Genomic DNA, 57,671 nt, shown 5'->3' with positions numbered 1-57,671 from the left:
AGAGCTTGTGAACTTTTTCCTTATATATCAACAATACACGCCCTTGTAGGGGAAGACAATGATGGTATCTAGTCTATCAAAAAGCAGTGAGACGTTATAACGATACAAAAAAAACGATGCAACCTATGCTAAGATTGCACCGTTATTTTCTTTCAAGTCTTTGTAAAAGTTAGCCATAGTTAATTTGTAGTATGGGTAAATCCAGATGAAACCAACGCCTAATGTTAAGAAACCAAGTAGCCACCAACCGATAAAACTAAGTTGAAGGACGAAATAACGCCATTTATTGCCGACCATCAATTGGCGACTCTTTGTGATATAGTCAGTCAATTTATAATTATTAGCAAGACCACGGTCGTTTAGATCTTTATAGATGAAGTAAGTTTGTGAATAGGCCATGTACTTAATAATTCCAGGAATGACTAAAAGAATAGTCCAAAGTGTCAAGAAGATGTAGGAAATGATGTAAATTAGCATTAGTTTCCACCAATCAGGACTTCTGAAATAAGTAAAGTTACTTTTGATTGGAGCAAAGTCTAGCTCTGGATCTTCTAACCAATCCAGTCCCCTAAAAGTAGCGGATAAAGTAATTACTAGAAAAATCAAACTAACTATTAAACTGATAATTCCAGAATTGGCAGTCATTCTAACCAGTTGGTCAAAATTCACCGTTGCAGTATCGTAATTAATTTTGATTTTTTCATTGAAATTGCTGTACTCATTAGTAAACCAAAAGACTAGGGATGGAATCAAAAATAGTAAAACTCCCTTAGACCAGTTTCCTTTGAGTAGTGATTTGACTTCAGATTTTAACTGAAATCTTGTTCGATATGTCTTCATAAAGAACCCCCCTCTATTTGAAGATACTTGAATTACTCTTTATTATAAATAAAGACCGTAATTACGTCTATTTTGCTGTAAGATATAATGAATAAAAGAAGTTCTTTATAAAGGAGTCGATCGCATGATTGGATTTATTGGTGCTGGAAGTATTGGTGGAGCCGTTATAACGGGCTTGATCAAAAATGGTTTTGATGAAGATAAGATTGTCGTAAAGGGTGGACGTTCTAATCGAACGAAACTTTTGTGCGACCAACTTGGTTTCCAAATGGTTAAGAAGGTAAAACAATTAGCTGACGCCGATGTGATTTTCATTGCCGTTGGTGCAACTGCTTTGGATAATGTTTTGAGTGAATTGAAAGAAATCGTTGCTGGCAAATTAGTCGTTGCTTTTACTGGTAGTGCTTCAGTGACTCATTTAAAGCAAGTTTTAGGTAGTGATGCCAAAGTTGCCCATGCCATTCCTAACACACCAGTTAAAGTTGGTGCTGGTTTTACAGGAATTACTTATTCGAGTGATTTTACCGATGACGATAAGAAAAAAGTTGCTTCAATTATGGGTTACACGGGACAACTTGTCGAAGTACCCGAAGATCAATTAGGAATTCTAGGAACAGTGGCCGGTTGCTCACCAGCTTTCTTGGATGTCTTTATTGAAGCTTTAAGCGATGCAGGTGTAAAACATGGTTTGAATCGTCAACTTTCTTATGAAGCTGCTATCGGTATGGCTATCGGAGCTGCCAAGTTAGCCAAGCAATCAGAATTGAACGTTTCTGCTTTGAAAGACGAAGTAACTTCTCCAGGTGGTTCAACTATTCGCGGAGTGGCTGCCTTAGAAGAGTATGGCTTTAGAAATGCCGTTATCAAGGCTGTTGACGCTGCTGAAAATGAATAAATTTTAGGAATAAAATCGGACTTTGTGTTTGGTTTTATTTTTTTTGTTCTTTCCTCAATAATCGAGTAAAATTAAGAAAAATATACTTATTTGGGGGAGAGTATTTTGCAAAGAAGAAAGGCTTATAAGACGGCAATTTTGGGCATATTGATTGCTATCATCTTAGTTCAGTCGATGGTTCCGATGTTGGGCTATATTCCAACCGGTTTCGTCAATATTACGATTATTCATATCACTGTTATCGTAGCAGCGATTGTGTTAGGACCAAAGGATGGCGCAATTGTCGGTTTAGTGTGGGGCATTGGAACGATAATTCGAGCATTCACTAGTCCAACGTCAATCATTGATACAACGGTGTTTACTAATCCAGTCGTAGCGGTTCTACCTAGAATCGCCGTGGGGTTGTTAGCTGGATGGATTTATTTATGGTTCAGAAACCATACTCAGAAAAAAGTTTTGGGGATGGCAATAGCTTCGGCAGTTGGATCATTAACTAACACAGTATTAGTATTGGGACTAATGCGTGTTATGTATGCCAGTACTATGGCACAAGCTTATGCGACACAAACTGATTTGTTGAATAAAATGCTGTTAGTTATCGTGGGAACAAATGGGGTTCCAGAGATGATCGTGGCGATTATTTTAGCACCAGCTATTTCGACAGCAATTTTGAAGACGAACAAGTTCTTAGACAATTAAGTTAATTTGTTGTAAAAAGTTAAAAATGCCAGCATGTTTTCTGAAAATTAGGTATGCTAGTAGCAGGAGTGTGAATTATGCAAAAAACATTAATCATTAATGCCGGTAGTTCATCATTAAAGTGGAAGTTATTTGAAATGCCATCCGAAGTGATATTAGCTAGTGGCTTAGTAGAACGAATTAGTATGCCAGGTTCAATTTTTACAATTAAATACGGTGACCATCAGAAGTTTGAAAAGACGGTCGATAATTTGAGTCAAGAAGCAGCTGCTAAGATGGTTTTTGACGAAATGCAAAATTTGAAAATTATTGCTGATCTTTCAGAAATTACAGCGGTAGCTCATCGTGTTGTAGCAGGCGGACAAGTCTTCAAGTCTGCTGTAAAAGTGACGCCTGAAGTATTGAAGAAGATTAAAGAACTCAGTAATTTCGCACCATTGCACAATCCTATGGAAGCTAAGGGAATTGAAACAATGGCTAAGACTTTGCCGGATGTTGTGCAATATGCAGTTTTTGATAGTAAATTCTTCACTGATTTGCCAGAAAAGAATGCTATCTACAGCTTGCCATATGAATTGACACAAAAATACCAAATCCGTCGTTATGGCGAACATGGTATTTCACATACGTATTTAACTAAACGTGCAGCTGAATTGCTGAACAAACCTAAGAATGAGCTTGATTTAGTAACCATGCATCTAGGTAGTGGAGCATCACTTGCTGCTGTTAAAAATGGAAAAGCTTTCGATACATCAATGGGCTTCACGCCACTAACAGGCGTTACAATGGGAACTCGTGCCGGAGACTTGGATCCAGCTTTAGTACCTTATTTGATGCAAGAATTAAAAATTGATGATCCAAACAAAATTATGATGATGTTGAATCAAGAATCTGGTTTATTGGGAATTTCTGGAATCTCACCAGATATGCGTGAAATCAGAGCTAAACAACAAACTGATCCACGAGCTAAATTAGCTGTAGATATTTTCGTTAATCGCATCGTTAAATATGCTGGAAGCTTCTTAACTGAATTAAATGGAGCTGATGCTTTAGTCTTTGCTGGTGGAATTGGTGAACATAACGATGAATTACGCCAAGAAATCATTGATGAATTGGCTATTTTCAATGTGAAATTGGATCAAGATTTGAATAAAGCTGGTCACGAAGGTTTGATCAGTAGTCCTGATTCAGCGATTAAAGTTTTATTGATTCCAACTGATGAAGAGTTAGAAATGGTTCGTCAAGTCGCAGAATTGTAATAAAAAAACACAACTCATCGTTGTGTTTTTTTTATTTGCTAGTTTCAGCTAAACGTTTCTTGTGGGCTGCAATAATCTTGTCAGCAATCGCACGGGCAACGTTCTCGTTCTTCAAAATAGGACCATGAGAATAGCTGCCTATAACGCTCTTGTAACGCATACCTTCTTGTTTGTCGTCAGGATTATTGCCATAGCCTTCAACCATTTGACCGAAAGGCTTTAACTTGCTCTTATCGTCAAAATAAGTTCGACCGCTATGGTTCTCGAAAGCTCTAACAGTACCCCATTCAGTCTTATATTCAGTATCGCCGATCATACGACTATCAGCTTTAAAGACAGTGTGGAAAGGTAGAATATCAAGGCAAGGGATAGTTTCGCCGCTGCTAGTTTCGTAATATTTACCTAGGAATTGATAGCCACCACAGATGCAAAGCATGGGATTGTCGTCATCAATGTATTCTTTGATAGTTTCGCGATGTCTCTTTAGGTCAGTTGAAACGACGGATTGTTCAAAATCTTGGCCACCACCGAAGAAAAGAAAATCGTAGTCAAAGGCATTAAATTTCATACCGAGGCTGATATTATCAACTTGAGTGTCGTAGCCTTTTTCTTTAAGAAGAAAGCTGAGAATCTTAACGTCACCGCTGTCTCCATAGGTGTTCATTAAATCTTCGTATAAATAAGCAATTTTAATAGGTTCAGACATAATTTATCTCCAAATAGTATGAATATTGTAATATTAATAAATGAGGTGATTGAATTGACAAAAGAAATCAATAAAAAGATTTTAGCAGATTTTACTGAGAACTTAAATCAAGATGCAACTAATAATGTGCTTAAAAACGCTGTAGCGCAAGTAGGGATTTATCAAGCTAGTGAAAATCCTAATGCTAAGACGTTATTAAATCCATCTTTTAACGTTACGGTTGATACAGGCAAGGTATCTAATCAAAAGCATTCTGGACGTTGTTGGCTATTCGCAGCTTTGAATACTTTACGAACAGAATTTGCTCAAAAGAATAATCTGAAAGATTTTGAATTATCACAAAACTATCTTTCATTTTATGATCGTCTAGAAAAGGCTAACTATTTCTATCAAAATATTTTGGAAACGGCTGATTTGCCTGTTGATGATCGAAAAGTTAACACGTTATTCAGTTCTCCTAGTGGCGATGGTGGTTACTGGGTTTATGCTGCTAATTTGATTCAAAAATACGGAGTGGTTCCTAATTATGTAATGCCAGAAACTCAAGCTTCCGACAATACAACTGAATTTAATGCCGTTTTGAATAAGATGTTGCGTAAGAATGGTATCGAATTGCGTCAAATGGTTCAGGATAAGACAGACCAAAGTAAAATTGATCAACGTGTTGAAGAAATGCTTTCTGAAGTTTATAAAGTCTGCGTTTACTCATTTGGGATGCCACCAAAGGAATTTGAATTGTCGCTTCATACCGATAATGATAAATTGATTGAAGAAACAAGCATCACACCAAAAGATTTCCTAAAACGTTACTTTACGATGAATCTAGATGACTATGTTATCGTTGAAAACTCACCACAAAAGAGTAAGAAATATCATCAAACTTATACGATTGCTGAATCTGGCAACGTTGTGGGGGGTCGAATCGATAAATTTTTGAATTTGCCAATTGAACGCCTAGAAGAGTTAACGGTTGAACAATTAAAAGGCAATGATCCAGTTTGGTTTGGAAATGATGTTTTGGAAGAATCTGATCGTAAAAAAGGTTACTTATTAGGTAATTTGTATCAATACGATAAATTGTTCAATATTGACTCTGAGATTGAAAAGGGACTTCGTTTAGATTATAAGCAAGCTCAAGTCTCACATGCGATGACTATTACTGGGGTCAACTTAGTTAATGGACAAGCTAATCGCTACAAAGTCGAAAATTCTTGGGGCAGCGACAACGGTGAAAATGGCTACTACATGATGGACAAGAAGTGGTTTGAAGATTACGTCTACGAAGTAATTATCAATAAAAAATATTTAACTGCTGCTGAATTATCTGAATACAATCAAGATCCTATTGAATTGCCAGCTTGGGATTCTTTAGCCTAAAATAAAAGACCGATTAACTTTTTATAAGCTAATTGGTCTTTTTTTAAGGCATTGAAGGTTTGCCATAAAGGTAACCTTGTTGAATATTGATGCCGTATTTTTGAGCGAGAATTTGGTCTTTGGAGTCTTCTACGCCTTCTAGTACCATATCTAAACAGTACTTTTTAGCTTGATGAACCCAAAAGGATAGGTATTCAGGAATTTTGTCAGCATTACCACTCATGCGAAGATTTTGCATCGCAAACTTGATTCGATCCACGTATGGCAATGAATGTTTGATATTATCAAAAGTATTAGAACCTGTCCCGACGTCGTCAATCACTAGGGCAATGTCGTATTGATGCAATATCAAGCTGTATTCTTTTACTTTGGCTAATGGCATAGCATCAGTAAATTCAATCGTTAAAGAGACTGGGTCAATTCGCTTCTTTAAAGCAATAATGGCTCCCAGTGTAAGTGGATCGTTGGCTTGTTCCTTGTTCAAATTAAATGATAAGGATCTGTGCTTATTTTTTTGCTTGGCTAATATATGAGCCGTTTCTTCAACTAAACCTACTTGCTTTTCAATTGAAAGTTCTGTGAAATCTTCTGGTAAATGCCAATTGCCGTTATCTTCTTTACGTAAAAGGACTTCATATCCAAAAAGAGTATCTGTGCTCTTGTTGACTTGTGGTTGAACAAAAAAACTATACTTCGTAGGCATTTTCCCTCCTATCCTAAAATTCTCTTGTACTCGAGTATTTTATTCCATTTTTAAATTTATATCAATTAAACAGGCTATTAATCAAAGAATAATAAATATTCCTATTGGAATATCATGGCGATATTCCGATAATTATTTCTTTGTGGAAATCCTTAGTGAAAACAAACTATAAAAAGCTATTAGTATTGTTATATAATGTTCTCATTAAGAGAGGACGTTTTTGATGGATACGGTTACAAAAAAAGAACGGAAGAAAGTTGAAATTTCTTCAGCCGAATGGCAAATCATGCGCATCGTCTGGACTTTGAAACATGTGACTAGTTCAGAAATCATTAATTTGATGCAAAAGAAACAAACTTGGTCTGACTCTACGATCAAGACTTTAATTACGCGTTTAACTAAAAAAGAATTTCTTAGTCGTAAAAAAGAACAAGGTCGTTATATTTATTCCTCAACTGTAGCTGAACAAGATACGATGAACGAATATGCTAACAGTTTATTCAATGATTTCTGTGCTCATAAAGCAGGTTCGGTTTTGAATGAATTGATTGATTCCTTAGAAATCAGTCGAGCTGATATCGCTAAATTAGAAAAGACTTTACAAGAAAAAGAAAAGACTGCTCCAGAACACGTGCATTGCGATTGTTTGCCAGACGGTTGCGACGATATGTGCTAAAATTAAGTTCCTTGGCAGGGGCGTAGGCTGAACTCAGAAATTGAGTTTGGCCTATTTTTCTTGCTTTTTGTTAAATGATTAACAGTGATAATTTATCAAATGAATATGTATGTAAAATATAAAAAATGTAAATCTTTGGTAAATGTTTTTCTAAAATTTAAGCAGCATGTCCAAGTGAGGGATGTTGTCTTCTAAATACACGTCAGAAATTGCTTTGAATCCGAATTGCTCATAGAATTTTTGTAAATAAGCTTGAGCTTGGATTTGAATTGGTTGTTGGGGAAATCTTTGTTTGATCTCATCGATTGTTGCAGCAACAATTTTTTCTCCCAAGCCATTCTTACGAAACTCTTTGACGACGAGAACGCGTCCAAAAGTAATGTGGTCACCTTTATCGATGATTCTGGTATAGGCTTCTAATCGACCGTTTTCAGTCAAACAAACGTGTAAATCATCGTAATCATCATCGTCGACTTCTTGATAAGGACAATTTTGTTCGACTACGAAAACTTTGACACGTTCTTTTAAAATATCGATCAGTTCTTTAGATGTTAATTCATTAGTATGTTTAACAGTAATCATACGAATTCCTCCATGGTTTTTACCAATAACAATACAATTATATTGTTGTAACTGCTACAAAATCTAGAAAAAACTCTTTTTTCTAACATTGAATTAAAGGCCACAATAATATAGGATAAAAGGGTGTGAAACATGTGTTTCACGAGTGGAGGTATGTCAATGAAACCGGAAGAATTTTTTGAATCCTTGGCAAAACAAGGGATTGAGTTAAGTGAAACTCAAAAAGATCAATTTGCGACTTACTTTAAGGAATTGGTTGAAACTAATAAAGTTATGAACTTAACTTCAATTACTGATGAAGATCAAGTTTATTTAAAACATTTTTACGATTCGATTGAATTAGGATTCGTCGATAAAAAAATCTTAAGTGACGAATTAACATTGTGTGATGTTGGGTCAGGTGCAGGTTTTCCATCTTTGCCTTTGAAAATCGTTAATCCTAAACTTAAAATTACTATCGTCGACTCATTGAACAAGCGAATCAAGTTTTTGGATAGTTTGGTCAATAAGTTAGGTTTAGAAGATGTCAATTTGGTTCATGGTCGTGCTGAAGAAGTTGGTAAGAATGCTCAGTTTAGAGAACAATTTGACGTTGTAACGGCTCGTGCAGTCGCTGCTATGAATGTTTTGACAGAATTTTGTTTGCCACTAGTTAAGGTTGGTGGACAATTTGTCGCTATGAAATCTGAAAAAGCTCCGGAAGAGGTCAAAGCAGCAGAGTTTGCGATTGAGACTTTGGGTGGAGAAATCAAACAACAAACATCAGTTGAGTTACCAAATGATGCAGGAATCCGTAATTTTATCTTTGTAGGTAAAGTTAACAAAACTCCGAAGAAATACCCAAGAAAACCAGGGACACCTGCTAAAAAACCACTTGTGAAATAATTAGACAGTGTAAATGAATACTGTAAAAATGATAAGATTATATAGATATGGCAAAAGTGAACCATAAGTAAATATTTTGGGAGACCGTTATAACGGCTCCAAAGATAGGGGAATAAAATGGCACGAAAAATATCTGTTGCAAATCAAAAAGGTGGTGTTGGAAAAACTACTACCACCATTAATTTGGGAGCATGCTTAACTGATTTGGGTCAAAGAGTATTGATTGTTGATACTGATCCTCAAGGTAATGCTACTAGCGGTTTAGGTATTAAAAAAGCTAACGTTGAAAAAGATGTCTATGATGTTTTGGTAAACGAATATCCATTGAAAAAGACGATTATTCATACTAAGCATCCAAAATTGGATATCGTTCCAGCAACAATTCAACTAGCCGGTGCAGAGATGGAATTGACGACGATGATGGCTCGTGAAACACGCTTACGTGCAGGAATCGAAGAAGTCGACAGTGATTACGATATTATCTTGATCGATTGTCCACCTTCGTTAGGCCAACTATCAACTAATGCCTTTACAGCCAGTGATTCAATCATTATTCCAGTTCAAAGTGAGTACTACGCTTTGGAAGGATTGAGTCAGTTATTAAATACTATTCGTTTGGTCCAAAAACATTTCAATACTAACTTAGCCATTGAAGGCGTCTTGATCACAATGTTGGATGCCAGAACTAATTTGGGCGCCCAAGTAGTTGATGAAGTGAAATCGTATTTTGGAGATTCAGTTTACAAATCAATCGTTCCTAGAAACACACGTCTAGCGGAAGCACCTAGTTACGGTTTACCAATCGTCGACTTTGACGACAAGTCAAGAGGTGCTAAAGCTTATCGTGAACTTGCCGAGGAGGTGTTAAAGCGTAATGGCATCAAGCAAAAATAAAAAAGGCTTAGGAAGAGGAATTGACGCTATCTTTTCTGAATTCGAAGCTATTGATGAAAATAGTGAAACCGTCGTTGACCTTTCTATTGATGATATTCGTCCTAATCCATATCAGCCTAGAAAAACCTTCGACCAAAATGCTTTAAACGAGTTAGCACACTCAATTGAACAAAACGGTGTCTTTCAACCAATTATCGTTCGTGAAAGTGTTAATGGCTTTGAAATCATTGCTGGGGAAAGACGTTTTCGTGCAAGTAAAATTGCTAAAAAGACTACTATTCCAGCCATCGTTCGTCCATTAAGCGAATCAGGGATGATGGAAATTGCCGTTTTGGAAAACCTTCAACGTGAAGATTTAACGCCACTTGAAGAAGCAGACGCTTACCAAACTTTGATTACGAAATTGAATTTGACTCAGGAACAAGTTTCCCAAAGATTAGGCAAGTCTCGTCCTTACATTGCCAACTACTTGCGGCTATTGAATTTGCCGGAAGCTACTAAGAAATTAGTTCAAAGTGGCAAATTATCAATGGGTCAAGCGAGAACTCTGTTGAGTTTAAAAGACCAAGACCAAATCGATCGTCTAGCAAAACGTGCTGTTGAAGAAGATTTGACTGTTCGTCAACTTGAACAACTAGCCACTGAATCCAAGCACAACAGCAAGAAGAAAAAGAAGGCTGTTCAAAAATCGCCTTTTATTAGAGCAACTGAAGAAAAATTAGTTGAAAGATTTGATACGCCGGTTGCTGTTAAAGAAACTAGAAGCGGCCACGGAAAATTAGAAATTGATTTCTCGAATACGGATGATTTAAATCGTATTTTAGACATATTAGGAATCCATTTAGATTAGAGGAATTGTATGTTTAAACTTGGAGATATTATCACAATGAAAAAACCTCACGCTTGTGGGGAAAATCGCTGGGAAGTTATCCGTTTAGGTGCGGATATTAAAGTTAAATGCTTAGGCTGTGGACATATCGTGATGATTCCACGGGCTGAATTCAAGAAGAAATTCAAGAAAGTTTTAACACAAGCTGACCAAGTGAAAACAGAAAACGAAGAACATTATTTGAAAAAATCTCAATTAATGCCACCAAACTTTATTAAAAGAAATGAGGAATAAATAATGGCTCTAACTGCCGGAATTGTCGGACTACCAAACGTTGGTAAGTCAACTTTATTTAATGCTATTACAAAAGCTGGTGCGGAGATGGCTAACTATCCTTTCGCCACAATCGACCCTAACGTGGGAATGGTTGAAGTACCAGATAGTCGTCTATCAAGAATCGATTCATTGATTCCTGCCAAGAAATTGATCCATACTACTTTTGAATTTACTGATATCGCTGGTATCGTTAAGGGTGCTAGTAAAGGTGAAGGACTTGGTAATAAGTTCTTGGAAAACATCAGACAAGTTGATGCTATTGTTCACGTTGTTCGTGCGTTCGATGATGACGATATCACAAGTGTTACTGGTAAAGTTGACCCACTAGATGATATTGAAACTATTAATTTGGAATTGAGTATTGCCGATCTTGACAGTATTAACAAGCGTTACACACGTGTTGAAAAAGCTGCTAAGAGTGCTAAAGATAAAGAAGCTCAAGCCGAATTATCAGTCCTTGAAAAGATCAAGCCAGTACTTGAAGAAGGTGGCGCTGTTAGATCAATCGACTTTGACGAAGATGAACAAAAAATCGTTAAGGGATTATTCCTACTAACTTCAAAACCTGTCTTGTACGTAGCTAATATCGCTGAAGAAGATATGGCTGATCCAGAAAGTTCTAAGTATTACAAAGTCGTTGAAGATTATGCTAAGAAAGAAAATGCTCAAGTAATCGGAGTTTCAGCTAGAACTGAAGAAGAAATTGCTGAATTAGATGACGATGAAAGAAAAGAATTCCTTGAAGCTGAAGGTGTTACAGAATCAGGTCTTGATAAGCTTATCAAAGCTAGTTACAAATTATTAGGACTTAGAACTTTCTTCACTGCTGGTGGTAAAGAAACTCGTGCTTGGACTTTCCACGAAGGAATGAAAGCACCACAAGTTGCCGGAATTATTCACTCTGATTTTGAACGTGGATTTATCCGTGCTGAAGTTATGTCATTTAGTGATTTAGATGAATTAGGTAGTGAAAAAGCCGTCAAAGAAGCCGGTAAATTACGTGTTGAAGGTAAGGATTACGAAGTTCAAGATGGAGACATCATCGAATTCCGCTTTAACGTCTAACCAGGGGGACAAAAATGTCAGAGGATTTAAGAGAGAAGAATAAGCAAGCTGCTGAAAAACAAAAAGTTGCTTCAGCTAAGAACGAAAGAAAAGAAGAAATCAAAACGGAAATCTACAATGCTAATGCAGACGATTTGCGTAAAAAATTGAGTAATAAAAATGCCGAATATATTTTTAAACTCAATAAATATTTGATGGAAGATGGTTTCAAAGAAGACGAAGCTAAAGAAGCTATCGATAAATTACTTCCAGAAATTGTTGATAATCAAATTAAGGGGATTCCAGCTAATCAACTTTATGGTCCAGTAACTCAAAGAGCTAAAGATATCGTTCATCCAACTAAGAAGCCTAAAGTAACACCATTCTGGGCATCATGGATCGACACATCATTACTATTCTTTGCTTTGTTTGGCGTTTTGTATGGAATTGTTGCTCTAACTTCCAAGAAACAAGATCCTAATAATCAAACTGGTATCATTACTTTGATAGTCTTGTCCGCTATGTGGGGTGCACTATTGACATGGTTCAACAACCAAATGAAACGTCCTAAGTCACAACGTCCCGGTTGGGGAATTACCATTGGATATTTGGTCGTTGGCTTAGCCTTCATGTTCGTCTTCTTGGCAGCCATGACAGCTGTACCTACATCAATCAATCCAGCTCTTAACGCAATTGGATACTTCATCGCTGCAGTTGTAGCTTACGGAGTTCGTTTCGTCTTCCGTCGTACAATGGGTATTCATGACCGTTCATTTATGTAAAAATTACTTCAAAAGCTTCAGCGCTTGCTGAAGCTTTTTTTATGCAATTGATTGACAAAAATAAAATTTTGATTAGAATTAAAGCATTCAATCAATTAGTTAAATAGCATGCTTGAAAGGTGGTATTTTATGAATCAAGCAGCAGATGAATACAAAAACAGCCTTTATTCTGAATTGAGCAAAATAGGTAAAGGCTTGTCGAGTGATAAGCGATTAGAAATTTTGGATTTATTGTCACAGGGCCCCAAAACTGTAGAATCACTAGCTAGACAGTCAGGTATGAGTATCGCTAATACATCTAGGCATTTGAAAACTTTGCGTGATGCTAATTTAGTTATCAATATTAAAAAGGGTAACTATGTGGTTTACCAACTAGCTTCCCCACAAGTAGAACAGCTATTTTATTTGTTACGGGATGTTGGTGAAAGTCAGTTACTAGCCATGAAGCAGATTCAGCAAAACTTCGACATTACAGAGCAAGTTAAGACTTTAGACTTATCAACGGCTATCAAGTTGTTGAGTCGAGATGATGTGCAATTGTTGGATGTTAGACCAGAAGATGAGTTTCAAGCTGGACATATTAAGGGAGCTATCAACATTCCGATGGACCAATTGTCAGAACAAGTTGAAAAAATAGATCCGAAAAAAGACGTGATTGTTTACTGTCGGGGTCACTTGTGCGCTTTAACGAATCAAGCTACTAGATTATTAAATGAGCAAGGTCGTCACGCTTATAGTTTGAATGAAAGTTACTACGATTGGCGTGAGTTTGTCGCTCAACAATAAAACATCACTTATCGAAGTGGTGTTTTTTTATGCTTTTGAATTGACAAATGGAAAAGCCATGTTAATATTTAACTATTCAATTAATCAGTTGAATAGATTTGGGCAGGAGGGAAGAAAATGTCTCAAAATTATGATGTCATTGTAATCGGCGCTGGTCCCGGTGGAATGACCGCTGCTTTATATGCTTCAAGAGCCAATTTAAATGTGGCAATGCTTGATCGGGGGATTTATGGTGGTCAGATGAACAATACGGCCGAGATTGAAAACTATCCTGGCTTTGAAAATGTCTTAGGACCGGATTTATCAGAGAAAATGTATAAGAGTTCACAACAATTTGGAGTTGAATTTTTGTACGGAGATGTAGAAAAGCTAGAAGTTGACAGTGATGGTCTTAAACACCTTTATACGGACAATGGTGAATTAACAGCGATGGCAGTTATTATTGCGACTGGTTCACAACCTAGAAAACTAGGTATTACTGGTGAAGAAGAATTTAGTGGTCGAGGCGTTTCCTACTGTGCAGTCTGTGATGGAGCTTTTTACAAGAATAAAAATGTAACAGTTGTCGGTGGTGGAAATTCTGCCATTGAGGAAGGTTTGTATTTAGCTAATGTAACCGATGATGTTAATGTGATTCATCGTCGTGATCAATTACGAGCAGAGAAATTATTGCAAAGTAGAGCTTTTAAAAATGACAAGATGAATTTTACTTGGAACAGTCAAGTTACCGAAATTGTTGGTGATGATAGAAAAGTTACCGGAGTGAGAGTTCATGATAAAGAAACTAATGAAGACAGAGTTGTTTCAACTGAGGGAGTATTCATTTATGTCGGAACAGAGCCAATGACGAAGGCCTTTAGAAATTTAGGAATCACTGATGAAAAAGGCTGGATCAAAACTGACGAGGATATGAAGACTAATATCGCTGGAGTTTACGCTGTTGGTGATGTTAGACAAAAACATTTGCGTCAAATTACTACTGCTGTAGGTGACGGTGGAATTGCAGCTCAAGAAGCATTCAATTATTTGGAAAGTTTAAAAGACGTAGCTACGGATTAAGAGGAGATATAAATTATGGAAATTAAATACTGGTCAGATATCGCGTGCCCATTTTGTTACATCGGTTCAACGAGAATGAAACGAGCTTTAAAAGAAATGAATATTTATGATGAAACACCTTTGGAATTCAAATCATTTCAACTAGATCCAACTCTACCTAAGACCACTAAGGAAAGTATGCTTGATCATTTTTCTAAAGGCCATGGGATGACAAAACAACAAGCTAAGGCACAGATTGAACAAATTTCGCAAATGGGTGCAAGTGATGGCTTGAAGGTTGATTTGCTGAATGCTATTCCCACTAACACTGAAGATGCTCATCGATTGATCAAATTAGCTGATTCTAAAAACGATGATGCACTAACAGAAAGAGTAATCGATGCTTTTTACCAAGTTTACTTTAGTAATGGTGAATCTATCGCCGACCACGACGTGTTAACTAAAGCAGCCACTGAAGCTGGATTGGACACAGAAGAAGTTAGTTCAGTTTTAAGTGATGATAAGTATCTAAAAGAAGTTCGAGCGGATGAAATGGAAGCTCAACAATTAGGCATTCACGCGGCACCATTCTTTGTTATTAACAACAAGTATGGCATCTCTGGAGCACAACCTTACGAAGTTATGCTTGATGCTTTAAAGAAAATTGAAACAGGAGCAGTGAAATAATGGATAAAGACGAGAAGAAAACTCCAGTATTTGAAACTTTTGGTAGCGATGAAAGCGCAGTCTGTGGACCAGAAGGCTGCAATATTCAAGCACATCGAGATAAAGAGAAAAATCAGGATAAAAAAACGAAGTAATAAAAATGACCTTGCTGGAAAAATCCCAACAAGGCCATTTTGTTATTTAACTCTAAAAAATTGCACTAAACCATACAAACCATATCCCCCAGCAGCGGCTTGCAAGATAGTCATGATAAAACCAACTTTTTTCAGATTAATGTTTTGATCGAAGTGGATTTCGTATTGGACAAAAGCGATAATTGCAATCGAAAAAATTATGATCAATAAGAACTTCATTCTCTTTTTTAAATATTCCATGAAAGCTCACTTTCTTAGTGTGATTAGTAATCTAGTTACATCTTATTGTATAATACTAACTAGTTGTAGACTTGTAAATATATGTACGCTTGAGAGGTTTAAGAAATGAAAATCTTAGTGGTTGATGATGATAAAGAAATTGTAGAGCTACTCAGCATTTATATTAAAAATGAAGGTTATGAACCTATTGCAGCTAATTCTGGACAAGAAGCTTTGGACCAATTGGCAGCACACAGTGACATTGCCTTGATGGTATTGGACATTATGATGCCTGGTATCGACGGAATCGAAGTTGTTAAGCGTGTTCGTAAGGATTCGCAAATTCCAATTATTATTGTTTCAGCAAAGACGACCGATATGGATAAGATACAAGGTCTTATTACTGGTGCTGACGATTATGTCACGAAACCATTCAATCCTTTGGAAATTATGGCTAGAATTCGTTCATTGTTGCGTCGTAGCAATCAACAAGCAACCAAAAATGTGCCTGATAAACTAGAAGTTGGACCAATTACTATTTATAAAGATTCGCATGAAGTCGTCACTGATTCTGGACAAAAAGTACAGTTAACAGCTTTGGAATTCGGGGTACTATACTTATTGGCAAGTCACCCTAATCGAGTCTTTTCAGCTGATGAAATTTTTGAACGAGTTTGGAAACAAGAGAGTGTCGTTTCCGCTAAAACAGTTATGGTTCACGTCAGTCACTTGCGGGACAAACTAGAAGAAGCTACAAACGGCGAAAAAGTTATCGAAACCGTTTGGGGCGTCGGCTATAAAGTGGAGGTTTGATTTTGAATAAACGAATCAAACTGAATGCAAAAGAAAAAGGTGTCCTCCTTTTTGAAGGAATAGGCACCTTTCTTTTATTTCAGGTAATAAATGCAATTATAATCGGTAGCCTGGGCAAAAATAATTTCATGGGAAATTTACAAAATAATTGGTCATTGTTGACGAATAAAATTTGGGCCGTTATTGTAGTTTTAATCATGGAAGTAGCTTTAACTGGCATTATCGTCTTGAGTACTTTTCATAAGATGGAATTGGAACAAATCAAACAGATTTTGCATAAAGCGGCAATCGATGACCAAACTAAGCAAGTTCAGACGAAGGTCAATCCTAGTTTACAAGGCATTATCGAGATTTTTAATTTATTGATTTTGAATATGGATCAACACGCTCAAGAACAGCGCCAATCAGAAAAAAGCAAAGATGAATTGATCAGTAACGTCAGCCACGACATTAGAACGCCTTTGACTTCAGTGATCGGTTATTTGGGTTTGATTGAAGGGAAAAACTTCAATGACCTGAATCAAATTCTCAAATATACGCATATTGCTTACAAGAAGTCATTAGAGATGCAAAACTTAGTCAATTCTCTGTTTGAATTTGCGAATGTTCAGCATGCGACAAGTCGTTTGAAGATGACAAAATTCGACATGGCTCAAATGCTAGATCAGTTGTCAGCTGACTTTGAATTAGAGGCTAACAAACGAGGAATGGAAATCATCGTCAATTCCACGCCGGACAAGATCATGATGCAAGGCGATACTGAGAAATTAGGACGAGTCTTTAATAACTTGATCATGAACGCTTTGAAGTACGGTAAAGGTGCGACCCATATTTGGCTAAACGCTGAACAAAAAGATCAAGAGGTGGTTGTGACGGTTGCCAATAACGGTCAGCCAATCCCAAAAGATTCTTTGAAGCACGTCTTTGACCGTTTTTATCGAGTGGAAGATTCTCGTTCCAAGAAAACTGGTGGAACAGGACTTGGTCTAGCGATTGCTCAAAGTATGGTTCAACTACACGGTGGTACGATTGCTGTTACTTCCGATAAAGAAAAGACATCATTTATTAGTCATTTTCCAATTTCGAAATCGAAAGATTGATTTGAGAGGTTTATTTATGAAAGGTTTCGCAAAGAAATTCATGTTGGTAATGTCAGTTTTCATTTTGACGTTGCCAATTTTTACATCAGAGGTTGCTGCTGCAACATTTACTCAGCCAGAGCTTGAATTGAATGCTAGTGCAGGGATGATTTTTGATGAGAACAGTGGACAAATCGTCTATTCCAAAAATCCAGATGAGAAATTGGCTATAGGTTCAATTACTAAAATTGTTACGTTGTATTTAGTAACCAAAGCTATCAAGGACGGCAAGATCTCTGAATCGGACTTGGTAACACCAACACAGGAACAAGCTGATATGACGCAGGACAACGAATTAACTAACGTTCGTTTGGATGCCGATAAATCTTATTCGGTCAAAGATCTCTACAATGCTGCTTGGATCGTATCTTCCAATTCGGCTGCGATGATGTTGGCTGGAAAAGTGGCCGGAACACAAGCTAAGTTTGTCAAAATGATGCGCAAAACAGTCAAAGATTGGGGTATCAAGGATGCTGAATTATACAACGCTTCTGGTTTGAATAATTCTGACTTGAAAACCGATATGTACATTGGACCAACTGATGGTGAAAACAAGCTTTCAGCCAATGATATCGGCGTTATTGTCAAGCACGTTTTAGATCAATATCCAGAAATACTTCAGACAACTTCACAAACGAAATTGTCATTCCCAATCGATAATGAGATCAAGACTTATGACACTTTGAATTTCTTATTGAAAGGCCAACGCGACTATCAGGAAGGCTATGAATTCGACGGTCTAAAGACTGGTACGACTGAACAAGCCGGGGAATCCTTTGTCGGAACTTTACCATTGGATAATACTAGATTGGTGACAATCGTCTTGAATGCTCAAGGTGAGGAAAATGATAATGATAAACGTTTCCGCTCAACACAAAAATTAGTCCACTATTTAAGAGATAACTTTGATCGTAAAGAAGTCATTCAAAAAGATAAAAGTATAAAAATTAATAACAAAAAATATAAAACTTATGAACCTGTTTATGTTTGGTTGCCTAAAAATTCTAATATCGAAGATTTACGTTATACTGTAAGTAGTGACGACTTAGGTTTTACTGCAATCCACAATAAACAAACTGTAAAATTGATTGCCACGAACACTAACAGTGGTTATCTTCCGTTTAAAAAGGCAGATGTTAGAAAAAAGATACATAAGGAGACAAACCAGAAATCTTGGTGGGATCAAATCGTAGAATTTTTTAACCATTTATTTTAGGAGTGTGAAAAAATGAGTTTGAAAATAAGTAAAGCTATAGAGATTTTGAAGAAACATGATTTACTGGTTTCTAGTTCAGTTAGTGACGATAACCTTGAGGTAACTAATATTAGTTACAATTCTAAAGAAGACCAAACTAATGGGATCTTCTTCTGCAAGGGAAATAATTTCAAGGCTGAATACTTAGATCAAGCCATTAAAAATGGTGCCAAAATTTATGTTTCAGAAAAAGAGTACAGCAAGGATATTGATCGTCTAATCGTAAAGAGTGCTTCAAAGGCTTTGGCTCTTTTGAGTTCAGAGTACTTTGGCAATCCTCAAAATGATCTCTTTATCGTTGCCTTCACAGGAACTAAAGGTAAGACAACAACATCATACTTTACATATGATATTTTGAAGAATGCTTATCCTAAGCAAGTTGGTCTATTCTCAACCGTTGACCGTATCGTGGGACCAGATCCAAAAGATGAATTCAAGTCAGATTTAACGACACCAGAATCATTGGATCTTTTCCATGACATGAGAACTTGTGTTGACAACGGTATTAAATACCTGGTTATGGAAGTATCGTCTCAAGCATATAAGAAGAATCGAGTTTATGGATTGAAATTCGATATCGGTGGATTTTTGAATATCACTCCCGACCATATCGGACCTAATGAACATCCAACTTACGCTGATTATTTGAATTGCAAGAAGCAATTGATGATCAACTCCAAGGTAAATATTATTAATCGTCAAACAAACGACTACGATACAGTTTATGCGGCTGCTAAACAAACTAGTGACGACAAAGATATTTATCGCTTTGCTAAAAATGAAGTTGGCGACACTGACTTCAGTATTCGCAACAAAGAGTCCAATTTGAATGATTCAGTTTTCACTTATACTGCCGAAAGCGACAAAGCTGAAGACTTGCAAGAACATGGTGAATATACTTATCAACTAGGACTTGTTGGTGATTTCAACGAATTGAATGCAGGAGCTGCTATTACGGCTGCAAAAATTATTGGCGTTGACAATGAGGTGATCGCCGATAGTCTAAAAAAAGCATTCGTCCCGGGGAGAATGGAGCACATTAATACCAAGTCTCACGGGACCATCTTTGTAGATTATGCACACAACTACGCTAGTATGAATGCTCTGTTGAGCTTCTTAAAACGTGAGTATCCTGGTTCAGCAATTAAAGTCGTTGTTGGAAGCCCTGGTGATAAAGGAGTTTCTAGAAGAGCTGGCTTTGCACAAGTTTTAACTGAATCAGCTGATGAAGCAATTTTAACGACAGATGACCCTGGATTTGAGGATCCAGCCGCCATTTGTAAAGAAATCGATGAAAAAATCGACCATACTAAGGTCAAAGTTAAGACAATCTTGGATCGTCCTAGCGCTATTAAAGATATGATCGAACATAGTTCTGGCGATGATATTGTTGTTTTGGCTGCTAAGGGAAACGATGCTTATCAAAAGACAAAAGGTGTCGATGTACCTTATCCAAGCGATCCAGTAGTCGCTAAGAAAATTTTGAAGGACATTGAGGGTTAAGAGACATGAAAAAATTCTTTACAGTAATCGGTGGTATGGGTAGTTTAGCCACTGAAAGTTATGTGCACTTGTTGAATGAAAAAACGCCGACTAAAAAAGATCAAGATTACTTAGATTATATTTTAGTCAACCATTCAACCGTTCCTGATCGAACAGCACATATCCTTGATCACAGTAAACCTAGCTTTTTGCCCCCACTAGCTGAAGACATTAAGCAACAAAGTTTGTTAAAGCCTGAATTCATGGTAATTATTTGTAATACTGCTCATTATTACTATAAAGAATTGCAAGCCGTCACTGATATTCCGATTATTCATATGCCACATATGGCTATCAGCGTAATGAAGAAAAAGTATCCTCAAGCTAAGCGAATCGGTTTGATTGCTACTAAAGGTACGATTGCCGATCACGTTTACGAAAATGAGATCAAAGATGCTGGCTTTGAATACAGTTTGGGAGACCAAGCCGTTCAAGACGAAGTTGAAAGTCTGATTTACGATGATATTAAGGTCAAAGGTGAAGTCGATGCGCCTAAATTCCATAAGATTTTAAAAACAATGCACGATAAATTCAATTGTGACGTTATAGTTTTGGGCTGTACTGAATTGTCATTAGCTCAAGAAAAAGCTCCAGATCATCCTTATAAAGTCATAGATGGTCAAGAAGTAATCGTCGATAAATCAATTGAATTCGGTGAAAAAATCCGTCGTGGTGAAAAAATCGATTTTGATAAGATTTATTAATGTTTCACGAGAAACATTGCGTACCTCTTTATACATTCGCTATAATGGCAAATGTATAAGGAGGTATTTTTTATGTTTAAGAGATTATCTATCGTAACGTTGAGCTTATCCGGACTCTTATTAGCAGGTTGTGCCAATCAACAATCAGCTGATTTGAAGACATCTAGCGATAAGACTGAACAGACAACAAGCAATACTCCCAAAAAATCGACTAAATCAAATCAAACTACGAAATCAACTAAATCAACTGACGAGACAGCTTCATCAGAAAAAGAAGATCCTAGTAAGGAATCTGATTCAGATCAAACGCAACAAGATCAGACAACTAGTCAAACAACGACTGATCAAACCCAAGATCAATCTGACAATCAACAAGACCAAACTCAACAATCAGTTAATTTAACAACTTCTCAAGAAGCAGTTGAATTTTTGGCTGACAAGTTAAGTACAACTTATGACAAGTCGACAACTCAATACGTTGCTAATGGCAAAGTCACTTGGAATGATGTGAATGGTTATCAAATCAATATTTATAGCAAGAATTCCGATTCACCAGTAGGTAGCTATTTAGTTCCGGCTAATGGCCAATACTTCCAAATCTGGTAGTCGCACTAACTTGCCTTTAATATAATAATTAGTTATATTCTTAAGAGGTCGGTTCAAAACTTATGTTTTGTTCGGACCTCTATTTTAGTGGGATAATTGTTGAATAGAGGGGTTCCTGTAGTATTCCGTCCTCCATAGCAAAGAAAATTTGGTTAATGTAAAATGCCGTCTTCCACACAAGTCCTGTGATTGGCTGGAACGCTGCCGGCACTATTTTGAGCTTTTGCATGGCCCCAAAGACGCAAAATCTCAAAACTAGGCCTTTTTGTAAGTGCTAAAGCACTAACAAAAATTTGGCGGCTGAGCCATCACAGAACTTGTGCTCCAGACTGGATCCTAGTTTTATTATTTATCTCGTTTAATTCAAAAAAATGAAATCATATATAGTGAATATAGAACTCTTCTGCATTTTTAAATAACCAAACTATGACAAGAGCCGATAAATCGCTAAGTGAAATTTCAGTACTGAGCATCCATAAAGCTGTCACTACCGACTAGATAACGTCTTTTATTTGTTACTTCTGTGATAAAAAAATAGAACCACTATCTAGTCCGGAATAGCAAAGAAAATTGGCTCAGTAGTGAATTTATTCTTAGCAACTTGTTGCTTAGAATAAGGTCGAGTTTTGAGATTTTGCGCACTTGGTTTATGCAAAAGCTCAAAATCGTGCCCACTACGTTCTGCTATACTCCCTTTGTGGTTGACATATGAAATGGAATAATTTCAGATGAAAATCAGAAGGGATTTTTTTATGAAGAAGTACGAATCAGAGTTCAAGATAAAAATAATTAAAGACTATTTGAAAGTAAAGTCAGAAATAATATTTATAGAATATTGCAGATCAATCGGAGTTAATCCTATTACTGCTAGAGGTTGGCTTACCTTATTTCAAGCATACGGTGAAAAGGGATTAATCCCTCAAGTTCCCAAGAAATATAGTTATGAGACTAAGATTCAAGCTGTCAGTGCTTATCTTAATGGCGAAGGGACTCTTAAAGAAGTATCTATAAAGTTTAAACTACGTTCTTCTAAACAATTGAGATATTGGATAATACAGTATAATAATGACAAGAATCTAATCAAGGCTACGCCTGTTAGAAAGAAGGTCGTTACAATGTCGAAGAAAACCACTCTTGAAGAAAGAATTGAAGTAGTTGAATACGTAACTCTTCAAAAACATTCATACTCTGAAGCTTCGGAACATTTTCAAGTTTCCTATCAACAAGTACGCAATTGGGTATTAATCGTGAAGAAACAAGGATACTCTGCCCTCGCTGATAAGCGAGGACGCAGAGGTTACGTCAAAGAAAAGAGTTTAACAGAAGTTGATAAATTAAAACTAGAAAATAGACAATTAAAGGCTGAATTAAATAAACGTAACGCTATAGAGGCTTTTGAAAAAAAATTCGAAGAAATCCAGCGTGGGGAGTGAACAAACAGCATAGGCATGCTTACCAAGCGATAAAGGAAGTATGTCAAAGCCATCATGGATGGGAAACTATCCTATTAGAGTACATAGGTGTCAGTCGACAAGCCTATCACAAAAGCATTAATCGTAAAGAAACTGTCTGGGAAAAACAAGACAGAACTCTAAAAAAACATGTTAAGAGAATATATGAAGAACACAATGGAAGTGTTGGAGCAGGTAAAATACTTACTCATCTTATACACGAAAATAAACTAGGATTTAAATTATCATTAAAACGAGTAAGAAGAGTAATGAATGAATTGAATCTTGTTTGTAAAGTACGGAAGAAAAAGATAAATAGAAAAGAAAAAGAAGAAAAATATATTCAAGATAATATCTTAGATCAAAATTTTAAAGTTACTAAGCCAAATGAAGTTTGGCTAACAGATTCAACACAAATAGAATATGGACCAAATAAAAGATACAAAGTACGACTAAGTGGAATATTGGATCTTTATGGACGTTTTCTATTGGGATACATAATAACACCCACTGAGACGGCAGAAGCTGAAATGACCATGTTTGAAGAAGTATTTAAAAATGAAGGAGACGTGCACCCTATGGTCCATACGGACCGAGGGTCAGCTTATGTAGCTAACAGTTTTAATAAATTACTAGCACAACATAAAGTTTCTAGAAGTATGTCCAGACCAGGGACTCCTTATGATAATTCACCAATGGAACGCTGGTGGAACGATTTTAAATTACGTTGGATGGATCTTCATCCTACACCAGCTACGCTGGAAGAGTTGAAGAATCTAGTTAAAGAAGGAATAGATTACTTTAACAATCAAGATAGATCAGACAAAATAAATGGCTTTACTCCAGCGGAATACCGGAATAAAGCCATTTAAATATGTTTTATAATTTTAACTCTATTGAAATGTCAACTTGACAAGGCAGAGTGCATTCCAGCCAAATTTTCTTTGCTATGGAGGACGGAATCTTAATGGTAATTCGACTTAAAAAAGAATTATAGGGGAAAATGAATGCGAAAAAGAAATGTACTATTATTAGTTTTGTTTTCGCTACTAATATTTGTAGGTGGATGTGGTCATAAAACTGCATCGGATAAAAAAATTATTACGACGACTGTTAATACATATACAGAACCATTGAAGAGTGTTGTCGGGGATAAATATCATGTGGAATCGATTATTAAGTCGGTCAACGTTGATCCACATAGTTTTTCGCCATCTAGCAATGACGCTAAGCAAGTCGCTGATTCACGGTTAATCGTTGCCAGTGGATTAGGCTATGATGATTGGGTTGAAAAAATCGTTACGGCTAATAGTCAGGATAAAAACCTGATTGATTTCTCTCGAGATGTTTTGCATAAGCAAAATGGTGACAATGAACACGTCTGGTTCGGAGTTAAGAATGTGCAGAAACTTAGTCAGGCAGTGGCTCAACATATGAGTCAGGTCGACCCTAAGAATAAAGCCTACTATCAAGCTAACTTTAAGAAATATAAATTAAAATTAAATGGCTTAGTCGAAAGAGAAGCAAAACTAAAACAACAGACTGCTGGTAAAAAAGCCTATGTGACAGAACCATTGCCATATTACTTGTTGAAGGATTTGGGAGTAAGTATCGCCAATCCTCATTTTGCTAAAGCAATCGAAGAAGATACTGATCCATCGATTGAGGATATCAAGAAAATGGAAGATGGCCTGAGACACCATAAAGTGAGTTTTTTAGTTGTAAATAAACAAGTCACTAGTGGTATTATCACTAAAATGACTAATTTGGCTAAAAAAAATAAAGTTCCGATTATTTATTTCACCGAAACTTTACCAAGTGATTTAGGATATTATGAGTGGATGAATGGCAATCTGTCTCAAATCGAAAGGATAGTGAAGAGATAACTGTGATTGAAGCAAAGAATTTAACCAAGCGTTTTGGTAAGCAACTAGTTTTTAAGGACGTCAATTTTACGATTAATGATGGCGACTTTATTAGTTTGATTGGTCCTAATGGTTCGGGTAAGACGACTCTAGTTAGAATCATGATGGGACTTGAGAAGAAGACTAGTGGCGAGTTGAAAATGAATCACAAAAGAATCGGTTATGTGCCTCAATTCAGAAATATCGATTTAGATTATCCTTTGAATATTGAACAATTTGTTCGTTTGAATTTGAAGTTCACTCTCAGCCCGAAACGTCGTAAAGCTGACAATGAACTGATTAAAACAATCTTAACGAAGACTAAGTTGACACAATTGAAAGATCGTCCTTTAGGATTGGCTTCTGGTGGTGAAAAGCAAAAGGCCTATTTGGCACAAGCTTTGTTGAATGACCCGAAAATTCTGATTTTGGACGAATCGACAGCCAGCCTAGATGTTGAAGTGAAGATGCAACTGATGGATCTGGTCGCTGAATTGAATCAAAAGTATAACTTGACGGTTATCTTCATTACGCACGACTATGAATTAACAAAGAAATATACGACTAGGGCGTTATTCTTTGAAGATAAGACGCTTAAAGAAGTTAAAGTCAGCGATGTTTCTGAAGATATGTTCGAGATGGGGAGTTAAAATGTTTGAATATGAATTTATGCGCGAAGCCTTTATTGCTAGTACTTTTATCGCTATAACGGCTGGATTAGTCGGAGTCTTCGTCGTATCGAGAAATATGTCATTTCTGTCGCATACCTTGTCAGAAATTGGCTTTGCGGGAGCTTCATTTGGAATTCTCGTTGGTATTTCACCATTAGCGGGAATGATTTTGTTCACCTTAGTCAGTTCGATTGCTGTCGGTAGTTTGAGTAGCGAATCTTCCAGACGTGAAGCATCGATCAGTGCGATTTCGTCATTGTTTATTGGTTTAGGAATTCTGTTTTTATCGTTATCATCAGAATCAAGTAGTTACGCGACGAATATCTTGTTTGGTAGTATCGTCGGAATCAGTTCCAAAGAAGTTCAACAATTGATGATTTTGGCATTATTTGTCATTTTTGTCTTTATTATTTTCTATAAACCGCTCGCTTTTGATTCATTTGACCATATTGGGGCTCGTGCCGCTGGTTTGAAGACTAGGTTACTCTCGATAGCCTTTTTAGTAACTTTGGCTCTCAGCGTCAGTATCGGTGCTCAAATCGTTGGGTCACTGCTGGTCTTTGTTTTATTGACTTTGCCAGGAGCAACGGCCAAATATGTCGTTCATACGGTGCCTAAGTTGATCATGGTTTCAGTTGGCTTGTCATTAATAGGAGTTTGGTTAGGGTTATATCTAGCTTTCATAACCAATTGGCCAGTGACATTCTTTATTTCTGGCTTTGAAGTAATTGCTTATTTCTTAGGACTAAGTTACAAAAATTGGAAATTAAACCATTAAGGATATGTATAGATGATAAAAGAATTGTGGAGTAAATATAAAGATGCGATTCCCTATTTATTTTTCGGAGTCTTAACAACTGTAGTAAATTACGTGGCCTTTGCCTTGTTGTGGCGCGTTTTGAATATGAATTCTCAAATTGCGAACGCGATTGCGTATGTGATTTCAGTTCTATTTGCTTACGTCACGAATAAGTTGTGGGTCTTTAATTCTCATACCAAGACTTGGAAAGCTTTCTTCCAAGAAATGGGATCTTTCTTCTTATTCAGAGGTGGATCTTGGGTGTTTGACCAAGGAACGATGTTTATTGGAATGGTTTTATTGCACGGCAATGGATTTATCGTAAAAATTATCGCCAATGTCGTGGTTGTTTTACTGAACTATATTTTTAGCAAGTTTATTATTTTTAGAAAAAGAAATTAATGCAAAAAAATTCTCACTAGATTGATTTTCTAGTGAGAATTTTTTTAGTCTTGTAATTCACGAATAGCCAAGGCGAAATCACCTAGTGTAGCTGAACCGTTGTTCTTAACTACGGGCATTGTGATGTATTTGTCTAATTCTGGAACTTCAACATAGTCATTGAGTAATTCCTTAAATTGAACACGAACTTTATCTAAGAATGTTTCACTAACAACACCGCCACCGAAGACGATCTTGTCAGGACGAAGAATCAAGGTAGCTTGGATAGCAGCTTGAGCAACGTAATAGGCCATGATATCCCAAACATGGTCAGTCAATGGAACGTCCTTACCAGGTTTACCTAAACGGGCATCAAATGTAGGTCCGGCTACTAAACCTTCAAGACAATCACCGTGGAATGGGCAAATTCCTTTGAAATCTAAGTCATCAGGGTGACGTTTCAAGAAAGTGTGTCCCATTTCAGGGTGGCCAACGTTACCGATGAATTTACCATCCGCAATTGCACCAGCTCCCACACCAGTACCGATTGTGTAGTAAACCAATGAATCGATTTTTTCGTTAGCTAAAGTTGACATTACGTATTCGCCGTAAGCAGAACCGTTAACGTCAGTTGTCCAAAACATTGGTACGTTTAATTCCTTCTTCAAAGCACCAACAAAGTCAGTGTCTTTCCAACCTGGCTTAGGTGTTGAAGTGATGTAACCATATTTTGGTGAATTCTTACGTTGTTCGATTGGTCCAAATGAAGCAATACCGAGAGCTTCGATATCGAATTGTTTGAAATAATCGATTGTTTTTCTTAATGTTTCCTCGGGTGTTGTTGTTGGAAAATGGATACTATCCTTGATACGGTAGTCTTCGTCACCAACAGCACAAACAAATTTTGTTCCACCTGCTTCAATACTTCCTACTAGCAAAATAAATCTCTCCTTGGCAATTAATAGTAATCGTTTGCAATAAGTAATACGATACTATTTTTTATTTTTGACGTCAAATAAGATTGTTTATTGATAAAAAATTATTAATAACAAAAAGAATATTATTCGAACACTGCAATATTTGCCGTTGTCCAAATAATATCCTATATAGTATTTTTTCTGATTAGTAAATCTTAGTATCACGAATATCTTTTAGAATACTCAATGATCCATCTTTATAAGCTAAGAATCCGTAAACTATTATCCCAATCAGACCACAGATGATGATAACGATAACGGCACCAACTTTAGTAGCGTCAGAAATTACTTTGACGATAAAGAAGTTAGCGACGGCAACGACTACTAGCATCACAAGTCCATCGATAAAGATTCGCAATAATTTCTTACCTAAGTCTTTATTGACGATTTGGAACTGCTTGTTGATCAACCTGAAAGCAAAATATGACATCAGGATAAAGGAGATTGCAGTAGCGGTAACTGGTCCGTAAACTCCTAAACTAACTGTCAGTGGAACTTGTAAAATCATTTTGATAATGTAGGCAAATGCCAAGTAAATTAGTGATTTTCTAACGTGATGCGTAACTTGAAGAATGTTTTCCAAAATCATGAATAAACAATAGAAGAAAGCTTCAACACAAGAGACAATCAAGACTTTAGAACCGAGGATGCTTTGGTCGTAGAAGACGAAAACGGTCCATAATTGACGACTAATAGCCATCATTCCAAAAGTAGCTGGCAAAATAATGAAGAACGTGAATTGAACGATATTTTGCATTAGTTTTTGGACAGTTTTCAAGCCGCTCTTACGAGTAATCATAGCGGATAACGCTGGTATAACGGAAGCTGAAACCGAAATTGCTAAGGAAACTAAGACCATGATCAACTTGTTAGCTTGGAATCCGAACATCGCATACAAGTCATCAATCGTCTTTTGACTAGCGTGTAAGATCAATTCGTAGATCCAAGTGAAGGTCGTTTGGTCGAACAATTGCAAGACTGTCATGATCGTGTCGACTAATAAGAACGGAATAGCCGAACGTAACATTGAATTAAAGCTAATTTCAGGACCGTTGTCTTTTACGTTGTCGCTTGGTTTGATATCAGGAACAGTCACAGTCTTTCTAACTCGAATACGAATCCACAAGAGGAATACATATGCTAAAGTTGCTCCAATAAATGAAGCTAAAGTTGATTGGTTAACAGCTGCCATGTAGCTACCTTTTTGCAAGATCATAATTGTATAAGTTGCATAAAGCATGTAAGCCACACGAGCAATTTGTTCAATAACTTGTGAAAAAGCGGAGTAGGAAATGAAGGCATATCCTTGAATATAACCACGTAAGATACCTAAAGCTGGAATAATCAGCATTGCAATACTCAAGTATTTAATCGGCGTTACAACACGCATATCGCCGGCAGCTAATACAATTGCCACGTATTTAGCTCCGAAGAACATGATGAATGCCAAGACGATTCCGACCAGAGACATGTAAATCGTATATTTTTTGAAAAGCTTCTCACTTTGGTCAAAACGACCTAAAGCATTGTGAGCAGCAACTTCTTTTGAGATAGCTGAAGGAATTCCAGCTGTAGCGATGATCAAGAAAAGATTATAAATATTGTAAACCTTCCCGTACAAAGCATTAGCAGCACCAACAGCTACTGGGCCAATCCAAAGATTCCAAGGAATAATATAGACGACCGAAAGTATTCTTGAAAGAATCCCACTGATGGAAATCCAGAGAGAACTCTTAAGTAATGAATCTTTTTTCATGATTGTTTTCCATTCTTTGTCAAATTACTTGTAAAAGATAGCTACTAAAATTAGAGCTATTAAAGCTGGTAAACCTTGTAAAAATAAGATTTTTCTCGTAGCTGTAAAGGCACCGTAAATAGCGACGCCGATAATGTAGAGCAACATTAAAATAAGGATGGTTCTTAAAACCGCTCCAGTAAAGAATAAGATCATCAATAACATTAAAACGCCAAATAGGCCGTTATAAATACCTTGGTTAGCTAAAGCTACTTTGGCATGTGAGTCTTTAACGAATTCGACAGGCATATCGAAAGCATTGGCTTGAACTTCAGGTTTGGCGAACATTTCAAGTCCAGCAATCCCGATATGTTCTAGGGCTACCAATGCGACTATAAATAAAGTTAAAATTTGCATTTTTTCTTCTTCCTATTAATGGTATAGAACTATATTATACTGTTTTTTCATGTTGTACAAATTGTATTTCCACGATAAAAAAAGAAGAACCATAATTAGATTACGATTCTTCTTTGTTGTTTATCATAACAAATTTTTGTGAAAAATTACCCTTTTGATTGATTTTTGCTTGGCGTAGACTATCCATTTCTTCGTAATTAATTGAAGCATCAGTCAAAATAGCGCGAATAACTTCTTCAAGATCCCCTAATTCTTCAACAAGGTTAGCGCGCGATTGAGCATTCTGAACTTCCTTAGCTTCTTCAACGATTTTATGTCGCAAAGATAGACGGTAATCTTCGTTGGAAAGAACTTCAAATTCGGCATCATCAGCGAGGATACTCGGTATTTTATCTCTAACTAATTTCTTCATAATAAAAATCTCCCTATAACATTTGAGTTCTTTCTTAAATTAAATTGGTGTGATTCCGTCCTCCATAGCAAAGAAAATTTGGCTGGAACGATGTGGGCACGACTTGGAGCCTTTGCTAAGCCCAAGTTCGGGCAAAGTCTTCAAGCTCGGCCTTTTACGTAAGCGATAAATCGCCAAGTAAAATTTCACATCTGAGCCAATTTTCTTTGCTATTCCGGACTAGATAGTTGTTCTATTCTTTATCTTCTAATTACCTGAAATAAATAATAAAAGACGTTATCTAGTCGGTAGTGGCAGCTTTGTGGATGCTCAGTACTGAGATTTCACTTTGCGATTTATCGCTTAGTGAAAGGCCAATCTTGGAGATGATTCCCGGTTCTGGAATTAGCTTCAAGTTGTGCCCAGTACGTTCCAGCGTCCACAAAGCCGAACGGACGACGGCAAGTTATCAACCCAAGTTCAAAAGAACCATATTTGTTTGTAAAAAATCTTACCATGAAGATACGAAACAACCAAATCATAAGCCATAAGCGCTTTGATTGATAATCATATTATTGGCATGATATCATTTAATTAAATAAAAATATAAAAAGTGTTGATGATTATGAATCTTTCAAATGTAGTGGTGACAGAAATATATGGTGGGATACTATTATTTGTTATAGCGGGCATTATTATTGTTTTATTCATAAATGATTTTATTCGTAAAAGAATGGTCTTTGCTTGTGAAACGGCGTTACGTGATCGAGAGAAGATTTCACAAATTTCAGTTGATAATGAGACAGCTGATTATTTGAGACGGAATAATAATCATGAACTGCATCGCATCGATGAAATGATTTCTAAAAAGGACGATATAATTCGATATAAATTATGTCTCAAAAAAAGAAGTTTTGATTTTTATTTGAGAAAACAAAATTTATGGAATTATAAAGTTGTAGCAATAAAAATGTATTAAAAGGCTTGTCGTTATGACGATAAGTCTTTTTTTCTTTCACAAACTTTGATTGACTAACATAAAAAAATCGGCTACCATGTTTATAAATTTTATCTACTAATAGGTAAAAACAAATACTTAGGAGGAAAATCATGTCGGCATGGGATACAAAATTTGATAAAAAGGGATTCACGTTTGATGACGTCTTACTAATTCCAGCGGAGAGTCACGTTTTACCAAACGAAGTAGATTTATCAGTTCAATTAGCTAAGAATATTAAGTTAAACACTCCAATTTTGAGTGCAAGTATGGATACAGTTACCGAAGCACCAATGGCCATCGCAATGGCACGTCAAGGTGGATTAGGTGTTATTCACAAGAATATGAGTATTGAACAACAAGCTGACGAGGTTTCAAAGGTTAAGCGCTCAGAAAATGGTGTCATCATCGATCCAATTTACTTAACAGCGGATGATGAAGTTGCCCAAGCAGAAAAATTAATGAGTACTTACCGTATCAGTGGTGTGCCAATCGTTAACAACACTAATGATCTAAAATTAGTTGGTATTATTACTAACAGAGATTTGCGTTTCATTTCTGACTATTCTGTAAAAATCGGAACAGTTATGACTAGTGAAGAATTGATTACTGCACCAGTTGGTACTTCTCTAAAAGAAGCAGAACAAATTCTTCAAGAACATCGTATTGAAAAACTTCCTTTGATCGATAAAAATGGTCGTTTAGGTGGTTTAGTAACTATCAAAGATATCGAAAAAGTTAAAGAATTTCCTAACGCTGCTAAAGATAAGTATGGTCGTTTACTAGTCGCTGCGGCTGTTGGTGTAACTAGCGATACTTTTGAACGTGCCGAAGCTCTTTTAAGTGCTGGTGCCGATGCAATTATTATCGATACAGCTCACGGTCATTCAGCCGGTGTCCTTAGAAAAATCGGTGAAATCAGAGCTAAATTCCCAGAAGCTACTTTGATTGCTGGTAACGTCGCTACTGCTGAAGGTACTAGAGCCCTTTACGATGCTGGGGTTGATGTCGTTAAAGTTGGTATCGGACCTGGTTCAATTTGTACAACTAGAATCGTTGCCGGTGTCGGTGTTCCTCAATTAACTGCTGTTTATGACGCTGCTAGTGTAGCTCACGAATACGGCAAGACAATTATTGCTGATGGTGGTATCAAGTACTCCGGTGATATTGTTAAAGCTTTAGCTGGTGGTGGTAATGCCGTTATGCTTGGTTCAATGTTAGCCGGTACTGATGAAGCTCCTGGTGAATTTGAAATTTATCAAGGTCGTCGTTTCAAGACTTATCGTGGAATGGGTAGTTTGGCTGCCATGTCTCATGGTTCATCTGATCGTTACTTCCAAAGTGGCGTTAACGAAGCTAACAAGTTAGTTCCCGAAGGTATCGAAGGTCGTGTCGCTGCCAAAGGTGCTGTTGGCGATGTAATTTATCAACTACTTGGTGGATTGCGTTCAGGTATGGGTTACGTTGGTGCTCACAACTTGAAGGAATTACAAGATGCTCAATTTATTCAAATTTCTAACGCTGGATTGAGAGAATCACATCCACATGACGTTACAATTACTAAAGAAGCTCCTAATTATTCAGTTAAATAAGCAGTAAAAAAGCAGACCGTTTAAGGCCTGCTTTTTTACTAAGGATGCCGTCGTCCACAAAATCTCTGTGATTGGCTGGAACGCTGCCGACACAACTTGGAGCCTTTGCTAAGACCAAGTACGGGCAAAGTCTTCAAGATTGGTCTTATTCTAAGCAACAAGTTGCTAAGAATAATATGGCGGCTGAGCCATCACAGAGATTTTGCTCCCGACTAGATTCTGTATTTTATCTTTATATACCAATTACTTCGGAAATATAAAAAGGAGTGGGACTACTTGATTGCATATTGCATTCTTGTAGTCCCACTCCTTTTTAATTATTTTTCATTACTATGTCTAAAACTATAACCAAAGTAAATTACTAAACCAATGGCAGTCCAGATAGCGTACATTTTCCAAGTGAAACTTTGCAATTGAGTCATTAAATAGACGCAAGCGGCAAAGGAAATCAATGGGAAAACTGGATAGAAGGGTACTTTGAAAGCTGGTTTAAGACCCTTGGTGTTTTTACTGTGGCGCAAGAAGATGACACCGACTGATGTAACTGAGAAAGCTAGCAAGGTTCCAATGTTAACTAGTTCAGTGATTTTATCGATAGGAACAACGGCAGCTACGGTTGCGGCGACTAATCCGACTAGGAAAGTACTGCTGACAGGGACGCCTTGTTTGCTGAGATGGTTGAATTTCTTTGGTAATAGACCATCTCGACTTAGTGAAAAAATCAAACGTGTTCCACCGTAGATAACGACTAGCAAAACGGTTGTCATACCCATGATGGCACCTAGTGAAACGATTCCTGAGATCCAGTTGAGGTTTAACAAATTCAAGGCGTGAGAAACTGGATCAGCAACGTTTAATTGTTTGTAATTAACGGCACCGACTAAAACTAATGATACTAAGCCATATAAAACGGCAACAATCAAAAGTGAAGCGATGATCCCGATTGGCATATTACGTTTAGGATTTTTAACTTCTTCACTCGCCGAGGACACAACATCAAATCCTAAGAAAGCATAGAAGGCAACTGCGGCTCCACGACCAATTCCACCAACTCCAAAGGGAAGGAACGGATTGTAGTTTTTAGGTTTTACGTAAAAAATCGTTACAGCAACGAACAGCAAAATAACGAAGATTTTGACGTAAACCATGATGGTATTTACTTTCATCGACTCATTTAGACCTTGTAGCAATAAAACGGTCGCGATTAAAACGATGATAAAGGCAATCAAATCGAAGCGTCCACCAGTATTTCCAGCAGTTCCAGGAGCTGATTGCAAAGCTTTAGGAAGATTGATACCAAATCCTGCTAAGAGATTCCTAAAATAAGCTGACCAACTGACTGCTGTGGAAGAAGCTGCAAATAAGTACTCGGAAATCAATGACCAACCAACAATCCAGGCGACAATTTCTCCATAAACGGAATAGGAATAAGTATAAGCACTACCCGCCAAAGGAATCGTTGATGAAAATTCAGAGTAACAAAAGGCGGCACCGATACAAACTAAGGCGGCCAATAAGTAAGTCAAAATAACTCCAGGTCCAGCATAGTTAGCAGCGATGATTCCGGGTGTAATAAAGATACCGGACCCAACGATAACGCCGACCCCCATGATAATGAGATCTTTAGCACCGAGAGTTCGATTTAGAGTTTGTTCATGTAATAAATCATTGACGATATCTTTTTTCCGAAAGAGTGAAGGCATAGATTGAGACACTTCCTAAATATTTAGTAGTATCATTATGACATTTTAAAAGTTAAAATTACAGTGTTTTGTCTAATTTGATTATAAAACGTTTAATTAAAACCCGTGGTCTTTCGATATTAATCAAAGTAATGATACTATTTGGGTAATGAATAAGAAGGGGTGGAACTAATGCAATTTAATTTTGATAAGATCAATGATCGTCGCAATGCTAATTCTAGTAAGTGGCAAGTGAAGGAACATGAATTACCTATGTGGGTCGCTGACATGGATATTCAAACGGCACCGGCTATTATTGAAGCAATGCATAAAGACGTTGATCGCGGGATTTTTGGTTATCAATACGTCCCTGATGAATATTATCGAGCAATTTCTAGCTGGTACAAAAAAGAACATAATTTCGAACCAGATTTAGATTGGTTGGTCTTTAGTAACGGCGTTATGCCTAGTATCGGATCAATTTTGCGTCATTTGACTGATTTAGGTGACAACGTTTTGTTGCAAGAACCTAATTACAATTCATTTTATAATGCCATCACTAGTAACGGTCGTCACATCGTCAATAGTGAATTGGAGTATCAATATGGCAAGTACAGTATCAATTGGAAGGATTTGGAAGAAAAGCTATCCGATCCTCAAACTACAGCTATGATTGTCTGCAATCCTCACAATCCAGCCGGAATCATTTGGGACAAAGAAACCTTGACTAAGATTGGCAAATTAGCTAATAAGCACGACGTTTTGATTATCTCTGATGAAATTCATGGTGATATCACGATGCCAGGATATGATTATGTGCCATTCGCTTCTTTGGATGCTGAAGTTACTCAAAACAGTATTTCATTAGCTTCTCCAAGTAAGACCTTTAATTTGGCAATCTTGCATGCGGCAACGTTATTTATTCCTAATGCAAAATTACGTCAAAAAGTTGAACATGCAATTTCTGTCGATGGCATCAATAGTCCTGGTATTATGTCAATGGATGCCTCAATTGCTGCCTACACACAAGGTCATGAGTGGTTGACTGAACTTCGCCAATACATTCAAAAGAATCGGGAGTACGTCGAAGATTTTGCTAAGAAAAATATTCCTGATATCAAAGTTTTACCAGCTCAAGCAACTTATCTAGCTTGGATCGATTGCTCGAAGTTGACTGACAAATCAGATGAATTTAACCAATTTTTGCGTGATAAGACTGGTTTATATTTGGCTGAAGGAACGAAATATCGTGGTAATGGTAATCAATTCTTACGGATGAATTTGGCTACTCCAAAGAGTAATGTCGAAGATGCCATGCAACGTTTAGCAAAGGGAATCACTGAATACAAAGCCTAAAAAATAATCCTCGTTAGCTTGTAATTTTACAACCTAGCGAGGATTTTTTTTATTTGATGATTGTCATAATGATTGGAACAACGATCAAACTCAGTAATGTGGTCTCGGTAACCATGATAGCTGCATAATCAGAATCGGCGTGATAAAGATTTGCAACAACTGGAGCATTAGTCATTACGGGCATTGCCGCCTGAACAATGAAGACTTGTTTCATTAATGGAGTAGCTGGAATAAACAAGAATAAACCGGCCATCAATAAAGGAGCACAGAGAAATCTTCCAAAGAGAATAGCCAAGTTGTCTTTGTGGAAAGAGACATTTTTGAGTCCAGCGTTATAAATAGAAATTCCAATGAAAATCATTGATAGAGGAATTGTTAAGCCACCTAAATATTGAAAATCAGACATCAAGAATTTTGGTAATTGAATGTGGAGCATGACTAAAATCAGTCCGATGATGAATCCTAATAGTGGTGGAGAGAAAACTTTTTTCAATGTTGTCTTGAGTTTGAAATGACCTTTGACCTCACCATCCATTTGAATCAAGTAAGTTCCAAGAGTCCAAAAGAAAGTCGTGTTAGCCATGTAATAGACTAAGACGTAAGGCAAACTCTTTTCGCCAAATAATGCCATGTTGACGGGTAAACCAACGAAAACAGTGTTGGAATTAAAGAACATCGAACTAAAGAGGCCTTTGTGTTTAGGGTCGATTTTAAGTACCTTGATCAATAAAATTGAAATGAAAATTAAAATTGTCATCGAAAGTACCGGAACACCTAAGTCTGGCAACAATTTAATCAGTTTTTTGGCCGTAAAATCTTTAGTAATTGTCGAGATCATATACGCAGGCAAAGCTACTTGGGTAACAATTTTGGCAATTAAGCGAGTCGACTTGTCGTCAAACCAACCTAAGGCACTTAGACCATAGCCGACGGCAATCAAACCGATGATTATTAAGATTCCGGAGATACTAGAAAAAAAGACACCCATAGAAAAAACACCCTTCATTAAATATTAAAATCAATCTTACACTTTTTTGACGAAATATGAAAAAACTTGTTTAATTTTCATCAAATTGATAATTGGTACTAACCAAATAAAAAATTGGAAAGTTCAAATCCTTGAAATCCCTTTCATTTTGATTAAAATAATAACCATAAGAAAATTTGCCACAGGAGGAATGCATTTATGGCATATAAAACTATCAATCCATATAACAACGAATTAGTAAAAACTTATCCTGACGCAACCGCTGAAGAAATTGAGGAAGCTTTGGCAAATGGACATGCGTTATATAAGAAGTGGCGCGATGAACCAGTTACAAGTCGTGCTGCTACCTTACATAAAATCGCTGATTTATTGAGAGAACATGAAGACGAATTGGCAAAAATTGCCACGATCGACATGGGAAAGCTTTTCAATGAATCAAAAGGTGAAGTCGAGTTGTGTGCCATCATTGCCGACTACTTTGCTGACAATGGCGCTGACTTATTAAAACCTACACCTATCAACAGTCGAAACACTGGGGATGCTCAAGTTTATCATCAAGCTACTGGTGTACTGATGATGGTTGAACCTTGGAACTTCCCTTACTATCAAATCATGCGTGTATTTGCGCCTAACTTTATGGTTGGAAATCCAATGCTTCTAAAACATGCTTCAAATACTCCAGCTTCAGCTGCTGCTTTTGAAAAAATTGTCGAAGAAGCTGGTGCACCAAAGGGAACATTCAAGAATCTCTTTGCCAGTTATGACCAAGTAAGTGACATCATTGCTGATCCTCGTGTTCAAGGGGTAGCTTTGACCGGTTCAAAACGTGGGGGACAATCAGTTGCTCAAACGGCCGGTAAATACCTCAAGAAGAACTCAATGGAACTCGGTGGTTCAGATGCTTTCGTAGTTTTGTCTGACGCTGACGTTGATAAAGCTGTCGATTTGGCATGGCGAGTTAGAATCTACAATGCTGGGCAAGTATGTACTTCCGACAAGCGTTTCATCGTTGCTGACAACTTGTATGATGAATTCTTGGAAAAACTCAAGGATAACTTCTCTAAATTAGTTCCAGGCGATCCAATGGATCCTAAAACAACTTTGGCGCCAATGAATTCCAAACGTGCTAAGGAAAAGCTTCAAGGACAAATTGATAAGGCCGTCGAAAATGGTGCTACAGTTTATTACGGTAACCAACCAATCGATCTTCCTGGTCAATTCATTCAACCAACTATTTTGACTAATGTCGAAAAAGATAATCCAGAATTTTACGATGAATTCTTTGGCCCAGTTGCTCAAGTCTTCAAAGTTCACTCAGATCAAGAAGCAATCGATTTAGCTAATGATTCCGAATTGGGATTAGGTGGTATCGTCGTATCATCTGATGCTCAACACGGTAAGTCAGTTGCTGAAAAGATTGAAACAGGTATGGTCTTCGTCAACTCATTCTTAGTATCATTGCCAGAATTGCCATTCGGCGGTGTCAAAGGTTCCGGTTATGGACGTGAATTGAGTAACCTTGGTTTAAACGCCTTTACTAATGAAAAACTAATCGTTACAGCTCAAGAACCAGATTGGAATAATCCAGCAGGTGGCTTAGCTGTCTTCAAAGATTAAGACTTTGTGAACACATTTACATAAACACCTCTCAGCGGTAAAATTATCGTATAAAAAGTTGAGAGGTGTTTTTGTATGGATGAAACAAAAAATATGGTAAACAATGATTTTAATGACATTATGTTAAACCGCCACTCGTATCGTAAGTTCAAGACAGACGTTAAAATTTCTCGTAAAGAGATTAACGAAATGTTAGAAGAAACTCTTTCAGCTCCTTCAGCATGTAACTTGCAATCATGGCATTTTGTCGTTTGTGATGATGAGGAAGGTAAGAAGAAGGCTCGTTCAGTAATGATGCCTTTTAACTATCCACAAACTGATACTAGTTCAGCTTTGATTTTCGTTTTGGGAGATACACAATCACATTACAAGTATCGTGATGTTTGGAATAAGGCTTGTGAAAATGGACAAATCAGTCCCGAAGAACGTGACAAAGTATTCAAGACGTTCTTGCCATTGTACGAACACGCTGACAGAAGTTTCTTGGAAAAGGATGCTACGATCGACGGTTCAATGGCTGCCATGCAATTGATGCTAGTTGCTCGTGCTCACGGATATGAAGCTAACCCAATGTCAGGTTATTACTTCGACAAAGTTGCTCCAGCTTTAGGATTAGACGGCGACCGTTTTATTCCAATCACTTCAATTGCTATCGGTAAGCCAGATGGCGACTTTACTAAGTCAGTTCGTTATAACGTTAATGAAGTTACTGATTTTATTTAAAAAAATACCTCCTAGAAAAAATCTGGGAGGTATTTTTTAGTCTAATTCTTCATCTTCAACTTCTTCTTTAACACTGACTTTAGCAGGCTTTCTTTCTTTAACGAAGTAGATAACCGTCATAACGACTAAGAAAGCTACACCGACTAATAGAGAAACCGTAGTTTCAGGATTCAAGAACATGAAGACTAAGATAACTAATAATGAAGCAATAGCTAAATAATTACTGATTGGGTAAAGTGGCATCTTGAACGGATGTTTATCCATTTTATCCTTATTGATATGTCTAAATCTCAATTCACTGATTAAGATAACGAACCAAGGAACCATACCAGGAAGCACACTGGAACTATAAACGATAACGAAAATGTTGCTTGATGTGTGAAGTAGTGCTGGCAATGAGTAGTTCAAAATCAAACCGACTAGGATACCAATTGAGATAGCTAGAACGGGAATGTAAGGTACGTTGTGTCTTGATAGTTTAACGAATGATTTAGGTAGATGTTTTTCCAAACCTAGTGTATAAAGCATTCGACTAGAACTGAAGATACCAGAATTACATCCTGACATTGCGGCTGTCAACATAACAAAGTTGATGATTTCAGCGGCAAATGTGATACCGACTTTAGCAAATGTTTCAACGAAAGGTGAACCGATCGTACCTAATTTGTTCCAAGGATAAATTGCTACGATAACGAAAATAGCTCCAATATAGAAAATCAAAATTCTACCAACGATGGAACGGATAGCTTTGACGATATTTTCTTGAGGATTTTCAGCTTCACCGGCTGTAATACCGATAACTTCGATACCTTGATATGAAGCAACGACGATTGATAACGCAAAGATGAATCCTTTCAGACCACCTGTGAAAAATCCGCCGTGAGTCCAGAGGTTGCTAATACCAACGGGATGTCCGCCGTTACCAACACCGAAGACGATAACGAAGAAACCTAAAATAATCATCATAATAATTGTTAAAACTTTGATCAAAGCAAACCAGAATTCCAATTCACCATAAGCTTTAACAGAAGTTAAATTGGCTAAGCAAAGCGTTACGACGACTACCACTCCGGCAATCCATTTTGGCATCGTAGGGAACCAAAATTCCAAGTAAGTTCCAACAGCGATAACTTCACTGATACCAACAACTAAATATTGAAAGACATTACTCCAAGCCGTTAAGTACCCGACGACCGGATGTATGTATTCGGTAGCGTATTTGGCAAATGAACCAGTTGATGGATCAACATAAAGCATTTCACCAAGTGCCCGCATTACCATATAAAGAATCAATCCAGCTAAAGCATAAGCCAACAAGACTGAAGGTCCGGTCCATTTGATGGTGGATGCTGAACCCATGAAGAGACCAACCCCAATGGTCCCACCTAGAGCAATCATTTGCATTTGTCTTGAAGATAAACTTCGGCTTAAATTTTCTTTAGCCATAATAGTTCCCACCCTTGTGTGTTCATTAAATGTGAACAACTGTATTTGAATCATGGAATATATAATAACTCACTCTTACTGAAATGTCATATTTTTTTTCATATTTATTTGAAAAATATCTGTAAGCGATTAATAGATATTAAATAATACTATATTTATTTGTATAAAACGAACCAATATAAATACAGTTATATATGTTTACAAAGCATCCTATAAATTAGATAATTGATTGTAATAGTAGGATATTTTTTGGACGAAAAAATGCGGGATGTTAGTGTTTTGATAATGTCTCGCATCATTTATCTACCGTGCGAAAAATGAATGAGGAAATAATTATGGATATTAATATTTTTATCGAACGTAGAAAAGAATTAAAAATGTCGCAAGTTAAGCTCTGTCAAGGGATTTGTACACAATCAACGCTCAGTAAATTTGAAAATAATGGTCGCGTACCTTCCTTAGCAATTCTCAATAAGTTATGCGAACGACTTGGATTATCAGTTGACGATCTTTATAAGAATTCGAGTGCTTCCACTACTCACATGCGGACGGTCTTGAATCGTATTGAAAGCGATTTAATGATGGAAGACTATAGTAAAGTTTCTGAAGCTTTAAAAGACCTAAATGTCGATGATGTTAATAATAATGAATTAAAAATGCAATTTTATTACCAAAAGGGTTTATTCACAACTTTGACAAATGGTAAATTTGAAGAGCTTTTTTACAATTTTTCACAAATTTTGGACAATTTGGACGAAGAACATCGCACGATTTATTCTTACTTATCATATGTGGGTATGGGAATCTTTTATTCACGTATTAATAAAATGGAGCAAGCTGAATTTTATTTTGGCAAGGTTTTGGAATATATCAATGTGCATAAAGATCAGACTTTCCAAAAGAGTGGGTTGAATGCGTACTTACGTATCTTGACAATTGTTTTCTATACAGCTGATTTTTTGATTGTCAAAAATGATTTTGAAACTAGTTTGGAACTGGTTAAACGTGGAATCAAGTTGTGTTCAGAACAACATATCACGTATTATTTGCCAAGGTTGAAACTATTAGAAGCTAAGATTGCTATCGGCAAGAATCAACCAGCAACAGTTGTTAAGGACCTATTAACGGATGCGATGGCTTTTGCTAAAATCAATCATAATGAGGTAGTTGAGTTAAGAATCAACGCTTTGCGCAAACAATATCAAGATATGAATAGGTGATTGTTATGACTAAGGGTTCGGAACAAGCTTATAAAGATTTAATGGAAAAATTGGATCAATTAGATATTAAATATAAAATTGTTGATCATCCGGCTGCTGAAACGACTGAACAAGCTGACAATTATATTGCTGGTTTAGAGGGCGTTAGAACTAAGACAATGTTTTTGAAAGATAAGAAGAAGCATTTCTACTTAGTGATTATGGATGACAAAAAACGCATGGATTTCAAAGATTTCCAAGAGCTTACAGGAACAAAACGTATTTCGATGGCACATGACCACGATATTGAAGAACAACTCGGTCTGGAAGCAGGAATCGTTTCACCATTTGGCATTATGAACAATGCTGACCACAACATAAAACTGTATTTCGATAAAGAGATGTTGGATAGTGAAGAGATTTTGACTTTCCATCCGAATGTTAATACGCATACGATTTTCTTGACTGCCAGCGATTTGATGAAATTCATCGATGCTTGTGGCTTTGAGTATGAAATTTTAAATTTAGAGTAAACAAAAACGCTTGGTTCAATTAAGAATCAAGCGTTTTTTGCTAAGCTCTCTTTTTTATTCTGAAAGTAATTAGTCCCAAAATCATTACACCGATTAATGGATAGAGCCAATTTAATTCTTTATTACCAGTTTGTGGCAATTGAGAATTGCTATAGGTAACGTTTGGCACCATTGGGTCTGGGTTAAAGTCGGTTGAAGTGTCAGGATCTGGGTCTGGTGTAAATGGATTGTCTGGGATGACAGGATCAGGATCAGGAGTTTTACCTACTTCTGGTGTATCAGGAACTTTTGGTGTGTCAGGTACATCGGGAGTATCTGGAATATCAGGATCAGGATCTTTTTCTCCAGATGGAGTTTCTGGATCAGGATTTGTTGGCGTTGGATCGGGATTATCTGGTGTTGATGGGTCTGGATCTTTGGTGCCAGTCTGGTTAAGTTTATGCGTGTTCGTTAAAGTGATTTTGTTATTAGTCGTTGTCTTGGTTGCTGTGTAACCTGAAATTTTATCTTCGGTGACATCATAAGAATTTTTGTCCGAAAGGTTGTTCCAAGTGTAAGTCCAATTGTTAGCGTCGTTTAAGACAACATCAGCCGTTTTTTGTTTATTTGTTAGGAGATATACCGTTATAGCGCTAGGTCTAATTTTATCTTGGTTATTATTATCGTTCCAAACCTTTTCGACGGTTAAAGTTTTCTTATTACTACTTGGAGTCTCGCCACCTGAATTTGGTTTCAAAGTATTGGTAATTGTGGCTTCGTTGTCCGATGTCTTATCAACGTTAGAAACGTAGTTGTCGTCAACATTGATTTCTTTGACAGAATAAGTGGTGTCTTTGTCTAAATCATTCCAAGTGTAAGTCCAATCGTTATTAGCATTAACAGTTACAGGATCGCCCTGTTTTTCTCCATTTGCTAAAAGTTGAATTTGAGCTGACTTAGGACGGACAGGATTATTGTTGTCGGACCATTTTTTATTGACTGTGAAAGTCTTTGTTTCAACTGAAGGATTATTAGGATCGGTCTTCTTATTGGTAATAGTTTCTTGAGTCTTGTCATCATTGAAGTCGGTTGATGCGTTATATCCAGAAACATCGATTTCTTTAGCACTATAAGTGATTTCTTTATCGTTTTCATCGTATTTTGGTAATTGGTTAGTTGGATCCTTTTCATCATCAGAATTGGCATTCGTACCAAATGAGTAACTCCAATTGTTATCGGCGTTTAAAGTGACGGGGCTACCAACTGCCTTTTCACCTTGGTTATTATCATTGGCATACAACTGAATTTGGATAGACTTAGGACGGTCAGGTGAATCATTATCGTCCCATTTTTTTGTGACATTTAGAGAAGTGGCTAAAGTATTAACTATAGTCTGATCCTGAGGATTTCCATCATTAGCGTATTGAGTTTTGATGTATCCTTTTGGAACGGTGTTAGTTTGTTGGCCATCGTAACCAATTTCGGAAACGTACCAATTATTACCCGCAATCTGTGGCAAATTAGTGAAAGTATGCGTCCAATTATTATCATCGTTTAAATTGAAACTGTCAGTATTTTTTGCTTGGTCTTTATCGTCAAATAGGTGAACCATGATACTTTTTGGTCTAGTATTTTGAGCGTTATTACCGTCATGCCAAATTTTAGTTACCTTGAAAGTGTCAGCTAAATAATTAGTTATATTATAAGTAGTAGGATCATATACTGGGACATAGTCAACGGGAGTATCTTCTTTAACTGTGTAGTGGTAGAGATTACCATTATCGTCATATTGTCGTTGATAACGGAATACATATTGCCAGTCATCTTTTGCAGTAACTGTTTTTTTGGTGACCTCTTGGGTTTTGCCATCAGCAACTTGACGCAATAAATGAACGACGATGGAGTCTGGTATTTTAGTTCCTTCAGGTACTGCCCACTTTTTTTGCCCTAGTATGGATGTAAGAATATCACTCGTACTAGCGCCACCACCAATTGAAGTAGTGGAATCGTTGACAGTAACACTTTGCTTGATTGTATCGTTAGATAGCAAGTCGCCTGAATTAGAGTAGTTGTCGGAAAGATTATCGTAATTAGTTATTTGCGTAGTATAACTGATATTTATTGGTTGCTTGATATCTCCACCGAAATCGACAGTAAATTCTTTATTGTCATCGCTGTAAGTAACTTTAGAATCAGAATACTTATTCTCCTTATCGTTAGTTACATTACCATCAGCATCACGAGTAGCTGAGTTGACGGTTATATCGGATATTAATTTTTGATTATCTCCAATGAAATCTTGATATTTGGCGTTAGGAATTGATTGTCCTGGATAATTGATTTCTACCGTCCAATTGATCTTATCATTTTCAAAACTACCATATTTATAAAGTACGGAATTATTATCTTGGCCGGTTGATGGAGGGTCAACTGTAGCTGAATTAGTCGTGTCAGGACTCTTCATAACAGAATCGTCTAGTCCCCAGTCAATTGATGTATTTTTATTTGGTAAAACTATGTTAGTGTTCCAATTTGTTTTTAAACTGATCCAGCCAGTGATATTTAATGTTTGAGATTTGGAAGCAGCAGTGCTGTTGAAAGTGACGGTTATAAATCGGGTATCTTTATTTAAAGAAATATCGGCAATGTCAGCGCCATCTTTATCTTTAAGTGTTTTGGAATTGAGAATATTGTTCTTGATAGTAATTTGAATAGGTACAGGAATTTCCATCGTATCGCCAGCGTGTATCTTTTGATTGTTGGTAGAAAATTCCCAACTGGCATAAATATCATCGTACAATCCAAAATGAGTTTGTGGATTTCCACTAGCATCTTGTAATTGTGCTTTGGTAATAAATTGACTTCCCCAATTTGTTGTAGCTTCGGAGGCTTGTGTGTCCTCAGAATTCTCTCCAGTGTCAGCGACGGTGCTAACTTCTGGTGAATCCCCCGAATCTTGTGCTTCGACCATATTAGTCGAACTAGTCATAAAAATTGAAGCAATTATGATCAGTAGGCTAAATATGTTCTTTCCCTTTTTAAACATATTTAAAATCCCCCTCATTTGACAGTCCTGATTTCCTTAATCAAGGCTCATAAAGTTATTCTACTACTCTTTTTATCAATTTAATTATATTTATAAAAAGGATTATTTTAATTTTTTTCATACTATAATATGATTATCGAAAATATTTGGAGGGTCACAATGGCAACACTTGAAGTAAAAGATTTACACGTTGAAGTGGAAGATGAAGAGACTAAGAATAAAAAAGAGATTCTCAAAGGTGTCGACTTGCTGATGAACACTGGTGAGATTCATGCCATCATGGGACCTAACGGTACGGGAAAATCAACGTTATCGCAGACTATCATGGGTCAAAAAAATTACCACGTTACTAAAGGTGACATCCTTTTGAATGGTGAAAGCATTTTGGACATGCCAGTCGATCAACGTGCTCGAAAAGGGTTATTTTTGGCGATGCAATATCCTGCTGAAATCCAAGGGGTCACTAATGCTGAATTTTTGAGAGCGGCGATTAATGCTAGACGTCCAGCTGATGACAAAATCTCCGTGATGGATTTTTTGAAAGAACTCGATAAGAATTTGGATTTGTTAGATATGAGCCAAGCTATGACGGAGCGCTACTTGAATGAAGGCTTTTCTGGTGGCGAAAAGAAGCGTAATGAGATCTTGCAATTATTGATGATCAAACCTAGTTTTGCTCTATTGGATGAAATCGACTCAGGACTTGATATCGATGCTTTAAAAGTTGTTTCAAAGGGTGTTAATTCAATGCGAGGAGACAATTTTGGCGCTTTGATCATCACGCATTATCAAAGACTGTTGAATTACATTAAGCCAGATGTGGTCCACGTAATGATGGATGGAAGAATTGTCAAAACTGGATCAGCTGAATTAGCACAAAAATTAGAAGATGAAGGCTATGCAGGTTTGCGCGATGAATTGGGAATCAAAGCTAATCTAGTCGACGACTAAGGGGATATTATGACATTAGAAAATCTGACAATTAATGAACCAGATTGGTTCGTTCAAAGAAGACTGGCAGCGTTGGATTCGTTTGAAAAATTATCGTTGCCAACAATACAGCGCTTCGACTTTCATAATTGGCAATTAACGCCGCCAACTGAAACGATTATTAAGACAAATGTGGCGTCACGAGATGATTATATTTTAATGGACTTATTTGCGGCTCTAAATGAATATCCTGATTTAGTTCAGAAATATTTGTATACCGTAATTAAGGCTGATGAAAATAAGCTAGCTGCTTATCATGTGGCCTTTGTAAATCAAGGTGCTTTCTTGTATGTTCCTAAAAATACTGTTGTTGAAAAACCGATTGAATTAGAATTCCAACAAGATTCCAGTCAGCCATTTGTTTCTCACGTTTTAGTCGTAGCTGGTGAAAATTCAAAATTCTCATTGATTCAAAAAACTACTACCAAGGGTGATCAGAAAAGTGTCGCTAACTGTGTTGTAGAAATCAAAGCTTTAGCCAATAGTGAAGTGAAGTATGCGGCAGTCGATGAACTCGGTCAAAATGTAACGTCATATTTGAGTCGTCGAGCCGATGTTGGTCAAGATGCTTACGTTGACTGGTCGATTGGTTTGATGAATGAGGGAAATACTGTTGCTGATTTTGATACCGATTTAAAAGGAACAGGAGCACATTCAGAAATTAAAGTCGTCGATATTACCGCCGGTAAGCAACTTGAAGGTGTCAATACTCGTGTCACTAATTATGGCAAGAGAACAATTGGCAATATCAACCAACGCGGGGTAATTACTGACCATTCACGACTGATTTTTAACGGTATCGGTCATATTATCAAAGGTGCTTCCGGAGCCAACGCCGAACAACAAAATCGTGTCTTGATGATGTCGAGTCACGCTCATGGAGATGCCAATCCAATTTTGTTGATTGATGAAAATGATGTATTGGCAGGGCATGCGGCCAGTGTCGGTCAAGTCGATCAAAATCAACTCTATTATTTGATGAGTCGTGGTTTGGATAAGAAAACTGCCCAGCGAATGGTTATCCGTGGATTCTTAGGGGATGTGTTAGTTTCCATTCCATCCAAAGCAATCAGAGAACAATTAGTACAAACAATTGAAAGGAAGTTGGCAAATGGACAAGCAGTTTCAGAAAATTCGTGATGATTTTCCAATCTTAAAGCAACGAATAAATGATGAACCATTAGTTTATTTAGACAGTGCAGCCACTTCTCAAAAACCACAAGCAGTTATTGATTCAATCACAAATTATTACCAGACAATCAATGCCAATACCCATCGCAGCGTTTATACTTTAGGACAAAGAGCAACCGATGAATATGAATTGGCTCGCAAAAAAGTTCAACGCTTTATTAAAGCTAAGTCTAGTAAGGAAGTCATCTTCACTAAGGGAACTACGGACAGTTTGAATTTAGTCGCTAGTACCTATGGTGAGAAAAACATTCAAGCGGGCGACGAAATTGTCATCACTTATATGGAACATCACAGCAATTTGATTCCTTGGCAACAGCTTGCACTCAGAAAAAATGCCGTTTTGAAATATATTGAATTAACTAGTGACGGGCAATTAGACATGGACGACGCTCGAAGTAAAATCACTGACAAAACTAAAATCGTCGCTGTTGCTCATGTAAGTAATGTCTTGGGAGTAACTAATGATGTCCAAGAATTGGCGCAAATCACACATTCTCATAACGCCGTTATAGTGATTGACGGTGCTCAAGCAGCTCCACACCAACCAATCGATGTTCAAAAAATAGATGCTGATTTCTATGCTTTTTCAGGGCATAAGATGCTGAGTCCAATGGGGATTGGCGTCTTGTATGGTAAAAAGAAATTGTTAGAAAAAATGCCACCTTATCAGTTTGGTGGCGAGATGATCAATTCAGTAGACAAATTCGACAGTACTTGGAGCGAACTGCCTTGGAAATTCGAAGCTGGAACGCAAAATGTCAGTGGTGCGATCGGATTAAGCAAAGCCATCGATTATTTGAATAATTTAGGGATGGAAAATATTGCCGAATATGAACAAGAATTAGTTGACTATGCATTGCCTAAATTGTTGGCTATTAGAGGTTTAACAGTTTATGGTCCACAAGATTCTACAGTCCATAACGGCGTTATATCGCTTAACCTTAACAACTTGCATCCACACGACGTAGCGACTGCCTTTGATATGGATGGAGTAGCTGTCAGAGCGGGACATCATTGTGCCCAGCCATTGATGAAATATCTGGGTGTCGTTGCGACCATCCGCGCTAGTTTTTACTTTTACAATACTAAGGCCGATGTTGATAAATTATTACAAGCAATCGCTGATACAAAGGAGTTCTTCAGAGTATGAGTTTAATGGGATTGAACAATCTATATCGTGAAGTCATTTTGGATCACTCACAAAATCCGCATCATAAACATGCTTTATCACAAGCAACGACTACAACGACTTTGAAAAATCCGACTTGTGGCGATGTGATCAATTTAGAACTAGAAATTAAAGATGACAAAATTGTCGATGCAGGATTCAGTGGTGAAGGTTGTACTATTAGCCAGGCGTCTGCCAGCATGATGACTGATGTGGTAATTGGTAAAACCACCACGCAAGGACTAGAAATGGCCCACATCTTTTCTGATATGATCATGGGTAAAGAGCATCCAGATTCAGATTTAAAAAAGCTAGGCGATGCCGCAATTTTGTCCAGTGTCATGCAGTTTCCAGCCCGAATTAAATGTGCCACATTGAGTTGGTGGGCTTTGAGAAAATCGTTAGGAGAAGAAGTCGATGATTGATTTAAATAATTCAGAATACGAATACGGTTTTCACGATGATGTAAAGCCTAAATTTACTACCGGACGTGGTTTGACAGAGGAGACAGTTCGACAAATTTCAGCTGAAAAAAATGAACCTCAATGGATGTTAGATTATCGGTTAAAGTCTTATAAAACCTATCAAAAATTGGCGATGCCTAATTTCGGTCCTGATTTGTCAGACTTAGATTTGGAAAATATGTTGTATTATCAAAAAATGACTGACCGAAAGTATCGTGATTGGGACGATGTGCCAGACAAAATGAAGGAAACTTTTGATCGTCTGGGTGTTCCTGAAGCTGAACGAAAATATTTGGCCGGCTCTTCAGCTCAATATGAATCAGAAGTCGTCTATCACAATATGCGCAATGAATTTGAAAAATTAGGTATTTTGTTTACCGATACTGATACGGCATTACAAGAATATCCAGAACTTTTCAAAAAATGGTTTGGTAAATTAGTTAAACCAACTGATAATAAATTTGCGGCTTTAAATGGAGCAGTTTGGTCGGGTGGCTCGTTTATTTATGTTCCTAAAGGCGTTCGATGCGATATTCCGATTCAGTCTTATTTTAGATTGAACGCTGAAAACTCAGGACAATTTGAACGAACTTTGATTATTGTTGATGAGGGTGCCAAAGTTGATTATGTCGAAGGTTGTACAGCACCAAATTATTCATCCGACAGTTTGCATGCGGCAGTGGTAGAAGTTAACGTTTTGCGTGATGCATATTGCCGTTATACAACGATTCAAAATTGGTCCGACAACGTCTATAGTTTGGAAACTAAACGTGCTGCGGCCTCGGAAAATGCCACGATGGAATGGGTCGACGGTAACCTTGGTTCCAAAGTTACGATGAAATATCCTAGTGTCTATTTGAATGGCGAAAATGCTCGAGGAACGATGTTATCAATTGCCGTAGCTAGTAATGGCATTCATCAAGACTCTGGTGCTCGAATGATTCATAACGCCAAAAACACCTCTAGTTCAATCGTTTCTAAATCAATCGCTCAAACTGGTGGATCAGTGGACTATCGAGGAACAGTCAGATTTGGCAAACATTCAGATGGATCGAAAGCTCACGTTGAATGCGACACGATTATTATGGACGACCAATCTTCATCAGATACGATTCCTTACAATGAAATTGATAATGCCAACGTTTCGATGGAACATGAAGCTCGAGTATCAAAGATTTCTGAAGAACAACTTTATTATTTGATGAGCCGAGGAATTTCCGAAGAAAAAGCTACCGAGATGATTGTTATGGGCTTTGTTGAACCATTTACGAAGAAGCTCCCTATGGAATACGCGGTTGAATTGAATCGTTTGATCAGTTATGAAATGGAAGGGTCAATTGGTTAAAGAATATGACAGAAGATAAGACAAAAAAAGACCTAGTCATGGATGCCTTGGAAAAGGTGATCGATCCTGAATTAGGAATTGATATTGTTAATTTGGGTTTGATTTATGAAGTCGAAATTGAAAACGAGACTGATGCCGTTATAACGATGACTTTGACCACAATGGGCTGTCCCCTCAGTGACATGTTGCATGATACGATTACTGAAGCCGTCAAGTCGGTCGAAGGAATCAAGAATTGTGAAATTGAATTAGTCTGGTATCCAATTTGGGATATTTCTAAAATGAGTCGTTATGCACGAGTGGCATTGGGAATTCCTGAAGGATTTGGTGCCTGAAAAACAATTCGAAAAATAGAATATTTATCTTATTTTGAAATAGATTTCTTATTTTATGGTTTACTTGTTGGAAGAATTTGGACGTGAGACAATTCAGTTAAAAGTGCTATAGGAGGAGATTTATGATTGATGCAATGATCTTTGATTTTAACGGTACGATGATTTTCGACGGCTTGATTCAAAAACGAGCTTGGGGAAAATTCTTAGAAGTCGAATTTAATAGAGAATTGACTAGTCAAGACTATCAACTCCACATTGCTGGAATCAATAATCGCAATACTTTCGAGTATTATTTAGATAGAAGTATTTCAGACACTGAATTGGCTCAATTATCGGATAAAAAAGAGAACATTTATCGAGAAATTTGTCTGAATACTCCGGATGAGTTCCAATTGGTACCAGGATTAGCCGACTTCTTGGACTGGTGTAAGAATAATAACATCAAGCTGAACATCGCAACGGCTTCGGAATATTCCAACGTGGTATTTTTCTTCGATCAATTGCAGTTAGGACGTTGGTTCGACTTAGATGAGGTAGCTTTCAATGATGGTCAAATCAAGGGTAAACCGGCACCGGATATCTTCTTGAAAGCTATCGAAAATGTTGGCGGCAAAGCTAATAATAGTGCCATTTTTGAAGATTCAGTTTCTGGTATTCAAGCTGCCAACACGGCTCGAGCGAGCAAAGTAGTCTTAGTTGAAGATCCAAAATTGGAAAAGGTAAATTTGTCCGAGAATTTACGAATAGATAAATTAATTCAAAGTTATTCTGATATTAATAAGTTCTTCCAAGAATAATCAAAATAAAATTAGTAAAGAAAATTTACAATTATCAAAAAGAAAACACAAATCATAATTGGTTTGTGTTTTTTTATTAAGAATATATTAGAAATTGTCGGTTACATAATGAAATTCTTATATCAATATAAAATATTTCAATTCATGAGTAATAATTAAATTGTTGTTAGATTAATATTTATAGCAACTAAATTTAAATAATGCTTTTTTTTATTGCTAGAAAAATCCGGATATATTACATTAGCTTTACCTTATTGGAATATTAAGGGAAATTACTTTTCGGAGGGAAAAATTATGAAGTTATTTAAATCATTAATTGTATCTGGGTTATTATTTTCTAGTATTTTGGGAAGTGTGAATGTTGGTAGTATTACTGCTATGGCAATGACAGCAGGAGTTAATACTGATGCTCTGGAAGAAATACCATCGACTGAAGTAACAGCGAAGCCTGGATCAGTAATTAATGGAAATCAAAAAGAAGTAAATGTTACTTATTTGGATAAAGATGGAAATAAAATTTCAGGAGAGAATCTAAAAACAACTATTCCACTTATTGATAATAAAAAACCAATAACTGTTAAAAATTTAAATCTACCTGCAGGATTCAAATTTAAAAAATTAGAATTTAAAAAAGAAGGAATTTTCGTTATTTTACAAGCAATTTCAAAAGCTGATGTTAGCATTTTATTTGTAAATGACAAAGGGGCTTTGATTAATAGCGGGACAGTCTTAAATGATAGAGATGTTCTGGCTCCCATATCATCAAGTGATATTGTGAGTTTTCCAAAAGGATATGAAGTGACTCCAAATCAAAGTGCAATGATTACAATTGTTAAAGACGACAATGGATTTAGTCACTACTCAGCAAAAATTGTATTAAAAAAAGTAGTAGCTCAACCACAAACACCATCAAAGCGTCCATCAAACGCACGTTACACAATCCAAAGAGTTCGTATCACATTCGTTGATCAAAACTCAAAAGACCTAGTTGGCTACAAGCAAGTAACAGGTAAAAACTCATTCTCAACTAAGATTGAAGCACCTAAAAACTATGCTTTTGTAAATGAAAAGAACGCTACAATCAAATTTGATAAGAGCGGAAATAAAGAAATTCTAGTATTCGTTAAATTAATGACTGCTGCACCAATCAAACATGAAGGTGTAGTTACAACAAATAGTGGCTCATACAAACGTCTATATACTCTTGAAGGTAAGATGATTACGAATCGTGCTTTGAGTACTAACTCACAATGGTACACAGACCAATATGCAATTGTAAAAGGTGAAAAAATGTACCGAGTAGCCACAAACGAATGGGTTAAAGCAAGCGACGTAAAGTAGTAACAATGCAGTAAATTTTGGCAAAATAAGCATTAAAAAAGGCGATACTATGGCAGGTATCGTCTTTTTGTTGTGGCTAAAAGTATTGCAACAAGTCACTTTCAGTTAATTTATCTTTTTCAGTTTTATCTAAATCGAGGATGATTTCACCTTTCTTCAAAACAATCAAGCGATTACCGTATTTCATGGCATCGGATAGGTCGTGGGTGATCATCATGCAAGTCAATTCTTTTTCCAAAATAATCTTGTTAGTTAATTCCATTAAGTCCTTGCTAGTTTGAGGATCAAGGGCAGCAGTATGTTCATCCAACAGTAACAATTCTGGGCGTTGAATAATGGCCATCAAGAAACTCAAAGTCTGTCTTTGACCACCGGATAATTTCTCAGTAAAAGTATTCAAGCGATTGTCCAAAGTAGGCAAGTTGGAAATTAATTCTTGAAATTCGGGCATGTTTTCTTTTAATTTACGTAATCTTAAACGTCTAGGTAAACCACGGCGCTTGGCAAGTAACAAATTTTCGGCAACTGTCATTCGAGGGGCTGTTCCAGATTTTGGATCTTGATAAACTCGACTGATGTGGCGACTTCTTTTGGCTAAGTTTTCACTAGTGATATCGTCACCGTTGAGAAGAATTTGACCAGAAGTTAATTTGTTTGTTCCAGTAATGGCATCTAGTAAGGTTGATTTACCGGCACCGTTAGTTCCTAAAACGACTAAGAAATCTTTGGGATTGATAGTTAAGTTGATGTTGTTGAGAATATTGAGATTATCGTCGTCATTATAAATAGTTTTGACGGCATGTTTAATTTCTAGTAATGGTTTCATTTAGTTTTAACCCCATTTCTCATAGTTTTTAGGAATTGTGCGCGAATCGTTGGTAGTGCTAGACATAGTGCCAAGATGATAGCTGAGATCAACTTCAAATCGTTGGTATTGAAGCCTAGTTGTAGGACAATCATCAAGATCAAACGGTAAACGATACTACCAATTACGATGGTAATTAAACGAATGCTTAGTGGAACGTCGGGATAAATTACTTCACCGATGATAATGGCAGAAAGACCGATAACGATGACACCGATACCCATGTTGACGTCCGCAAAACCATTTTGTTGAGCAATCAAGCCACCAGTGATAGCGACGATTCCGTTAGAAACCATCAAACCGATGAATTTCATAACAGTTGTGTTGATACCAAGGGATGCGGCCATTGTTTCGTTGTCACCAGTTGCGATGACGGCTTGACCTTTTTCAGTGTTTAAGAAAATGATCAATAAGAAGATGATAATGGCGATGATGATGATACCTAAGATGATACCGTTGAAATTAGTAGGTAATTTATCTAAACCAAATTGATTAAAGATATTAGTAGATTTAGTTAATGACATGTTAGCTTTACCCAAAATTCTCAAATTAATGGAATAAAGTGCTGTCATTGTTAAGATACCAGCTAATAGGATAGGGACGTTCAATTTAGCATATAGAAAAGCTGTTGCGAAACCAGCTAAACATCCGAAGATAAAGGCAATTAAGAGTGAATATAGCGTTGAATGACCACTTTGAATTAGACTGACGGCTGTTACAGCACCCAATGGGAAACTTCCTTCAACGGTCATATCAGGAAAGTCGAGGATTCTGAAAGTGATGAACAATCCGATAGCCATGATGGACCAGATGAAACCTTGACTGATAGTAGAGACGATTAGATTCATTTGATTATTTGTCCTTTCTTTTGAGCTTGTTTGATAAGTGAGTCAGAGAATTGAATATTGAGTTTCTTAGCCATCTTTTCGTTGAGCATCAAGTGGCCTTTCTTCATGAAAGTAACAGGTGTTGTCGCAGGATCTTCTTTGTGTTCGAGAATTCTGACAACATGTTTACCAGTTTCTTCACCTAGTTCGTATTGGCTCAAACCAACTGTTGCTAGTCCACCATCTTTAACCATGGTTGTAGCGGCTGGGAAAACGGCGATGTTTTGTTTAGTTGCGATAGAAGATAGTAGTTTCATACCAGAAGCAACGGTATTGTCAGTTGGAACGTAGATTGTTTGAACACTTTCTGCCAAAGCAGTTCCGACTTGTTGGATATCGTTGACGGAATTGATACTGGAAACTTTAACATTGAAACCTTGTTTCTTAGCGAGCTTTTGCATTTTCTTCATTTGACTAGTTGCGGATGCGTCGCTGGATGTATAAATAATACCGATAGTTTTGAGATTGGGAATAACTTGTTTCATTAATTGAAGTTGAGCTTCAAGTGGCGCTTGATCAGAAACACCAGTGATATTCTTGCCTGGTTTATTATTGTTACTGATGATACCGGCACCTTCTGGATCAGTGACAGCCCCCATGACGATAGGAATCTTTGAAGTGGCATTCTTGAGTGATTGAACTGATGGAGTAGCGATACCAACAGCTACATCGACGTTATCTTGAACAAATTGTTTACTGATAGTCCGTAGATTACTTTGATCATTTTGGGCATTTTGGAATTCGATTTTGACATTCTTGCCATCAATATAACCATTTTTCTTCAAAGTATCGTTGATTCCCTTGTTGATTTGGTCCAAAGCTGGATGCGACATCAATTGTAAGATACCAACTTTAGGGATGGCATTTTGTTTCTGTGTATCAGCTCTCCCCGTGTAAAAATATGCAAAAATCAAGAACATTGCTAGTGCTATAAGTGTTACGTAAAGTCTTCTCGTATGTTTCATCGTAAAATCTCCCCCGAATAAAAAAGACAACCCCAGAATTTTGTGGGATTGTCTTTAAAAATAAAATACCCACATGGCTAAATTGTTAAAAACTTATCCATGCGGGCTTAAAATTTCATAGTTTAATAGGCCGACACGGATTCAATCCACTTCAGACTGAATCCATCTCGGACCAATCTGAATTATCGGCTTTGCCAACGAACGTTTACGATGTTTAGAGAGTTAAATGATTTCATAATATTTTCTCCTAACAAATTTGATGTCTCAAATATATTTCAATAATCGTATATTGTCAACCACAAATTAATAATAAGAAAATTATTAACATTTTTCTGAAAAAACATATAATGTAGACATCAGCAGAAATGCGAGGAATTTTTATGAAAAAAAATATACGAATGCTCTTATTGGTTGGACTGTTAGTCATTCTGGCAACGGTCTTTACTCATTTCGACAGCTTCTTGTACGAAAATCCAGTTATGAAAGTTCAAGAAGTAGAAGTCTTGCATAAGAGTACCTCGACGGATCAATATAAAAATAGCGACACTCAGGTTACACAACGTGTCAGTGGAATTTTATTGAATCGTAAGCATGAAAAAGTAACTTTTAGAAATACGTATTACAAGTCACAGTTGATCGATACGAAATATACGAAGGGTCAACAAGTGATCTTGACTAAATCAGGAAAAAATTATACTCCGCAAAATATTAAACGTGATACTAGTATTGTCTTTACCGTTGGGTTAGTGGTTTTCTTACTGTTTTATATGAAATTTGACCGCAAACGGTTATTCATCAGTGTTTTGATCAATGCTGTAATTTACTATGGATTTATTCAAATTATTATAAAAACACACGATAGTATTTTATTGCCATTAACCGTTATAACGGCTTTGCTGATATCCGCAACGGCGTTATTAGTTATTTTAGGACCGAGTTATCAAGCTTTGATGGCATACTCAAGTACCGTCTTATCAACGACAGTAGCGATTTTGTTGAGCATTTTTGTTTTAGGATTGTCCAATTACAGTGGAATCCATCTGGAGTTTACGGATTTTGAATTGCAACCGTACTTAGGCGTCTTTTTGTCACAAGTTATCTTCAGTGTCTTAGGTGTTATTTTGGATGAAACGATGGATATTTCGTCGTCATTGATTGAAATGAAAAAAGAAGTCGAAGATATTGCTGAAAGTAAGTTGTTTAAATCCGGTATCAATATCGGTAAGGAATTAATTGGACCATTGATCAATATCTTGTTGTTTATCGTTATTGCCGAAGACTTGAATGTGGTCTTACTGTACTTGAGTAATGGCAACCCGGTAGGTTATACGTTGAATATGACCTTGAGTTTAGGAATTACTCAATTGTTGATCAGTGCGATTGGCATTGTTTTGACCGTACCAGTGACGAGCTTTATTGCTAGTCGAATAATTACAAGGAAGGTGAAATAATGTTGTATCTATTTTTGACCTTCGTTGTTTTGTTATTGATCGTTATGGGAACACGAGGTTTGACTTTATTATTTGGATTAGGCATCAATGTGATTTCAGTGTTGGCATTGTTGATACTGATTGCGGATGGTTTCAATATCTTGATCACGACTGGAATCATCGCCATGGTAATTTTAGTTGTAGCGATTTATATGAACGTTGATAATACTAAGACTGCTAGCACAGCTTTTAAGACCTCACTATTGATAATGGTAGTGATCTTATTAATTACCGTACCTTTGGAATTTTGGGCCAATGCTCAAGGTCTAGCAGCGGAAAATCAGGATGAATTGGAATCCTTCTCGTTAGCAGCCGGAATATCGTATCCACAACTGGCCATTTCTATTATTGTAATTAACAGTTTGGGAGTTATCTCAGAAACTAGTGTTGCTATTACGAGTGGTTTGAATGAAATCGTCGAAAATAAACCTACTTTGACGCCAACAGAAATTTTTAACGATGGTTTTTCTGTAGGTAATAAGATTTTGAACACGCAAACTAATACGCTTTTGTTCAACT

The 57,671-nt window shown here is 36.8% G+C and carries 60 protein-coding genes (1 of these 60 only partly in view); 44 read left to right on the top strand and 16 right to left on the bottom strand.

All coding sequences use genetic code 11. The annotated features are described in order from the left end of the window. Positions 1–123 precede the first annotated feature (123 nt). Positions 124–840, bottom strand: a complete 717-nt coding sequence (locus LF20184_RS12555; RefSeq protein WP_010017977.1) for a DUF975 family protein — start codon at positions 838–840, stop codon at positions 124–126. Positions 841–964: 124 nt separating this feature from the next. Between LF20184_RS12555 and proC the strand changes: the two genes are divergently transcribed. From proC to LF20184_RS12540, 3 genes are all read left to right on the top strand, one after another. Beyond that, positions 965–1,735: a pyrroline-5-carboxylate reductase gene (proC, locus tag LF20184_RS12550; RefSeq protein ID WP_010017978.1), complete on the top strand. Its 771-nt coding sequence runs from the start codon at positions 965–967 to the stop codon at positions 1,733–1,735. Positions 1,736–1,837: 102 nt separating this feature from the next. Further along, a complete protein-coding gene (locus tag LF20184_RS12545) occupies positions 1,838–2,434 on the top strand; it encodes an ECF transporter S component (RefSeq protein WP_035181772.1) in 597 nt (198 codons plus the stop codon). 77 nt (positions 2,435–2,511) lie between these two features. Next, positions 2,512–3,693 (top strand): acetate/propionate family kinase, encoded by a 1,182-nt coding sequence (locus tag LF20184_RS12540; protein ID WP_010017980.1) that lies wholly within the window; start codon positions 2,512–2,514, stop codon positions 3,691–3,693. A gap of 31 nt (positions 3,694–3,724) precedes the next feature. Here the strand turns inward: LF20184_RS12540 and LF20184_RS12535 are convergent, their stop codons facing one another. Next, positions 3,725–4,399, bottom strand: a complete 675-nt coding sequence (locus LF20184_RS12535; RefSeq protein ID WP_010017981.1) for a type 1 glutamine amidotransferase — start codon at positions 4,397–4,399, stop codon at positions 3,725–3,727. Between the two features lie 18 nt (positions 4,400–4,417). Between LF20184_RS12535 and LF20184_RS12530 the strand changes: the two genes are divergently transcribed. Further along, positions 4,418–5,776, top strand: a complete 1,359-nt coding sequence (locus LF20184_RS12530; protein WP_236906321.1) for a C1 family peptidase — start codon at positions 4,418–4,420, stop codon at positions 5,774–5,776. A gap of 43 nt (positions 5,777–5,819) precedes the next feature. On the opposite strand, the gene LF20184_RS12525 is transcribed toward LF20184_RS12530, so the two are convergent. After that, positions 5,820–6,479 (bottom strand): EAL domain-containing protein, encoded by a 660-nt coding sequence (locus LF20184_RS12525; protein WP_010017984.1) that lies wholly within the window; start codon positions 6,477–6,479, stop codon positions 5,820–5,822. A gap of 223 nt (positions 6,480–6,702) precedes the next feature. Here LF20184_RS12525 and LF20184_RS12520 point away from each other — a divergent pair, with 223 nt between their 5' ends. Continuing rightward, on the top strand, positions 6,703–7,155 hold the full coding sequence (locus tag LF20184_RS12520) for a CopY/TcrY family copper transport repressor (protein WP_010017986.1): 453 nt from the start codon (positions 6,703–6,705) through the stop codon (positions 7,153–7,155). Between the two features lie 150 nt (positions 7,156–7,305). Here the strand turns inward: LF20184_RS12520 and LF20184_RS12515 are convergent, their stop codons facing one another. Then, positions 7,306–7,737 (bottom strand): GNAT family N-acetyltransferase, encoded by a 432-nt coding sequence (locus LF20184_RS12515; protein ID WP_010017987.1) that lies wholly within the window; start codon positions 7,735–7,737, stop codon positions 7,306–7,308. A gap of 159 nt (positions 7,738–7,896) precedes the next feature. On the opposite strand from LF20184_RS12515, the gene rsmG reads away from it, so the two are divergent. The 10 genes from rsmG (at position 7,897) to LF20184_RS13075 (ending at position 15,152) form a co-directional block, all read left to right on the top strand. After that, positions 7,897–8,622 carry a 16S rRNA (guanine(527)-N(7))-methyltransferase RsmG gene (rsmG, locus tag LF20184_RS12510; protein WP_010017988.1) on the top strand — a complete coding sequence of 242 codons (726 nt, stop codon included), beginning with the start codon at positions 7,897–7,899 and terminating at the stop codon, positions 8,620–8,622. A 117-nt stretch (positions 8,623–8,739) separates the two neighbouring features. Further along, complete coding sequence (locus LF20184_RS12505; RefSeq protein ID WP_010017989.1) at positions 8,740–9,516, top strand: ParA family protein; 777 nt, start codon at positions 8,740–8,742, stop codon at positions 9,514–9,516. Next, positions 9,497–10,366, top strand: coding sequence for a ParB/RepB/Spo0J family partition protein (locus LF20184_RS12500; RefSeq protein WP_010017990.1), 870 nt, complete (start codon positions 9,497–9,499; stop codon positions 10,364–10,366). The genes LF20184_RS12505 and LF20184_RS12500 overlap by 20 nt, the downstream gene beginning before the upstream one ends. Before the next feature lie 9 nt (positions 10,367–10,375). Continuing rightward, positions 10,376–10,639 carry a DUF951 domain-containing protein gene (locus tag LF20184_RS12495; protein ID WP_010017993.1) on the top strand — a complete coding sequence of 88 codons (264 nt, stop codon included), beginning with the start codon at positions 10,376–10,378 and terminating at the stop codon, positions 10,637–10,639. A gap of 3 nt (positions 10,640–10,642) precedes the next feature. Next, complete coding sequence (ychF, locus tag LF20184_RS12490) at positions 10,643–11,746, top strand: redox-regulated ATPase YchF (protein ID WP_010017996.1); 1,104 nt, start codon at positions 10,643–10,645, stop codon at positions 11,744–11,746. Positions 11,747–11,760: 14 nt separating this feature from the next. Then, positions 11,761–12,507 carry a DUF1129 family protein gene (locus LF20184_RS12485; RefSeq protein WP_010017999.1) on the top strand — a complete coding sequence of 249 codons (747 nt, stop codon included), beginning with the start codon at positions 11,761–11,763 and terminating at the stop codon, positions 12,505–12,507. A 129-nt stretch (positions 12,508–12,636) separates the two neighbouring features. After that, positions 12,637–13,293 (top strand): ArsR/SmtB family transcription factor, encoded by a 657-nt coding sequence (locus tag LF20184_RS12480; RefSeq protein WP_010018000.1) that lies wholly within the window; start codon positions 12,637–12,639, stop codon positions 13,291–13,293. Between the two features lie 117 nt (positions 13,294–13,410). Next, entirely contained in the window at positions 13,411–14,352 is a 942-nt protein-coding gene (gene trxB, locus LF20184_RS12475) for a thioredoxin-disulfide reductase (protein WP_010018001.1), read from the top strand. Between the two features lie 15 nt (positions 14,353–14,367). Next, positions 14,368–15,018: a DsbA family oxidoreductase gene (locus LF20184_RS12470; RefSeq protein WP_010018002.1), complete on the top strand. Its 651-nt coding sequence runs from the start codon at positions 14,368–14,370 to the stop codon at positions 15,016–15,018. Further along, positions 15,018–15,152: a hypothetical protein gene (locus LF20184_RS13075; RefSeq protein WP_010018003.1), complete on the top strand. Its 135-nt coding sequence runs from the start codon at positions 15,018–15,020 to the stop codon at positions 15,150–15,152. The genes LF20184_RS12470 and LF20184_RS13075 overlap by 1 nt, the downstream gene beginning before the upstream one ends. Before the next feature lie 42 nt (positions 15,153–15,194). Here LF20184_RS13075 and LF20184_RS12465 read toward each other — a convergent pair whose 3' ends face one another. Continuing rightward, positions 15,195–15,392 (bottom strand): hypothetical protein, encoded by a 198-nt coding sequence (locus LF20184_RS12465; RefSeq protein WP_010018004.1) that lies wholly within the window; start codon positions 15,390–15,392, stop codon positions 15,195–15,197. 105 nt (positions 15,393–15,497) lie between these two features. On the opposite strand from LF20184_RS12465, the gene LF20184_RS12460 reads away from it, so the two are divergent. The 12 genes from LF20184_RS12460 (at position 15,498) to LF20184_RS12405 (ending at position 26,657) form a co-directional block, all read left to right on the top strand. Beyond that, a complete protein-coding gene (locus LF20184_RS12460) occupies positions 15,498–16,184 on the top strand; it encodes a response regulator transcription factor (RefSeq protein ID WP_010018006.1) in 687 nt (228 codons plus the stop codon). Continuing rightward, a complete protein-coding gene (locus LF20184_RS12455; protein ID WP_050783062.1) occupies positions 16,181–17,284 on the top strand; it encodes a sensor histidine kinase in 1,104 nt (367 codons plus the stop codon). The genes LF20184_RS12460 and LF20184_RS12455 overlap by 4 nt, the downstream gene beginning before the upstream one ends. A gap of 16 nt (positions 17,285–17,300) precedes the next feature. After that, complete coding sequence (locus tag LF20184_RS12450) at positions 17,301–18,539, top strand: D-alanyl-D-alanine carboxypeptidase family protein (protein ID WP_010018008.1); 1,239 nt, start codon at positions 17,301–17,303, stop codon at positions 18,537–18,539. 12 nt (positions 18,540–18,551) lie between these two features. After that, positions 18,552–20,081 (top strand): UDP-N-acetylmuramoyl-L-alanyl-D-glutamate--2,6-diaminopimelate ligase, encoded by a 1,530-nt coding sequence (locus LF20184_RS12445; protein WP_010018009.1) that lies wholly within the window; start codon positions 18,552–18,554, stop codon positions 20,079–20,081. Positions 20,082–20,086: 5 nt separating this feature from the next. Beyond that, positions 20,087–20,824 carry an aspartate/glutamate racemase family protein gene (locus LF20184_RS12440; protein WP_010018010.1) on the top strand — a complete coding sequence of 246 codons (738 nt, stop codon included), beginning with the start codon at positions 20,087–20,089 and terminating at the stop codon, positions 20,822–20,824. A gap of 72 nt (positions 20,825–20,896) precedes the next feature. Further along, a complete protein-coding gene (locus tag LF20184_RS12435) occupies positions 20,897–21,430 on the top strand; it encodes a hypothetical protein (protein WP_010018011.1) in 534 nt (177 codons plus the stop codon). A gap of 728 nt (positions 21,431–22,158) precedes the next feature. Next, positions 22,159–22,863 carry a helix-turn-helix domain-containing protein gene (locus LF20184_RS12430; RefSeq protein ID WP_099240516.1) on the top strand — a complete coding sequence of 235 codons (705 nt, stop codon included), beginning with the start codon at positions 22,159–22,161 and terminating at the stop codon, positions 22,861–22,863. Next, positions 22,860–23,753 carry an IS3 family transposase gene (locus LF20184_RS12425; RefSeq protein WP_099240391.1) on the top strand — a complete coding sequence of 298 codons (894 nt, stop codon included), beginning with the start codon at positions 22,860–22,862 and terminating at the stop codon, positions 23,751–23,753. Before LF20184_RS12430 ends, LF20184_RS12425 begins: the two co-directional genes overlap by 4 nt. Positions 23,754–23,888: 135 nt before the next feature. Continuing rightward, positions 23,889–24,767, top strand: a complete 879-nt coding sequence (locus tag LF20184_RS12420) for a metal ABC transporter solute-binding protein, Zn/Mn family (protein ID WP_010018012.1) — start codon at positions 23,889–23,891, stop codon at positions 24,765–24,767. Between the two features lie 2 nt (positions 24,768–24,769). After that, positions 24,770–25,435, top strand: a complete 666-nt coding sequence (locus tag LF20184_RS12415) for a metal ABC transporter ATP-binding protein (protein WP_010018014.1) — start codon at positions 24,770–24,772, stop codon at positions 25,433–25,435. Position 25,436: 1 nt separating this feature from the next. Continuing rightward, positions 25,437–26,234 carry a metal ABC transporter permease gene (locus LF20184_RS12410; RefSeq protein WP_010018016.1) on the top strand — a complete coding sequence of 266 codons (798 nt, stop codon included), beginning with the start codon at positions 25,437–25,439 and terminating at the stop codon, positions 26,232–26,234. Positions 26,235–26,246: 12 nt separating this feature from the next. Next, positions 26,247–26,657: a GtrA family protein gene (locus tag LF20184_RS12405; RefSeq protein ID WP_010018018.1), complete on the top strand. Its 411-nt coding sequence runs from the start codon at positions 26,247–26,249 to the stop codon at positions 26,655–26,657. 44 nt (positions 26,658–26,701) lie between these two features. Here the strand turns inward: LF20184_RS12405 and scrK are convergent, their stop codons facing one another. The 4 genes from scrK to LF20184_RS12385 form a co-directional block, all read right to left on the bottom strand. Then, complete coding sequence (gene scrK / locus LF20184_RS12400) at positions 26,702–27,574, bottom strand: fructokinase ScrK (protein ID WP_010018019.1); 873 nt, start codon at positions 27,572–27,574, stop codon at positions 26,702–26,704. Positions 27,575–27,758: 184 nt separating this feature from the next. Beyond that, positions 27,759–29,369, bottom strand: coding sequence for a polysaccharide biosynthesis protein (locus tag LF20184_RS12395; RefSeq protein WP_010018020.1), 1,611 nt, complete (start codon positions 29,367–29,369; stop codon positions 27,759–27,761). A gap of 24 nt (positions 29,370–29,393) precedes the next feature. Further along, entirely contained in the window at positions 29,394–29,765 is a 372-nt protein-coding gene (locus LF20184_RS12390) for a DUF1304 domain-containing protein (protein ID WP_010018021.1), read from the bottom strand. Between the two features lie 100 nt (positions 29,766–29,865). Next, positions 29,866–30,177: a nucleoside triphosphate pyrophosphohydrolase gene (locus LF20184_RS12385; protein ID WP_010018022.1), complete on the bottom strand. Its 312-nt coding sequence runs from the start codon at positions 30,175–30,177 to the stop codon at positions 29,866–29,868. A gap of 604 nt (positions 30,178–30,781) precedes the next feature. Between LF20184_RS12385 and LF20184_RS12375 the strand changes: the two genes are divergently transcribed. Further along, complete coding sequence (locus LF20184_RS12375; protein ID WP_010018023.1) at positions 30,782–31,135, top strand: hypothetical protein; 354 nt, start codon at positions 30,782–30,784, stop codon at positions 31,133–31,135. Positions 31,136–31,266: 131 nt separating this feature from the next. Continuing rightward, positions 31,267–32,745, top strand: a complete 1,479-nt coding sequence (guaB, locus tag LF20184_RS12370) for an IMP dehydrogenase (RefSeq protein ID WP_010018024.1) — start codon at positions 31,267–31,269, stop codon at positions 32,743–32,745. A 317-nt stretch (positions 32,746–33,062) separates the two neighbouring features. On the opposite strand, the gene LF20184_RS12365 is transcribed toward guaB, so the two are convergent. Then, positions 33,063–34,448 carry an amino acid permease gene (locus LF20184_RS12365; RefSeq protein WP_010018025.1) on the bottom strand — a complete coding sequence of 462 codons (1,386 nt, stop codon included), beginning with the start codon at positions 34,446–34,448 and terminating at the stop codon, positions 33,063–33,065. A 171-nt stretch (positions 34,449–34,619) separates the two neighbouring features. Between LF20184_RS12365 and LF20184_RS12360 the strand changes: the two genes are divergently transcribed. Then, on the top strand, positions 34,620–35,783 hold the full coding sequence (locus LF20184_RS12360; RefSeq protein WP_010018027.1) for a MalY/PatB family protein: 1,164 nt from the start codon (positions 34,620–34,622) through the stop codon (positions 35,781–35,783). A gap of 49 nt (positions 35,784–35,832) precedes the next feature. Here the strand turns inward: LF20184_RS12360 and LF20184_RS12355 are convergent, their stop codons facing one another. Further along, positions 35,833–36,771, bottom strand: coding sequence for an AEC family transporter (locus LF20184_RS12355; RefSeq protein ID WP_010018029.1), 939 nt, complete (start codon positions 36,769–36,771; stop codon positions 35,833–35,835). A 198-nt stretch (positions 36,772–36,969) separates the two neighbouring features. Between LF20184_RS12355 and LF20184_RS12350 the strand changes: the two genes are divergently transcribed. Next, positions 36,970–38,388 (top strand): NAD-dependent succinate-semialdehyde dehydrogenase, encoded by a 1,419-nt coding sequence (locus LF20184_RS12350; RefSeq protein ID WP_010018031.1) that lies wholly within the window; start codon positions 36,970–36,972, stop codon positions 38,386–38,388. A 75-nt stretch (positions 38,389–38,463) separates the two neighbouring features. Continuing rightward, a complete protein-coding gene (locus LF20184_RS12345) occupies positions 38,464–39,111 on the top strand; it encodes a nitroreductase family protein (RefSeq protein ID WP_010018032.1) in 648 nt (215 codons plus the stop codon). Between the two features lie 36 nt (positions 39,112–39,147). Here LF20184_RS12345 and LF20184_RS12340 read toward each other — a convergent pair whose 3' ends face one another. Beyond that, positions 39,148–40,557, bottom strand: a complete 1,410-nt coding sequence (locus tag LF20184_RS12340) for an amino acid permease (protein ID WP_010018033.1) — start codon at positions 40,555–40,557, stop codon at positions 39,148–39,150. A gap of 335 nt (positions 40,558–40,892) precedes the next feature. Here LF20184_RS12340 and LF20184_RS12335 point away from each other — a divergent pair, with 335 nt between their 5' ends. Both LF20184_RS12335 and LF20184_RS12330 read left to right on the top strand, forming a co-directional pair. Beyond that, positions 40,893–41,777, top strand: coding sequence for a helix-turn-helix domain-containing protein (locus LF20184_RS12335; protein ID WP_010018034.1), 885 nt, complete (start codon positions 40,893–40,895; stop codon positions 41,775–41,777). Between the two features lie 5 nt (positions 41,778–41,782). Continuing rightward, complete coding sequence (locus LF20184_RS12330) at positions 41,783–42,289, top strand: prolyl-tRNA synthetase associated domain-containing protein (RefSeq protein ID WP_010018035.1); 507 nt, start codon at positions 41,783–41,785, stop codon at positions 42,287–42,289. 40 nt (positions 42,290–42,329) lie between these two features. On the opposite strand, the gene LF20184_RS12325 is transcribed toward LF20184_RS12330, so the two are convergent. Beyond that, complete coding sequence (locus tag LF20184_RS12325) at positions 42,330–45,314, bottom strand: Cna B-type domain-containing protein (RefSeq protein WP_010018036.1); 2,985 nt, start codon at positions 45,312–45,314, stop codon at positions 42,330–42,332. Positions 45,315–45,473: 159 nt separating this feature from the next. Here LF20184_RS12325 and sufC point away from each other — a divergent pair, with 159 nt between their 5' ends. From sufC to LF20184_RS12285, 8 genes are all read left to right on the top strand, one after another. Then, the gene (gene sufC / locus LF20184_RS12320) at positions 45,474–46,265 is read left to right on the top strand and encodes a Fe-S cluster assembly ATPase SufC (RefSeq protein ID WP_010018037.1); all 792 of its coding nucleotides are present in this window, start codon (positions 45,474–45,476) and stop codon (positions 46,263–46,265) included. A gap of 9 nt (positions 46,266–46,274) precedes the next feature. After that, on the top strand, positions 46,275–47,444 hold the full coding sequence (gene sufD, locus LF20184_RS12315; protein WP_010018038.1) for a Fe-S cluster assembly protein SufD: 1,170 nt from the start codon (positions 46,275–46,277) through the stop codon (positions 47,442–47,444). Then, positions 47,416–48,645 (top strand): cysteine desulfurase, encoded by a 1,230-nt coding sequence (locus LF20184_RS12310; protein WP_010018040.1) that lies wholly within the window; start codon positions 47,416–47,418, stop codon positions 48,643–48,645. The genes sufD and LF20184_RS12310 overlap by 29 nt, the downstream gene beginning before the upstream one ends. Then, positions 48,642–49,088: a Fe-S cluster assembly sulfur transfer protein SufU gene (gene sufU / locus LF20184_RS12305; protein ID WP_010018042.1), complete on the top strand. Its 447-nt coding sequence runs from the start codon at positions 48,642–48,644 to the stop codon at positions 49,086–49,088. The genes LF20184_RS12310 and sufU overlap by 4 nt, the downstream gene beginning before the upstream one ends. Beyond that, the gene (gene sufB, locus LF20184_RS12300) at positions 49,081–50,472 is read left to right on the top strand and encodes a Fe-S cluster assembly protein SufB (RefSeq protein WP_010018044.1); all 1,392 of its coding nucleotides are present in this window, start codon (positions 49,081–49,083) and stop codon (positions 50,470–50,472) included. Before sufU ends, sufB begins: the two co-directional genes overlap by 8 nt. Before the next feature lie 5 nt (positions 50,473–50,477). After that, positions 50,478–50,807 (top strand): metal-sulfur cluster assembly factor, encoded by a 330-nt coding sequence (locus tag LF20184_RS12295; RefSeq protein WP_010018045.1) that lies wholly within the window; start codon positions 50,478–50,480, stop codon positions 50,805–50,807. A 122-nt stretch (positions 50,808–50,929) separates the two neighbouring features. After that, positions 50,930–51,604, top strand: coding sequence for an HAD family hydrolase (locus tag LF20184_RS12290; protein WP_010018046.1), 675 nt, complete (start codon positions 50,930–50,932; stop codon positions 51,602–51,604). Positions 51,605–51,898: 294 nt separating this feature from the next. Next, the gene (locus LF20184_RS12285; RefSeq protein WP_010018048.1) at positions 51,899–52,945 is read left to right on the top strand and encodes a hypothetical protein; all 1,047 of its coding nucleotides are present in this window, start codon (positions 51,899–51,901) and stop codon (positions 52,943–52,945) included. Between the two features lie 76 nt (positions 52,946–53,021). On the opposite strand, the gene LF20184_RS12280 is transcribed toward LF20184_RS12285, so the two are convergent. From LF20184_RS12280 to trpX, 3 genes are read right to left on the bottom strand one after another with little or no spacing between them, the layout of a single operon-like run. After that, entirely contained in the window at positions 53,022–53,771 is a 750-nt protein-coding gene (locus tag LF20184_RS12280) for an ABC transporter ATP-binding protein (protein WP_010018049.1), read from the bottom strand. Further along, positions 53,768–54,658, bottom strand: a complete 891-nt coding sequence (locus LF20184_RS12275; RefSeq protein ID WP_010018050.1) for an ABC transporter permease — start codon at positions 54,656–54,658, stop codon at positions 53,768–53,770. Before LF20184_RS12275 ends, LF20184_RS12280 begins: the two co-directional genes overlap by 4 nt. Next, positions 54,655–55,662, bottom strand: a complete 1,008-nt coding sequence (gene trpX / locus LF20184_RS12270) for a tryptophan ABC transporter substrate-binding protein (protein ID WP_010018051.1) — start codon at positions 55,660–55,662, stop codon at positions 54,655–54,657. Before trpX ends, LF20184_RS12275 begins: the two co-directional genes overlap by 4 nt. Before the next feature lie 380 nt (positions 55,663–56,042). Here trpX and LF20184_RS12265 point away from each other — a divergent pair, with 380 nt between their 5' ends. After that, positions 56,043–57,113, top strand: a complete 1,071-nt coding sequence (locus LF20184_RS12265; protein WP_010018052.1) for a YibE/F family protein — start codon at positions 56,043–56,045, stop codon at positions 57,111–57,113. Beyond that, on the top strand, positions 57,113–57,671 hold the 5' portion of the coding sequence (locus LF20184_RS12260; protein WP_010018053.1) for a YibE/F family protein. Its footprint extends 191 nt past the window's final position; 559 of the gene's 750 nt are visible here — the first part of the coding sequence; the start codon lies at positions 57,113–57,115; its stop codon lies beyond the right edge, outside the window. The genes LF20184_RS12265 and LF20184_RS12260 overlap by 1 nt, the downstream gene beginning before the upstream one ends.

Origin of the sequence: Companilactobacillus farciminis KCTC 3681 = DSM 20184, assembly GCF_002706745.1 — a bacterium.
In the GTDB taxonomy this organism is placed as follows: Bacteria; Bacillota; Bacilli; order Lactobacillales; family Lactobacillaceae; genus Companilactobacillus; species Companilactobacillus farciminis.
This window is presented reverse-complemented; position numbering and strand designations above follow the sequence as displayed.

What these genes read in the sequence shown, in the direction of transcription:
- LF20184_RS12555 (WP_010017977.1), bottom strand. Translation starts at nt 840, where the DNA reads ATGAAGACATATCGAACAAGATTTCAGTTAAAATCTGAAGTCAAATCA.
- proC (WP_010017978.1), top strand. Translation starts at nt 965, where the DNA reads ATGATTGGATTTATTGGTGCTGGAAGTATTGGTGGAGCCGTTATAACG.
- LF20184_RS12540 (WP_010017980.1), top strand. Translation starts at nt 2,512, where the DNA reads ATGCAAAAAACATTAATCATTAATGCCGGTAGTTCATCATTAAAGTGG.
- LF20184_RS12535 (WP_010017981.1), bottom strand. Translation starts at nt 4,399, where the DNA reads ATGTCTGAACCTATTAAAATTGCTTATTTATACGAAGATTTAATGAAC.
- LF20184_RS12530 (WP_236906321.1), top strand. Translation starts at nt 4,418, where the DNA reads ATGAATATTGTAATATTAATAAATGAGGTGATTGAATTGACAAAAGAA.
- LF20184_RS12525 (WP_010017984.1), bottom strand. Translation starts at nt 6,479, where the DNA reads ATGCCTACGAAGTATAGTTTTTTTGTTCAACCACAAGTCAACAAGAGC.
- LF20184_RS12520 (WP_010017986.1), top strand. Translation starts at nt 6,703, where the DNA reads ATGGATACGGTTACAAAAAAAGAACGGAAGAAAGTTGAAATTTCTTCA.
- LF20184_RS12515 (WP_010017987.1), bottom strand. Translation starts at nt 7,737, where the DNA reads ATGATTACTGTTAAACATACTAATGAATTAACATCTAAAGAACTGATC.
- rsmG (WP_010017988.1), top strand. Translation starts at nt 7,897, where the DNA reads ATGAAACCGGAAGAATTTTTTGAATCCTTGGCAAAACAAGGGATTGAG.
- LF20184_RS12505 (WP_010017989.1), top strand. Translation starts at nt 8,740, where the DNA reads ATGGCACGAAAAATATCTGTTGCAAATCAAAAAGGTGGTGTTGGAAAA.
- LF20184_RS12500 (WP_010017990.1), top strand. Translation starts at nt 9,497, where the DNA reads ATGGCATCAAGCAAAAATAAAAAAGGCTTAGGAAGAGGAATTGACGCT.
- LF20184_RS12495 (WP_010017993.1), top strand. Translation starts at nt 10,376, where the DNA reads ATGTTTAAACTTGGAGATATTATCACAATGAAAAAACCTCACGCTTGT.
- ychF (WP_010017996.1), top strand. Translation starts at nt 10,643, where the DNA reads ATGGCTCTAACTGCCGGAATTGTCGGACTACCAAACGTTGGTAAGTCA.
- LF20184_RS12485 (WP_010017999.1), top strand. Translation starts at nt 11,761, where the DNA reads ATGTCAGAGGATTTAAGAGAGAAGAATAAGCAAGCTGCTGAAAAACAA.
- LF20184_RS12480 (WP_010018000.1), top strand. Translation starts at nt 12,637, where the DNA reads ATGAATCAAGCAGCAGATGAATACAAAAACAGCCTTTATTCTGAATTG.
- trxB (WP_010018001.1), top strand. Translation starts at nt 13,411, where the DNA reads ATGTCTCAAAATTATGATGTCATTGTAATCGGCGCTGGTCCCGGTGGA.
- LF20184_RS12470 (WP_010018002.1), top strand. Translation starts at nt 14,368, where the DNA reads ATGGAAATTAAATACTGGTCAGATATCGCGTGCCCATTTTGTTACATC.
- LF20184_RS13075 (WP_010018003.1), top strand. Translation starts at nt 15,018, where the DNA reads ATGGATAAAGACGAGAAGAAAACTCCAGTATTTGAAACTTTTGGTAGC.
- LF20184_RS12465 (WP_010018004.1), bottom strand. Translation starts at nt 15,392, where the DNA reads ATGGAATATTTAAAAAAGAGAATGAAGTTCTTATTGATCATAATTTTT.
- LF20184_RS12460 (WP_010018006.1), top strand. Translation starts at nt 15,498, where the DNA reads ATGAAAATCTTAGTGGTTGATGATGATAAAGAAATTGTAGAGCTACTC.
- LF20184_RS12450 (WP_010018008.1), top strand. Translation starts at nt 17,301, where the DNA reads ATGAAAGGTTTCGCAAAGAAATTCATGTTGGTAATGTCAGTTTTCATT.
- LF20184_RS12445 (WP_010018009.1), top strand. Translation starts at nt 18,552, where the DNA reads ATGAGTTTGAAAATAAGTAAAGCTATAGAGATTTTGAAGAAACATGAT.
- LF20184_RS12440 (WP_010018010.1), top strand. Translation starts at nt 20,087, where the DNA reads ATGAAAAAATTCTTTACAGTAATCGGTGGTATGGGTAGTTTAGCCACT.
- LF20184_RS12435 (WP_010018011.1), top strand. Translation starts at nt 20,897, where the DNA reads ATGTTTAAGAGATTATCTATCGTAACGTTGAGCTTATCCGGACTCTTA.
- LF20184_RS12430 (WP_099240516.1), top strand. Translation starts at nt 22,159, where the DNA reads ATGAAAATCAGAAGGGATTTTTTTATGAAGAAGTACGAATCAGAGTTC.
- LF20184_RS12420 (WP_010018012.1), top strand. Translation starts at nt 23,889, where the DNA reads ATGCGAAAAAGAAATGTACTATTATTAGTTTTGTTTTCGCTACTAATA.
- LF20184_RS12410 (WP_010018016.1), top strand. Translation starts at nt 25,437, where the DNA reads ATGTTTGAATATGAATTTATGCGCGAAGCCTTTATTGCTAGTACTTTT.
- LF20184_RS12405 (WP_010018018.1), top strand. Translation starts at nt 26,247, where the DNA reads ATGATAAAAGAATTGTGGAGTAAATATAAAGATGCGATTCCCTATTTA.
- LF20184_RS12395 (WP_010018020.1), bottom strand. Translation starts at nt 29,369, where the DNA reads ATGAAAAAAGATTCATTACTTAAGAGTTCTCTCTGGATTTCCATCAGT.
- LF20184_RS12390 (WP_010018021.1), bottom strand. Translation starts at nt 29,765, where the DNA reads ATGCAAATTTTAACTTTATTTATAGTCGCATTGGTAGCCCTAGAACAT.
- LF20184_RS12385 (WP_010018022.1), bottom strand. Translation starts at nt 30,177, where the DNA reads ATGAAGAAATTAGTTAGAGATAAAATACCGAGTATCCTCGCTGATGAT.
- LF20184_RS12375 (WP_010018023.1), top strand. Translation starts at nt 30,782, where the DNA reads ATGAATCTTTCAAATGTAGTGGTGACAGAAATATATGGTGGGATACTA.
- guaB (WP_010018024.1), top strand. Translation starts at nt 31,267, where the DNA reads ATGTCGGCATGGGATACAAAATTTGATAAAAAGGGATTCACGTTTGAT.
- LF20184_RS12365 (WP_010018025.1), bottom strand. Translation starts at nt 34,448, where the DNA reads ATGCCTTCACTCTTTCGGAAAAAAGATATCGTCAATGATTTATTACAT.
- LF20184_RS12360 (WP_010018027.1), top strand. Translation starts at nt 34,620, where the DNA reads ATGCAATTTAATTTTGATAAGATCAATGATCGTCGCAATGCTAATTCT.
- LF20184_RS12355 (WP_010018029.1), bottom strand. Translation starts at nt 36,771, where the DNA reads ATGGGTGTCTTTTTTTCTAGTATCTCCGGAATCTTAATAATCATCGGT.
- LF20184_RS12350 (WP_010018031.1), top strand. Translation starts at nt 36,970, where the DNA reads ATGGCATATAAAACTATCAATCCATATAACAACGAATTAGTAAAAACT.
- LF20184_RS12345 (WP_010018032.1), top strand. Translation starts at nt 38,464, where the DNA reads ATGGATGAAACAAAAAATATGGTAAACAATGATTTTAATGACATTATG.
- LF20184_RS12340 (WP_010018033.1), bottom strand. Translation starts at nt 40,557, where the DNA reads ATGGCTAAAGAAAATTTAAGCCGAAGTTTATCTTCAAGACAAATGCAA.
- LF20184_RS12335 (WP_010018034.1), top strand. Translation starts at nt 40,893, where the DNA reads ATGGATATTAATATTTTTATCGAACGTAGAAAAGAATTAAAAATGTCG.
- LF20184_RS12330 (WP_010018035.1), top strand. Translation starts at nt 41,783, where the DNA reads ATGACTAAGGGTTCGGAACAAGCTTATAAAGATTTAATGGAAAAATTG.
- LF20184_RS12325 (WP_010018036.1), bottom strand. Translation starts at nt 45,314, where the DNA reads ATGTTTAAAAAGGGAAAGAACATATTTAGCCTACTGATCATAATTGCT.
- sufC (WP_010018037.1), top strand. Translation starts at nt 45,474, where the DNA reads ATGGCAACACTTGAAGTAAAAGATTTACACGTTGAAGTGGAAGATGAA.
- sufD (WP_010018038.1), top strand. Translation starts at nt 46,275, where the DNA reads ATGACATTAGAAAATCTGACAATTAATGAACCAGATTGGTTCGTTCAA.
- LF20184_RS12310 (WP_010018040.1), top strand. Translation starts at nt 47,416, where the DNA reads ATGGACAAGCAGTTTCAGAAAATTCGTGATGATTTTCCAATCTTAAAG.
- sufU (WP_010018042.1), top strand. Translation starts at nt 48,642, where the DNA reads ATGAGTTTAATGGGATTGAACAATCTATATCGTGAAGTCATTTTGGAT.
- sufB (WP_010018044.1), top strand. Translation starts at nt 49,081, where the DNA reads ATGATTGATTTAAATAATTCAGAATACGAATACGGTTTTCACGATGAT.
- LF20184_RS12295 (WP_010018045.1), top strand. Translation starts at nt 50,478, where the DNA reads ATGACAGAAGATAAGACAAAAAAAGACCTAGTCATGGATGCCTTGGAA.
- LF20184_RS12290 (WP_010018046.1), top strand. Translation starts at nt 50,930, where the DNA reads ATGATTGATGCAATGATCTTTGATTTTAACGGTACGATGATTTTCGAC.
- LF20184_RS12285 (WP_010018048.1), top strand. Translation starts at nt 51,899, where the DNA reads ATGAAGTTATTTAAATCATTAATTGTATCTGGGTTATTATTTTCTAGT.
- LF20184_RS12280 (WP_010018049.1), bottom strand. Translation starts at nt 53,771, where the DNA reads ATGAAACCATTACTAGAAATTAAACATGCCGTCAAAACTATTTATAAT.
- LF20184_RS12275 (WP_010018050.1), bottom strand. Translation starts at nt 54,658, where the DNA reads ATGAATCTAATCGTCTCTACTATCAGTCAAGGTTTCATCTGGTCCATC.
- trpX (WP_010018051.1), bottom strand. Translation starts at nt 55,662, where the DNA reads ATGAAACATACGAGAAGACTTTACGTAACACTTATAGCACTAGCAATG.
- LF20184_RS12265 (WP_010018052.1), top strand. Translation starts at nt 56,043, where the DNA reads ATGAAAAAAAATATACGAATGCTCTTATTGGTTGGACTGTTAGTCATT.